51 protein-coding genes (1 of these 51 cut by a window edge) are annotated in these 56,548 nt (G+C 60.6%); 23 read left to right on the top strand and 28 right to left on the bottom strand.

Going from position 1 to position 56,548, the window contains the following annotated elements; translation table 11 throughout:
* Positions 1 to 455 carry the end of a FecR family protein gene (locus N8H71_RS15910; protein ID WP_262194722.1) on the top strand. The gene continues 535 nt to the left of window position 1, outside the view, so only the last 455 of its 990 coding nucleotides appear in the window; its start codon lies beyond the left edge, outside the window; its stop codon occupies positions 453 to 455.
* A gap of 200 nt (positions 456 to 655) precedes the next feature.
* Complete coding sequence (locus N8H71_RS15905; protein WP_262194720.1) at positions 656 to 3,085, top strand: TonB-dependent siderophore receptor; 2,430 nt, start codon at positions 656 to 658, stop codon at positions 3,083 to 3,085.
* Here the strand turns inward: N8H71_RS15905 and N8H71_RS15900 are convergent, their stop codons facing one another.
* On the bottom strand, positions 3,086 to 3,961 hold the full coding sequence (locus tag N8H71_RS15900) for an AraC family transcriptional regulator (protein WP_127796967.1): 876 nt from the start codon (positions 3,959 to 3,961) through the stop codon (positions 3,086 to 3,088). It lies immediately after the preceding gene.
* A 139-nt stretch (positions 3,962 to 4,100) separates the two neighbouring features.
* Between N8H71_RS15900 and N8H71_RS15895 the strand changes: the two genes are divergently transcribed.
* Positions 4,101 to 5,003 carry a DMT family transporter gene (locus N8H71_RS15895; protein ID WP_262194719.1) on the top strand — a complete coding sequence of 301 codons (903 nt, stop codon included), beginning with the start codon at positions 4,101 to 4,103 and terminating at the stop codon, positions 5,001 to 5,003.
* A gap of 52 nt (positions 5,004 to 5,055) precedes the next feature.
* Here N8H71_RS15895 and N8H71_RS15890 read toward each other — a convergent pair whose 3' ends face one another.
* From N8H71_RS15890 to N8H71_RS15880, 3 genes are all read right to left on the bottom strand, one after another.
* Positions 5,056 to 6,030 carry a 2-hydroxyacid dehydrogenase gene (locus N8H71_RS15890; RefSeq protein ID WP_262194718.1) on the bottom strand — a complete coding sequence of 325 codons (975 nt, stop codon included), beginning with the start codon at positions 6,028 to 6,030 and terminating at the stop codon, positions 5,056 to 5,058.
* A 155-nt stretch (positions 6,031 to 6,185) separates the two neighbouring features.
* Positions 6,186 to 6,635, bottom strand: coding sequence for a hypothetical protein (locus tag N8H71_RS15885; RefSeq protein ID WP_262194717.1), 450 nt, complete (start codon positions 6,633 to 6,635; stop codon positions 6,186 to 6,188).
* A 158-nt stretch (positions 6,636 to 6,793) separates the two neighbouring features.
* Entirely contained in the window at positions 6,794 to 7,762 is a 969-nt protein-coding gene (locus tag N8H71_RS15880; protein WP_085711718.1) for a LysR family transcriptional regulator, read from the bottom strand.
* 182 nt (positions 7,763 to 7,944) lie between these two features.
* On the opposite strand from N8H71_RS15880, the gene N8H71_RS15875 reads away from it, so the two are divergent.
* The 4 genes from N8H71_RS15875 (at position 7,945) to N8H71_RS15855 (ending at position 12,852) form a co-directional block, all read left to right on the top strand.
* The gene (locus tag N8H71_RS15875) at positions 7,945 to 9,444 is read left to right on the top strand and encodes an efflux transporter outer membrane subunit (RefSeq protein WP_262194716.1); all 1,500 of its coding nucleotides are present in this window, start codon (positions 7,945 to 7,947) and stop codon (positions 9,442 to 9,444) included.
* Positions 9,445 to 9,585: 141 nt separating this feature from the next.
* Complete coding sequence (locus N8H71_RS15865; protein WP_262194715.1) at positions 9,586 to 11,778, top strand: FUSC family protein; 2,193 nt, start codon at positions 9,586 to 9,588, stop codon at positions 11,776 to 11,778.
* Entirely contained in the window at positions 11,768 to 11,968 is a 201-nt protein-coding gene (locus N8H71_RS15860) for a DUF1656 domain-containing protein (RefSeq protein WP_003221811.1), read from the top strand. The genes N8H71_RS15865 and N8H71_RS15860 overlap by 11 nt, the downstream gene beginning before the upstream one ends.
* Before the next feature lie 17 nt (positions 11,969 to 11,985).
* On the top strand, positions 11,986 to 12,852 hold the full coding sequence (locus N8H71_RS15855) for an efflux RND transporter periplasmic adaptor subunit (RefSeq protein ID WP_085608130.1): 867 nt from the start codon (positions 11,986 to 11,988) through the stop codon (positions 12,850 to 12,852).
* 130 nt (positions 12,853 to 12,982) lie between these two features.
* On the opposite strand, the gene N8H71_RS15850 is transcribed toward N8H71_RS15855, so the two are convergent.
* Together N8H71_RS15850 and N8H71_RS15845 are read right to left on the bottom strand one after the other, a co-directional pair.
* On the bottom strand, positions 12,983 to 13,381 hold the full coding sequence (locus N8H71_RS15850; RefSeq protein ID WP_262194714.1) for a DUF4440 domain-containing protein: 399 nt from the start codon (positions 13,379 to 13,381) through the stop codon (positions 12,983 to 12,985).
* A complete protein-coding gene (locus tag N8H71_RS15845) occupies positions 13,378 to 14,748 on the bottom strand; it encodes an MFS transporter (RefSeq protein ID WP_262194713.1) in 1,371 nt (456 codons plus the stop codon). The genes N8H71_RS15850 and N8H71_RS15845 overlap by 4 nt, the downstream gene beginning before the upstream one ends.
* Positions 14,749 to 14,857: 109 nt before the next feature.
* Between N8H71_RS15845 and N8H71_RS15840 the strand changes: the two genes are divergently transcribed.
* Positions 14,858 to 15,739 carry a LysR family transcriptional regulator gene (locus N8H71_RS15840; RefSeq protein ID WP_262194712.1) on the top strand — a complete coding sequence of 294 codons (882 nt, stop codon included), beginning with the start codon at positions 14,858 to 14,860 and terminating at the stop codon, positions 15,737 to 15,739.
* A gap of 118 nt (positions 15,740 to 15,857) precedes the next feature.
* Here N8H71_RS15840 and N8H71_RS15835 read toward each other — a convergent pair whose 3' ends face one another.
* The 15 genes from N8H71_RS15835 to yaaA all read right to left on the bottom strand — a co-directional run bounded on the left by N8H71_RS15835 (position 15,858) and on the right by yaaA (position 35,436).
* A complete protein-coding gene (locus N8H71_RS15835) occupies positions 15,858 to 16,682 on the bottom strand; it encodes an SDR family oxidoreductase (protein WP_262194711.1) in 825 nt (274 codons plus the stop codon).
* 35 nt (positions 16,683 to 16,717) lie between these two features.
* Positions 16,718 to 17,182, bottom strand: coding sequence for a multidrug transporter (locus N8H71_RS15830; protein WP_085690590.1), 465 nt, complete (start codon positions 17,180 to 17,182; stop codon positions 16,718 to 16,720).
* 136 nt (positions 17,183 to 17,318) lie between these two features.
* Positions 17,319 to 18,770, bottom strand: a complete 1,452-nt coding sequence (locus tag N8H71_RS15825) for a mannose-1-phosphate guanylyltransferase/mannose-6-phosphate isomerase (RefSeq protein WP_007969551.1) — start codon at positions 18,768 to 18,770, stop codon at positions 17,319 to 17,321.
* A 156-nt stretch (positions 18,771 to 18,926) separates the two neighbouring features.
* Positions 18,927 to 19,583 (bottom strand): alginate O-acetyltransferase AlgF, encoded by a 657-nt coding sequence (locus N8H71_RS15820; RefSeq protein WP_127796978.1) that lies wholly within the window; start codon positions 19,581 to 19,583, stop codon positions 18,927 to 18,929.
* Between the two features lie 14 nt (positions 19,584 to 19,597).
* A complete protein-coding gene (locus N8H71_RS15815; protein ID WP_262194710.1) occupies positions 19,598 to 20,773 on the bottom strand; it encodes an alginate O-acetyltransferase in 1,176 nt (391 codons plus the stop codon).
* A gap of 10 nt (positions 20,774 to 20,783) precedes the next feature.
* Entirely contained in the window at positions 20,784 to 22,349 is a 1,566-nt protein-coding gene (locus tag N8H71_RS15810) for an MBOAT family O-acyltransferase (RefSeq protein ID WP_262194709.1), read from the bottom strand.
* Positions 22,350 to 22,561: 212 nt separating this feature from the next.
* The gene (locus N8H71_RS15805; protein WP_115076623.1) at positions 22,562 to 23,686 is read right to left on the bottom strand and encodes a mannuronate-specific alginate lyase; all 1,125 of its coding nucleotides are present in this window, start codon (positions 23,684 to 23,686) and stop codon (positions 22,562 to 22,564) included.
* 8 nt (positions 23,687 to 23,694) lie between these two features.
* Positions 23,695 to 25,146: an alginate O-acetyltransferase gene (locus tag N8H71_RS15800; RefSeq protein ID WP_262194708.1), complete on the bottom strand. Its 1,452-nt coding sequence runs from the start codon at positions 25,144 to 25,146 to the stop codon at positions 23,695 to 23,697.
* 10 nt (positions 25,147 to 25,156) lie between these two features.
* Positions 25,157 to 26,728 carry a mannuronan 5-epimerase AlgG gene (gene algG / locus N8H71_RS15795; protein WP_262194707.1) on the bottom strand — a complete coding sequence of 524 codons (1,572 nt, stop codon included), beginning with the start codon at positions 26,726 to 26,728 and terminating at the stop codon, positions 25,157 to 25,159.
* 26 nt (positions 26,729 to 26,754) lie between these two features.
* On the bottom strand, positions 26,755 to 28,242 hold the full coding sequence (locus N8H71_RS15790) for an alginate export family protein (RefSeq protein ID WP_085608137.1): 1,488 nt from the start codon (positions 28,240 to 28,242) through the stop codon (positions 26,755 to 26,757).
* Positions 28,239 to 29,750, bottom strand: a complete 1,512-nt coding sequence (gene algK / locus N8H71_RS15785) for an alginate biosynthesis TPR repeat lipoprotein AlgK (RefSeq protein ID WP_279309628.1) — start codon at positions 29,748 to 29,750, stop codon at positions 28,239 to 28,241. The genes N8H71_RS15790 and algK overlap by 4 nt, the downstream gene beginning before the upstream one ends.
* Positions 29,751 to 29,759: 9 nt before the next feature.
* Entirely contained in the window at positions 29,760 to 30,929 is a 1,170-nt protein-coding gene (locus N8H71_RS15780) for an alginate biosynthesis protein Alg44 (protein ID WP_262194705.1), read from the bottom strand.
* Positions 30,930 to 30,965: 36 nt separating this feature from the next.
* Positions 30,966 to 32,447, bottom strand: a complete 1,482-nt coding sequence (gene alg8, locus N8H71_RS15775) for a mannuronan synthase (RefSeq protein WP_262194704.1) — start codon at positions 32,445 to 32,447, stop codon at positions 30,966 to 30,968.
* A gap of 82 nt (positions 32,448 to 32,529) precedes the next feature.
* The gene (locus tag N8H71_RS15770) at positions 32,530 to 33,846 is read right to left on the bottom strand and encodes a nucleotide sugar dehydrogenase (RefSeq protein WP_115076628.1); all 1,317 of its coding nucleotides are present in this window, start codon (positions 33,844 to 33,846) and stop codon (positions 32,530 to 32,532) included.
* An 810-nt stretch (positions 33,847 to 34,656) separates the two neighbouring features.
* Entirely contained in the window at positions 34,657 to 35,436 is a 780-nt protein-coding gene (gene yaaA, locus N8H71_RS15765) for a peroxide stress protein YaaA (RefSeq protein WP_262194703.1), read from the bottom strand.
* Between the two features lie 263 nt (positions 35,437 to 35,699).
* Here yaaA and N8H71_RS15760 point away from each other — a divergent pair, with 263 nt between their 5' ends.
* From N8H71_RS15760 to N8H71_RS15735, 6 genes are all read left to right on the top strand, one after another.
* Positions 35,700 to 36,824 carry a polysaccharide deacetylase family protein gene (locus N8H71_RS15760; RefSeq protein ID WP_262194702.1) on the top strand — a complete coding sequence of 375 codons (1,125 nt, stop codon included), beginning with the start codon at positions 35,700 to 35,702 and terminating at the stop codon, positions 36,822 to 36,824.
* 349 nt (positions 36,825 to 37,173) lie between these two features.
* Positions 37,174 to 38,568, top strand: a complete 1,395-nt coding sequence (locus tag N8H71_RS15755) for a PhoH family protein (RefSeq protein ID WP_262194700.1) — start codon at positions 37,174 to 37,176, stop codon at positions 38,566 to 38,568.
* A 101-nt stretch (positions 38,569 to 38,669) separates the two neighbouring features.
* Positions 38,670 to 39,143, top strand: coding sequence for a cyclic pyranopterin monophosphate synthase MoaC (gene moaC, locus N8H71_RS15750; RefSeq protein WP_262194699.1), 474 nt, complete (start codon positions 38,670 to 38,672; stop codon positions 39,141 to 39,143).
* Entirely contained in the window at positions 39,140 to 39,382 is a 243-nt protein-coding gene (locus tag N8H71_RS15745) for a MoaD/ThiS family protein (protein ID WP_085690606.1), read from the top strand. The genes moaC and N8H71_RS15745 overlap by 4 nt, the downstream gene beginning before the upstream one ends.
* Before the next feature lie 3 nt (positions 39,383 to 39,385).
* Positions 39,386 to 39,838 (top strand): molybdopterin synthase catalytic subunit MoaE, encoded by a 453-nt coding sequence (gene moaE, locus N8H71_RS15740; RefSeq protein ID WP_262194697.1) that lies wholly within the window; start codon positions 39,386 to 39,388, stop codon positions 39,836 to 39,838.
* Between the two features lie 281 nt (positions 39,839 to 40,119).
* A complete protein-coding gene (locus N8H71_RS15735) occupies positions 40,120 to 40,896 on the top strand; it encodes an ABC transporter substrate-binding protein (protein WP_085690608.1) in 777 nt (258 codons plus the stop codon).
* A gap of 123 nt (positions 40,897 to 41,019) precedes the next feature.
* Here N8H71_RS15735 and N8H71_RS15730 read toward each other — a convergent pair whose 3' ends face one another.
* From N8H71_RS15730 to N8H71_RS15710, 5 genes are all read right to left on the bottom strand, one after another.
* Entirely contained in the window at positions 41,020 to 41,661 is a 642-nt protein-coding gene (locus tag N8H71_RS15730) for a helix-turn-helix transcriptional regulator (RefSeq protein WP_007957327.1), read from the bottom strand.
* A 93-nt stretch (positions 41,662 to 41,754) separates the two neighbouring features.
* Complete coding sequence (locus tag N8H71_RS15725) at positions 41,755 to 42,882, bottom strand: NAD(P)/FAD-dependent oxidoreductase (protein WP_262194696.1); 1,128 nt, start codon at positions 42,880 to 42,882, stop codon at positions 41,755 to 41,757.
* A gap of 14 nt (positions 42,883 to 42,896) precedes the next feature.
* Positions 42,897 to 43,841 carry an ornithine cyclodeaminase family protein gene (locus N8H71_RS15720; protein ID WP_262194695.1) on the bottom strand — a complete coding sequence of 315 codons (945 nt, stop codon included), beginning with the start codon at positions 43,839 to 43,841 and terminating at the stop codon, positions 42,897 to 42,899.
* A 124-nt stretch (positions 43,842 to 43,965) separates the two neighbouring features.
* Positions 43,966 to 45,444, bottom strand: coding sequence for an ATP-dependent RNA helicase RhlB (rhlB, locus tag N8H71_RS15715; RefSeq protein ID WP_262194694.1), 1,479 nt, complete (start codon positions 45,442 to 45,444; stop codon positions 43,966 to 43,968).
* Positions 45,445 to 45,540: 96 nt separating this feature from the next.
* Positions 45,541 to 46,197, bottom strand: coding sequence for an alpha/beta hydrolase (locus N8H71_RS15710; protein WP_085690612.1), 657 nt, complete (start codon positions 46,195 to 46,197; stop codon positions 45,541 to 45,543).
* 467 nt (positions 46,198 to 46,664) lie between these two features.
* On the opposite strand from N8H71_RS15710, the gene N8H71_RS15705 reads away from it, so the two are divergent.
* The 4 genes from N8H71_RS15705 to N8H71_RS15690 all read left to right on the top strand — a co-directional run bounded on the left by N8H71_RS15705 (position 46,665) and on the right by N8H71_RS15690 (position 50,827).
* On the top strand, positions 46,665 to 47,696 hold the full coding sequence (locus tag N8H71_RS15705; protein WP_007957332.1) for an amino acid ABC transporter substrate-binding protein: 1,032 nt from the start codon (positions 46,665 to 46,667) through the stop codon (positions 47,694 to 47,696).
* Between the two features lie 65 nt (positions 47,697 to 47,761).
* A complete protein-coding gene (locus tag N8H71_RS15700) occupies positions 47,762 to 48,943 on the top strand; it encodes an amino acid ABC transporter permease (protein ID WP_129973000.1) in 1,182 nt (393 codons plus the stop codon).
* A 10-nt stretch (positions 48,944 to 48,953) separates the two neighbouring features.
* Complete coding sequence (locus N8H71_RS15695; protein WP_192563614.1) at positions 48,954 to 50,051, top strand: amino acid ABC transporter permease; 1,098 nt, start codon at positions 48,954 to 48,956, stop codon at positions 50,049 to 50,051.
* A gap of 11 nt (positions 50,052 to 50,062) precedes the next feature.
* Positions 50,063 to 50,827: an amino acid ABC transporter ATP-binding protein gene (locus tag N8H71_RS15690; protein WP_007957337.1), complete on the top strand. Its 765-nt coding sequence runs from the start codon at positions 50,063 to 50,065 to the stop codon at positions 50,825 to 50,827.
* Between the two features lie 52 nt (positions 50,828 to 50,879).
* On the opposite strand, the gene N8H71_RS15685 is transcribed toward N8H71_RS15690, so the two are convergent.
* Both N8H71_RS15685 and N8H71_RS15680 read right to left on the bottom strand, forming a co-directional pair.
* Positions 50,880 to 51,368 (bottom strand): type II toxin-antitoxin system MqsA family antitoxin, encoded by a 489-nt coding sequence (locus tag N8H71_RS15685; RefSeq protein ID WP_085711682.1) that lies wholly within the window; start codon positions 51,366 to 51,368, stop codon positions 50,880 to 50,882.
* On the bottom strand, positions 51,365 to 51,673 hold the full coding sequence (locus tag N8H71_RS15680) for a type II toxin-antitoxin system MqsR family toxin (protein WP_085711681.1): 309 nt from the start codon (positions 51,671 to 51,673) through the stop codon (positions 51,365 to 51,367). The genes N8H71_RS15685 and N8H71_RS15680 overlap by 4 nt, the downstream gene beginning before the upstream one ends.
* A 166-nt stretch (positions 51,674 to 51,839) precedes the next feature.
* On the opposite strand from N8H71_RS15680, the gene N8H71_RS15675 reads away from it, so the two are divergent.
* The 5 genes from N8H71_RS15675 (at position 51,840) to N8H71_RS15655 (ending at position 56,368) form a co-directional block, all read left to right on the top strand.
* Positions 51,840 to 52,499, top strand: a complete 660-nt coding sequence (locus N8H71_RS15675) for a FadR/GntR family transcriptional regulator (protein WP_007957343.1) — start codon at positions 51,840 to 51,842, stop codon at positions 52,497 to 52,499.
* Complete coding sequence (locus N8H71_RS15670) at positions 52,489 to 53,793, top strand: CynX/NimT family MFS transporter (RefSeq protein ID WP_262194692.1); 1,305 nt, start codon at positions 52,489 to 52,491, stop codon at positions 53,791 to 53,793. Before N8H71_RS15675 ends, N8H71_RS15670 begins: the two co-directional genes overlap by 11 nt.
* Before the next feature lie 100 nt (positions 53,794 to 53,893).
* A complete protein-coding gene (locus N8H71_RS15665) occupies positions 53,894 to 54,367 on the top strand; it encodes a nuclear transport factor 2 family protein (protein WP_262194691.1) in 474 nt (157 codons plus the stop codon).
* A 39-nt stretch (positions 54,368 to 54,406) separates the two neighbouring features.
* Positions 54,407 to 54,709, top strand: a complete 303-nt coding sequence (locus N8H71_RS15660; protein ID WP_085698557.1) for a GIY-YIG nuclease family protein — start codon at positions 54,407 to 54,409, stop codon at positions 54,707 to 54,709.
* Positions 54,710 to 55,432: 723 nt separating this feature from the next.
* Entirely contained in the window at positions 55,433 to 56,368 is a 936-nt protein-coding gene (locus tag N8H71_RS15655) for a glutathione S-transferase family protein (protein WP_262194690.1), read from the top strand.
* The last annotated feature ends 180 nt before the right edge of the window (positions 56,369 to 56,548 follow it).

Genomic DNA, 56,548 nt, shown 5'->3' with positions numbered 1-56,548 from the left:
ATCCTTTTGTGGTCGAGGCCGAGAAAGGTCAGGCGCGAGTGTTGGGCACGCAGTTCGAAGTACGCCTGCAACCTCAGGGTGCGCAGGTGACGGTGTTGTCCGGACGCGTCGGCGTGACGGCAGCGCGGGATGCCGAGCAGCAGATTCTCACCGCCGGCCAGCAAGTGGCGTACGGCGCAGGCACCGCAGAAAAACTTCACGCCGTGGACAGCGAAGCACAACTGGCGTGGCGCCAGGGCTGGCTGACTTACTACAAGTCGACACTGGCCGATGTGGTGCAGGATCTTCGCCGCTATTACCCCGGACGGATCTTGCTGCTCAACGACGAACTGGGCGCGCGCAAGGTCAGCGGCAGCTTTCCGAGCAAGGATCCACAAGCCGTGTTGAATTCGCTGCAAGGGGTTCTCGGATTCGAGCAGCATCAAGTGCTGGGGCATCTGATCATTCTTCGCTGACTTTGCTGGCCCCTTCGCGAGCAAGCTCGCTCCCACAGGGAGTGCATTCCAAGGTCGGAGTGAGCTTGCTCGCAAAGGCGTCGGCAGCGACGACGAAAATATTTTCAACTTTGTAGTGAGGTAAACCCGGACGCCATCCGTGTAGTGACTGAAACTGCGAGTCATTCGCATCCGTTGCGGTTCTACACAGGTCATGAGCAATGAAGTCCAGGGCAAAATCGGGTTCGGTCAAACAGTGGTTAGGCGTTTCGGCCTTGAGTTTTTCGGCATTGGCGCTGTTGCCGATGAGCGTGGCGCTGGCCGCTGAATCCGTCAGCAGTCAGCCACAAAAGCAGTTCAGTTTTTCCCTGGCCGCCAAGCCCTTGCCTCAGGCCCTGAGCGATTTCAGCCGCGTCACCGGTCAGAGCGTGGTCTACACCGATGAAGCGCCTTACGGCCTGACCGCTCCAGCGATCAACGGCCAGATGAGTGCCGAACAGGCGCTGCAACGTCTGCTCACCGGCTCCGGCCTGACCTTCCGCCGCACCGACAGCCATACCCTGGCGCTCGAACCGCAACCGACCGCAGGCGCATTGAACCTCGGCGCGACTACCATCACCTCGATGGTTAACCAGCCAATGAGCTACCAGCCACCGGAAACCAGTTCGGTGATGCGCTCTTCCGCTTCGCTTCAGGAAATCCCCCAGACCGTCAACGTGATCCCGGCCCAGGTCATTCGCGACCAGGCACCGCGCAATCTTGATGATGCACTGGCCAACGTCAGCGGCATCACCCAGGGCAACACGCTGGGCAGCACTCAGGATTCGGTGATGACCCGCGGCTTCGGCGATAACCGCAACGGCTCGATCATGCGCGACGGCATGCCGGTGGTGCAGGGCCGTGGCATGAACGCGACCGTGGATCGCGTCGAAGTGCTCAAGGGGCCGGCGTCGCTGCTCTATGGGATTCAGGACCCGGGCGGCGTGGTCAACATGGTCAGCAAGAAGCCTGAGCTGACCCAGTACAACGCGCTGACCCTGCGCGGCTCGACCTACGGCGACGGCAAGAATGGCAGCGGTGGCTCGTTCGACAGCACCGGTGCGCTGGGGGATTCCGGCCTCGCCTATCGCATGGTGCTGGATCATGAAGACGAAGATTACTGGCGCAACTTCGGCACCCACCGCGAAACCCTGATCGCGCCGTCGCTGGCCTGGTACGGCGAGCGCACCAAGCTGTTGTTCGCCTACGAGCATCGTGAATTTCTGACGCCATTTGATCGCGGTACGCTGATCGATCCGCGTACCAACCATCCGCTGGATATCTCGCGCAACGAGCGCCTCGACGAGAAATTCAACGACATGGAAGGGCGCTCGGATCTCTATCACTTCGAGGCCGATCACGAACTCAACGACGACTGGAAAGCCCATTTCGGCTACAGCTGGAACCGCGAAACCTACGACGCCAGCCAGGTCCGCGTAACCGCGATCGACACCAAAAAAGGCACCCTGACCCGCAGTATGGACGGCACCCAGGGCGCGATCAGCACCGACCGTTTCACCACCGCCAGCCTCGAAGGCAAGGTCAACGTGCTGGGCATGCAGCATGACCTGGTGTTCGGCGTCGACGATGAGTACCGCAAGATCTACCGCGCCGACCTGATCCGCCAGAAAAGCCTGAGCACCTTCAGCTACGTCAACCCGGTCTACGGCCGCGAAGTCGAAGGCACCACGGTCAGCGCCGCCGATAGTGCGCAGACCGACGAACTGCGCAGCGATTCGGTGTTCCTGCAGGACTCGATCCACCTCAACGACCAGTGGATTCTGGTGGCTGGCGGGCGCTTTCAGGAGTACGACCAGTACGCCGGCAAAGGCGTGCCGTTCAAGGCCAACACCGACAGCAACGGCCAGAAGTGGGTGCCGCGCGCAGGTCTGGTGTATCGCTACACCGACGAACTGTCGTTCTACGGCAGCTACACCGAATCGTTCAAACCCAACTCGACCATCGCCCCGCTCAGCGGCAGCAGCACCGTGCTCGACGGCAGCATCGCGCCGGAAGAAGCCAAGTCGTGGGAACTGGGCGCACGTCTGGATATGCCGGGTCGTATCACCGGCAACATCGCTTTGTTCGACATCAAGAAACGCAACGTGCTGGTGGCCAACGCCGAAGGCCCGACCACGATCTACAGCGCCGCCGGTGAAGTACGCTCCCGTGGTCTGGAAGTCGATCTGACCGGCCAGCTCAGCGACCGCTGGAGCATGATCGGCAGCTACGCCTACACCGACGCCGAGGTCACGGAAGATCCGGACTACAAAGGCAACAAGCTGCAAAACGTGGCGAAGAATACCGGCTCGCTGTCGGCGGTCTACGACTTCGGCAGCGTGATCGGCGGCGATCAACTTCGGGTCGGCGCCGGCGCGCGGTATGTCGGTGAACGAGCGGGTAACGCGGTGAATGATTTCGACCTGCCGAGCTACACCGTGGCCGATGCGTTCGCCACTTACGACACCAAAGTCGAAGGGCAGAAGGTCAAGTTCCAGCTCAACGTGAAGAACCTGTTTGATCGCACCTACTACACGTCGGCGGCGAGCCGGTTCTTCGTATCGATGGGCGACTCGCGGCAGATTTCGTTGTCGAGCACGCTGGAGTTCTGATCAGCGCAAAAACGCCTGGCGATACTCGCCGGGCGTTCCACCCAGCACCTGGCGAAAGCGGTTGGTGAAGTGGCTGGCACTGGCAAATCCACATGCCAGGGCAATCTCCCCCAACGGCAACGCCGTGCCCCGCAACAACTCCCGCGCCCGGCTCAAGCGTCGCGCCAGCACATACTGATGCGGCGGCAAACCGAAGCTCACCCGAAACATCCGTGCAAAGTGGTATTCCGATAACGCACACAACCCCGCCAGTTGCCCGAGGCTGATCGGCTCGGCCAGTTGGCTGTCGATGAATTCCACCAGTTGCCGGCGCTGATGCGGCGCCAGTCCACCCTTGAGGCGCAAGCCCTGACGTACGCCGACCTGACTCAACAGGGTATGGCTGATCAATTCGTGGGCCAGGCTGCTGGTCAGCAGACGCTCGCCGGGCTCGTCCCAATTGAGGGTCAGTAACTGGCGAAACCGTCGGGCCTGTTGCGGATCTTCCAGAAAAGTCTGTTCGCGCAGCTGCATTTCCCGGGGCTCGCGATCCAGCAGCGTCACGCACCCCAAGGCAAATTGTTCGGCGCTGAAATACAAGTGAGCCAGGCGAATATCGCCGTTGATGACCCAACCCGATTCGTGGTCGGCCGGCAGGATGCACAACTTGTCCGGACCGCCCTTGTGGCCGGGTTCGCCACGGCGGAAGGTGCCGGTGCCGCCGGCGATGTAGCAGGAGAGGGTGTGATGGCTCGGCGCTTCGTATTCTTGGGCGTCGTGGTGATTGGTCCACAAGGCTGCAGACAGGCCGTCACCCAACTCGGCGCTGTGCACAAGGCGTGCATTGGGCGAATTGTTGAGGGCTTGAAAGACTTGCAGGGTATCGATGGCGGCCATGATCGGTTCTCTTCAACGCCTTGCATCCTACTCCGTAGATTTCGCGCTGCCAGCCTGCGCGCCGACAAAAGCGCAAGTTTATGCAAGCGAGGGTGGAGGGCGTGGGCGGACACTGAAACCCAATTGAGGAGTGTCTGCCATGAACCTGTCGTTGTATTTGTTGACCGTGCTGATCTGGGGCACCACCTGGATCGCCCTTAAATGGCAACTGGGCGTGGTGGCGATTCCGGTGTCGATCGTCTATCGCTTCGGTCTCGCCGCGCTGGTGTTGTTTGCGTTGTTGCTGCTCAGCCGTCGCCTGCAACCGATGAGCCGGCGCGGGCATCTGATCTGTGTCGCGCAGGGCTTGTGCCTGTTCTGTGTCAACTTCATGTGTTTCCTGACCGCCAGCCAGTGGATCCCCAGCGGTCTGGTGGCGGTGGTGTTTTCAACCGCAACGTTGTGGAACGCACTGAATGCGCGGGTTTTCTTCGGTCAACGGATCGCACGCAATGTGTTGATGGGCGGGGCGCTGGGGCTGGGCGGCCTGGGCCTGTTGTTCTGGCCGGAACTGGCGGGGCATCACGCCACTCCGCAAACCTTGCTCGGCCTGGGCCTGGCGCTCTGCGGCACCCTGTGTTTCTCGGCGGGCAACATGTTGTCGAGCCTGCAACAGAAGGCCGGCCTCAAGCCGCTGACCACCAATGCTTGGGGCATGGCCTACGGCGCGGCGATGTTGTCGGTGTGGTGTCTGGTCAAAGGCATTCCGTTCGAGATGGAATGGACGTCGCGTTACATCGGCGCGCTGCTGTATCTGGTGATTCCGGGGTCGGTGATCGGCTTCACCGCGTACCTGACGCTGGTCGGTCGCATGGGGCCGGAGCGCGCAGCTTATTGCACAGTGCTGTTCCCGGTGGTGGCGCTGAACGTTTCGGCCTTTGCCGAAGGTTATCAATGGACAGCGCCGGCGTTGGCGGGACTTGTGCTGGTGATGCTGGGCAATGTGCTGGTGTTCCGCAAACCCAAGGCGCCGGCATTGCCGAGTCACGGCAAACTGGCCTGAGTGTTCTGGCAGTAAAAGGGGCAGGCGTTTGGCGACGTCTGCCCCTTTTTTGTCAGCCCTTCCAGACCTGCGGATTGACCAGATCCTGCGGCCGCTCGCCGAGCAGGGCGCTGCGCAGGTTGGCCAGTGCGCGGTTGGCCATGGCTTCGCGGGTTTCATTTGTCGCCGAGCCGATATGCGGCAGGGTGACGGCGTTTTTCAGCTGGAACAGCGGCGATTCTGCCAGCGGTTCTTTCTCGTAGACGTCGAGGCCGGCGCCGCGAATGCGGTTGTTTTGCAGGGCTTCGATCAGTGCCGGTTCGTCGACGACCGGGCCACGGGAGATGTTCACCAGAATCGCGTCCGGCTTCATCAACGCCAGTTCGCGATGGCTGATCAGGTGGCGGGTCTTGTCGCTGAGTGGCACGACCAGACACACAAAATCCGCTTCGGCCAGCAACTGATCAAGGCTGCGGAATTGGGCACCGAGTTCTTGTTCCAGTGCGGTCTTGCGGCTGTTGCCGCTGTAGAGGATCGGCATGTTGAAACCCAGGCGCCCGCGACGGGCGACGGCGGCGCCGATGTTGCCCATGCCGACGATGCCCAGGGTCTTGCCATGTACGTCGCAACCGAATAGCGGTGCGCCGACGCTTGCCTGCCATTGGCCGGCCTTGGTCCAGGCGTCCAGTTCGGCGACGCGGCGGGCGCTGCTCATGATCAGGGCGAAGGCCAGGTCTGCGGTGCTTTCGGTGAGGACGTCCGGGGTGTTGGTGAGCATGATCCCGCGTTCGTTGAAGTAGGCGAGGTCGTAGTTGTCGTAGCCGACGGAGACGCTGGAGACCACTTCGAGTTTCGCGGCGTTTTCCAGTTGGGCCTTGCCGAGTTTGCGACCGACGCCGATCAGGCCGTGGGTGTGGGGCAGGGCTTCGTTGAACTGGGCGTTGATGTCGCCGTTTTTCGGGTTGGGGACGATGACGTCGAAGTCCTGTTGCAGGCGTTCGATCATGGGGGGGGTGATGCGGCTGAAGGCCAGGACTGTTTTTTTCATCGCTATGGGCTCGGCTTCGGGGCTTTATTGCCAAGCAAGCTAACATTCTTTGGCCGCGTTTTGCGAGAGTGCATTTACGTAAAATCTCGCCAGTCATTCGGACAGATTTGAATACTTCTTCTGAACGGCTGGCGAGTTTGTCGGCAATTATGTAATTACGGAACTGTCCAGCCCTGCACGTCAATTTTGCCAACGGCTTGATAGGTTTCGCCCGTAAATTGTGACTGGATCGTGAAGTTGATGTCTGCGACTAAAACGCCGGTGGCAATGTCGACTTTTTTAACGTCAATATAACCTGCGTTATTTTTTGCGGGATATTTCTCCCTTACAATAACTTCGCCATTTTCGTCCTCGTATTTTTCGAAAAAGTCGGGTAGGGTTTTTATGAATGTGTTGCCGGGATGGATTTCGTGCCTGCCCACGGGAATGGCTTTTGAGAGCGTGAGTCCGATGGAGTTTGATTCGGTCTGATTAAGGTCCTCCTCGCTCAGTAGAACCATGTTGGGGTCCGTGTCAAAGAAAAAAAATACTTTTCCGTTATAGGTTGGATATTTAAAGTTTTTGTGGAACTTTAAGTTGAATGTCCCGCTTGCGTTTCTTTTCATGTCATTTCCTTAACAGTGGATTTATGTTTCGAGGAGACAGTTTTCACGTTCTGTCTTGGAATGACCACTGTCAGTTTTGACAGTATTTTAGATCCTGAAGCTATAAAAGCTTGCATCATCAAAGCTTTTTGATCCGAAGTACGCCTCAATACAATTTGTTAATTCGCCACCCGCACCCCCGCCAGACTCCCACTCATTTCATAAGCCGCCAATTCCGCTTGATGCCCCGCCAGAATCTCCGGCAACGACCCACGCAGATACTCGACCCAGGTCTTGATCTTCGCATCCAGATACTGCCGCGACGGGTAGATCGCATACAGGTTCAGTTCCTGCGAGCGGTAGTTGGGCATCACACGCACCAGCGAGCCATTGCGCAAGCCTTCGATCGCGGCATACACAGGCAATACACCGACACCCATCCCACTGGTGATCGCGGTTTTCATCGCGTCGGCGGAGTTCACCAGGAACGGTGAGCTGTTGATGGTGACCATTTCCTGGCCTTCCGGGCCGTCGAAGGCCCATTTTTCCAGGGGGATCACCGGGCTCACCAGGCGCAGGCAGGCGTGGTTCAGCAGGTCGCTGGGTTTCTGTGCGCAGCCGTTGGCTTTCACGTAGGCCGGGGAGGCGCAGACGATGCTGTAGGTGATGCCCAGGCGTTGCGAGACGAAGCCCGAGTCCGGCAGTTCGCGAGCGAGGACGATGGACACGTCGTAGCCTTCATCGAGCAGGTCCGGTACGCGGTTGGCCATGGTCAGGTCGAAGGTCACGTCCGGGTGGGTCTTGCGGTAGCGGGCGATGGCGTCGATCACGAAGTGCTGGCCGATCCCGGTCATGGTGTGCACTTTCAATTGTCCGGCCGGGCGGGCGTGGGCTTCGCTGGCTTCGGCTTCGGCCTCTTCGACGTAGGCGAGGATCTGCTCGCAGCGCAACAGGTAGCGCTTGCCGGCTTCGGTGAGCGCGATGCGGCGGGTCGTGCGGTTGAGCAGGCGGGTTTGCAGGTGGGCCTCAAGGTTGGAGACCGCGCGCGAGACGTTGGCGGTGGTGGTGTCGAGTTGCACGGCGGCGGCGGTGAAGCTGCCCGCTTCGGCAACACAACTGAAGGCGCGCATGTTTTGCAAAGTGTCCATGGGGTGCTCTCAAGGGAGATGGCAAATTGTGACACGAAGTTTCAGGGGCTGAGACCCCCGACCAAGGGATTATCTCGTTAACCGTAACAAAGATTCGCAGAAAACCCAGCTTATCGCCGTTCAGGGCGCCCCCTAGAATTGCGCCCACCTCGAAACATCTCCCACCTCAGGAATTCGCAGCAGTGCCGCGTCGCATCAACAGAGCGCTTTTGCCGCTCAGTGTTCTGGCTCTTTCGTTAGGTCTCGGCGGCTGCATCGGAACCGGAGGGATTGCCCCGCAGGGCAAGGCTCTGGAGGCCAATGAACTGGCCACCGACGAGGCCATCGCCCACGCCGCCCGTGACGCAAACTGGCCCACCGCCCAATGGTGGCAAGCCTATGGCGACCCGCAACTCAATCATTGGATCGACCTTGCCGTGCAAGGCAGCCCGACCATAGCGATGGCCGCCGCGCGAGTGCGTCAGGCCCGGTCCATGGCCGGTGTCGCCGAAGCCGCCGAGTCGTTGCAGATCAATGGCGAGTCGACCCTCAAGCGCCACAACTGGCCGACCGATCAGTTCTACGGTCCCGGTGAGCTGGCCAACAGCACCACCTGGGACAACAACGCCGCGCTGGGTTTCAGTTATGCCCTCGACCTCTGGGGTCGTGAAAGCAACAGCACCGAGCGGGCCGTCGATCTGGCGCACATGAGCGCTGCCGAGGCGCGTCAGGCGCAGCTCGAATTGCAGAACAACATCGTGCGCGCCTACATCGAGCTCTCGCTGCATTACGCCCAGCGCGACATCGTCGCGGCGACACTCAAGCAGCAACAGCAGATTCTCGAGCTGGCGCAGAAACGCCTGGACGGCGGGATCGGCACGCACTTTGAAGTCAGCCAGGCCGAAACACCCCTGCCGGAAACCCATCGGCAACTGGATGCGCTGGACGAAGAAATCGCCCTGAGCCGCAACCAGATTGCGGCACTGGCCGGCAAAGGGCCGGGCGCCGGTGCGCAATTGCAGCGTCCGACCCTGTCGCTGGGCGCGGCGCTGAAACTGCCGTCGGCACTGCCCGCCGAACTGCTCGGCCAGCGTCCCGACGTGGTCGCCAGTCGCTGGCAAGTGGCGGCGCAGGCGCGCGGGATCGATGTCGCGCATGCCGGGTTCTACCCCAACGTCGATCTGGTCGGCAGCCTCGGCTATATGGCTACCGGCGGCGGAGCGCTGGAGTTCCTGACCGGCAAGAAGCTCAACTACAACGTCGGGCCGGCGATCTCGCTGCCGATCTTCGACGGTGGGCGACTGCGTGCCGAACTCGGTGAGGCCTCGGCGGGTTATGACATCGCCGTCGCGCATTACAACCAGACCCTGGTCAATGCGCTGAAGAACATCTCGGATCAGTTGATCCGCCGCGAGTCGATGGACAAGCAGCAGACGTTCGCTGCCGAGTCCGTGGCCACCGCGCAGAAGACTTACGACATCGCGATGATCGCTTATCAGCGCGGCCTCACCGATTACCTCAACGTGCTCAACGCCCAGACCTTGCTGTTCAAACAGCAGCAGGTTCAGCAGCAGGTGCAGGCGGCGCGCTTGAGTGCCCACGCGGAACTGGTGACGGCATTGGGCGGCGGTCTTGGCGCGGGTAAAGACGTGCCAACGGCACAACAAACCCAGGCACCAAAAACGCCGGTTCTCCTTCGTTGAACACACAATCCCTGTGGGAGCGAGCTTGCTCGCGAAGCGGGAGTGTCAGCCAGCACACATGTCGGCTGATACACCGCATTCGCGAGCAAGCTCGCTCCCACAGGGGCCGGGTCCGACCTGAAATTCATTGAGCACATTTGAATGACTCCCTTGCCCGCACCTTTGCGCTGGCTCTACTCCCTGGAATGGCGCCGGGGTTTCTTTGACTGGGCGCGCAGCGACGGCGTGACCTGGGTCTACATCTTCAAGGTGTTGATTGCTGCATTCCTGACCCTGTGGCTGGCGATGCGTCTGGAACTGCCGCAACCGCGCACGGCGATGATCACCGTGTTCATCGTCATGCAGCCGCAGAGCGGCCAGGTGTTCGCCAAGAGTTTCTATCGTTTCCTCGGCACCCTGGCCGGGTCGGCGATGATGGTCACGCTGATTTCCCTGTTCGCCCAGAACACCGAACTGTTCCTCGGCTCGCTGGCGATCTGGGTCGGTATCTGCTCGGCCGGCGCCGCCCGCTGCCGCAACTTCCGCGCCTACGGTTTTGTGCTGGCCGGGTACACGGCGGCGATGGTCGGCTTGCCGGCGCTCGCCCATCCTGACGGCGCGTTCATGGCAGCGGTGTGGCGGGTGCTGGAGATCTCGCTGGGGATTCTTTGCTCGACCCTGGTCAGCGCCGCGATCCTGCCGCAAACCGCCAGCGCGGCGATGCGCAACGCCTTGTATCAGCGCTTCGGTGTGTTCGCCCTGTTCGTCACCGATGGCTTGCGCGGGCGCAGCAAACCGGAGTCGTTCGAGGCCAGCAACGTGCGCTTCATTGCCGAAGCGGTGGGGTTGGAGGGGCTGCGCAGTGTGACCGTGTTCGAAGACCCGCACATGCGTCGGCGCAACGGTCGGCTCAGTCGCCTGAACAGCGAATTCATGGGTATCACCACCCGATTCAACGCCTTGCACCAGTTGCTCGAACGCCTGCGTCGCAACGGCGCCGACCATGTGGAAGCAGCGATCAAACCGGGCCTGCAGGATCTGGCCGAAGTGCTCGACGGCTTCAGCGGCCGCGCCCTGACCAGCCCGGATGCGGCGCGTCTGGTGCTCGCGCTCGCGGCGTACAAGGAAGGCTTGCCGGCGCGGGTGCGCAGCTTGCGGGCGATCTTCCAGGAGAGCGAGCCGAGCGACGCCGAGCAGCTGGATTTCCATACCGCGTATGAGCTGCTGTATCGCTTCGTCGATGACTTGCACAGTTATGCACAGACCCACGCCTCGCTGGCCGATCACAGTCACGAACGCGAGCGTTGGGACGAACCGTTCACCCCGCAGACCAGCTGGTGGGCGGCGGCCGCTTCGGGGATTCGTGCCGCGTTCATTCTGGTCGTGCTCGGCAGTTACTGGGTCGCCACCGCGTGGCCGAGCGGCGCGACCATGACCCTGATCGCCGCCGCCACCGTGGGCCTGTCGGCGGCGACACCGAACCCGAAACGCATGGCGTTCCAGATGGCCTGCGGCACGTTCCTCGGGGCGTTGATCGGCTTCGTCGAGATGTTTTTCATCTTCCCGTGGATCGACGGTTTTCCTCTGCTGTGTGTGATGCTCGCGCCGGTGATCGTGCTCGGATCGTTCCTCACTTCGCGACCGCAATATGCCGGCGTCGGCCTCGGGTTGCTGATCTTCTTCAGCACAGGTTCCGTGCCGGACAACCTGACGATCTACAACCCCTACACCTTCATCAACGACTACATCGCGATGGTCATGGGCATGCTGGTCTGCGCGGCGGCGGGGGCAATCATCCTGCCACCGAACAGCCGCTGGTTGTGGCAGCGCCTGGAGCAAGACCTGCGCGGGCAAGTGGTGTATGCGATCAGCGGCAAACTCAAAGGCCTGGCGTCGAGTTTCGAAAGTCGCACCCGCGACCTGATGCATCAGGCTTACGGTCTGGCGGCCGGTCAGCCGCTGGTGCAGAAAAACCTGCTGCGCTGGATGTTCGTGGTGCTGGAAGTCGGCCACGCGATCATCGAGTTGCGCAAGGAGCAGGCGATCCTGCCGGTGCATCCGGCGTATGCCGAATCCCAGCCATGGCGTCAGGCGATCCGGGTCATGGGGCGCTCGCTGGTGCGGCTGTTCCTGCAACCGAATTCGAGCAATCTGGAACGCGCACTGGTCGCGGTCGATCACGCGATCAGCCGGGTCGCCGCCACTGACGAGCCGTTCGCACCGCACTTCGATACCTCGGCCCTGCGTCGGGTGAAGAGCTACCTGCACTTCATCCGCACCTCGCTGCTCGACCCGCAATCGCCACTCGCTGCCTATGCCATCGCCAAGCCCGAAGGACTTGCCCATGCCTCGTGAAATCGCCTTCCACGGCGTGTACATGCCGACCATGACCCTGATGTTTTTTGTCGCTGCGGCGCTGGCCTGGGCGCTGGACCGGTTTCTGTCGGGGTTCGATCTGTACCGTTTCTTCTGGCACCCGGCGCTGCTGCGCCTGAGCCTGTTTACCTGTCTGTTCGGCGCGATGGCGCTGACTGTCTACCGTTGAGTCTGAGAATTGTCCCGATGAAAAAGTTTTTCAGCCTGCTCGCAACCCTGCTGGTGCTGGCCCTGGCATTGTGGATCGGCCGCACGTTGTGGGAGCACTACATGAACACGCCGTGGACCCGCGACGGCCGGGTGCGCGCCGACATCATCAACGTCGCGGCCGATGTCACCGGTGAAGTTGTCGACGTGCCGGTGCGCGACAACCAGTTGGTAAAAAAAGGTGATCTGCTGATGCAGATCGACCCCGAGCACTACCGCCTCGCGGTGAAACAAGCGCAGTCGCTGGTGGCTTCGCGCAAGGCCACCTGGGAGATGCGCAGGGTCAACGCCCATCGCCGCGCCGATATGGACGCCTTGGTGATCTCCAAGGAAAACCGCGACGACGCCAGCAACATCGCCGACTCGGCACTGGCCGATTACCAACAGGCTCAGGCGCAACTGGAGGCGGCCGAACTCAACCTCAAACGCACCGAAGTGCGGGCGGCGGTGGACGGCTACGTGACCAACCTCAACGTCCATCGCGGCGATTACGCCCGCATCGGCGAGGCGAAAATGGCCGTGGTCGACATGAACTCGTTCTGGGTCTACGGCTTCTTCGAAGAAACCAAACTGCCTCACGTGCGTGTCGGCGATAAAGCCGACATGCAACTGATGAGCGGCGAAGTCCTCAAGGGCCACGTGGAGAGCATTTCCCGCGGCATCTACGACCGTGACAACCCGGAAAGCCGCGAGCTGATCGCCGATGTGAACCCGACCTTCAACTGGGTGCGTCTGGCGCAACGGGTGCCGGTGCGGATTCACATCGATGAGGTACCGGAGGGTGTGCTGCTGGCGGCGGGGATTACCTGCACCGTTGTTGTGAAGCAGGACGCTGTGGATAACTGACAGACCGCGTTGTAGCCATTCGCGAGCAAGCTCGCTCCCACACTGGATCTGTGCCGCACGGAAGATCCCTTGTGGGAGCGAGCTTGCTCGCGAAGAGGGCAACGCGGTCTGTTTGGAAGATGCCCGATAGCTACTCGCTGCAAAACGTCTCGTGCAGATGCCGCCAGATCACCCGCCCGGATTCGGTTTTTTCAAACACCACGGTTGAGCGCCGATCCGTGTGCGATCCACTGGCATCGGTCTGCTGTTCGCGGTAACTCACCGTCGCACCACCTTCATGCAAGGCAATCCCCGTAAGCTCGCCGAGCTCGATCCGGAACCCGCTCTTCTTGCCGCCCGCCATTTGAAACAACGCACGCAAGGCCTCGAAATCCAGCACGCGCCCCAGCGGCGTCACCATGGAAAAACGGGGCGAAAAACGTGTCAGCAATCGCTCCAGTGCAGCCTCGTTTTCCTCCACGGAAAACCATCGTTCGATGGCCTCATGGGCCTGGATCACTTCGTCAAAATAGTCGGCATAGTCAGTCATGTGGATTTTTCCTGAAGGTGAGGTGAGCGCAGAAGGTTGAACACTTTTGTCGAGTCGAATCGCAGCACGGCGGCCATCGGCAACAGCGTCAGCAACGCGGCGGCGAGAAAGCAGTATTTGAAACCGTTGGCGCCCAATGCGCCCAGCAATGAACTGAGCAGCGCCGCGCCGAGGCAGAAACCGAGTTGGCGATTGATATTCCACAAGGCGCTGGAGTGGCCCATTTTTTCCGGTGTGATGCCGACAAATGCAAGGGTCTGCGCGGTGACGCTGCACAGACTGCCACCCAATCCCATCAGGGCATAGGCGAGGATCAACAGGGCGCTGACGGGTTGCTCGATCTGCATCAGCACGACGATGCCAACGCATTGCAACAGCATGCCGGCGATCAGCAATGGCTTGGGGCCGATCCGGTTGAAGCTGCGTTTGCCCAGCATGATCGCCACACCCGAGGCGGCCGCCCAGGACAGCATCAGCGCCCCGGTTTGTGCTGCACCGAAACCGAGGTCGTGCAGGTACAACACGGCAATCATGTTGGTGCCGGTGAAGATGCCGGGCACGAATAGATAGATCAGCATCGCCAGGCGCAACGAAGGGTTCTTGATCAGTTGCAGATCAAGGACTGCACCCGGTTTGCTCCAGCCATCACGCAGGTAGATGCACAAGGTGATGACGCTGAGCAGCAGGACAGCGCCCGCGAGATGTCGGGTTGCGGGCTCGCTCGCCAGACTGACGGCCATCAGCAACAGACTCAGCGCTGCCACCGCCAGCAGCAAGCCGCGGGAGTCCAGTGTCGGGCGTGCGTTTGCTGGCTGATCCACTTTCAACCAGAGCAGGCCCAGACCGAAAGCGAAAAGCGCCACCGGCATGTTCAGGTAGAAAATCCAGCGCCACGACAATGCCTCAACGATCAAACCACCCGCCGCTGGCGACAGGGCCGGCACCATCAGCGCCACCAACAAAACCACGCCAGTGAAGTGTGCACGTTGTGTCGCCGGAAACTCCCGATAGGCCAAGGCCTGACCCACCGGCAGCAGCAACCCGCCACCGAGCCCTTGCAGCAGTCGCCAGCCGATCAGGCTTTCAATCGAACTCGCCTGAGCGATGAGCCCGGAGGCAATCCCGAACACCAGCAGCGAACCGAGGATCAGCCGCCGCTCGCCCACCCGCGCAGCCAGCCACACGCTCATCGGAATGATCAACGTGAGCCCGAGCATGTAGGCGTTGGTGATCCACGCCAGTTGCGTCACCGAGGCGTGCAACTGCGCGGCAATGTCCGGGTAGGCAATGCTCGCGGCGAACATGTTCAGCAGGTCGAGGGCGAACCCCAACAGATACACCAGCGCGACTTTCGAGCGATAGGCCATGGCAGCTTCCCTGTGATGAGGCGTGCAGGGTAGGGCGCTTGTGGCGATAGAAATACGCTGGTTTGGCTGCTAGTTTGTCAAAATTATTTTGACGACGAGCGCTGCGAATATGGTCAGCCTGGATCGATTCGATACCTTCAAAGCCGTGGTCGAGGCCGGCTCTCTGACCGCGGCCGCTGACATCCTGGGGCAGACGCGCGCGGTGGTGAGCTTCAACCTCAAGCGGCTGGAAGAAGAGTTGGGCGTCACCTTGCTCACCCGCAACACCCGGCAACTGGCCCTGACCGATGCCGGCGAACGTTTTTATCGACGCTGTTTGCGCACGCTGGACGAAGCACGGCTGGCCATCGAGGAGGCACGCTCGGAGCACTCGCAACTCAAGGGCACCCTGCGCATCACCACGACCGTGGAGTTCGCGCTGGCTCAGGTGGTGCCGGCGCTGGAGGTGTTTCGACAACAGCAGCCGCAACTGAACATTCACTTGTCCACCTCTTCGACCCATGCCGATCTGATCTCCGAACGCTTTGACATGGCAATTCGTCTGGGCCGTATGCACGACTCCAATCTGCGGGCGGTGCAGTTGTCGACGTTCGAAGTGTTTGCCGTGGCGGCGCCGGGGCTGGTTGAGCGATTTGTGCCGGTCGATACGCTGGTGGTGCTGGAGTCGATGCCGACGCTGGGGCATGGGCGAGTGCCGGAAATGACGGTTACCGATTCCGCCGGCACCGAGCATATCTATCAGGCGAAACCGGGGACCACCGCCATTGTTGCCGACAACTCCGCGACCCTGCGTGCCTTTGCACTGACCGGGCAAGGCGTGGCGATTCTGCCGCAATGGCTGATTCAGGAAGACTTGGACGCCGGGCGGTTACAGCGCTTGTTGCCGGACTTTCGCTTCGCCCGGCAAGGCGTGTACGCGCTGTACCCGGACACCCGGCACCTGCCGTTGAAGGTGCGGGCGTTCATTGATTTCATGAAAGGTTGGGGCTGAGATTCTGTATTGGCTGTTCTGGCCCCATCGCCAGCAGGCTGGCTCCCACACATTTTCTGCGCCCTGCCGAAATCCCTTGTGGGAGCCAGCCTGCTGGCGATGGGGTCGACTCGATCTCTTAGAGTTGCCCGCGCAAGCCGAAACGCTTCATCAACGTCGATTCCAGCAACCCCTTCGGCAACAACGTCGCCAGCAGCGGCAACGCCCGGCTGCCATTGCCGATGCGGATCAGCCGTGGCGGTTTGCTCTGCTGCACAGCCTTGAGCAACTCGGCGGCAAAGTCGCTGGCCGGCGTCGGTTTGTCCTGCGAAGCCTTGGCCCGCGCCCGAATGCCTTCGCGCAGGGGAAACCACGGCGATTGTTCGTTGATCAGTTGTTCGGCCTCATGCCCGGCATTTTTGGCGAAGCTCGATTGAATCGCCCCCGGCTGCACTTCCATCACGCGAATTCCGAACGGCGCCAGCTCCATGCGCAATGCATCGCTCAACGCATGCACCGCCGCTTTCGATGCGCAATACGCGCCGGCAAATGGCGTGACCAGCACCCCGGAAACACTGCCGACATTCACCACCAATCCCTTCGCCCGGCGCAGCACCGGGAACAGCGCACGGGTCACGCCGACAATTGAAAACACGTTGGTCTCGAACTGGCGCTGCATGGCCGGAACACCGCCGTCGAGCAGCGGCCCCATGGCGCCGTAACCGGCATTGTTGATGAGCACGTCGAGGCCGCCGTGTTGCTGGTTGATTCGCTCGGCGAGTTGTTCCAGCGCGACGTTGTCATTGACGTCGAGCTGCACCGCCGTGAACCCGGCAGCTGCGAGTGCCGCGACATCTTCAGCCTTGCGTGCACTGGCCCAGACCTCGTAGCCGGTGCTTTTGAAGGCATCGGCGAGGGCGCGGCCGATGCCGCTGGAACAACCGGTAATCAACGCAACGGGCATGGCGCATTCCTTGTGCAAAAGAGTGGGAGAGGGGATCAGTCGGAGAAACTACCCTGCAATCGCTCGGCGCGAAACTCCAGGGTTTGCGGGCGATAACCGGGACGCAGCGGCGGCATCGGCAAACAGTCTTCCCAATTGCCGCCAGCCTGCAATTCGCCGGGGCCGCGATAGCGTGGGGCGGCGTATTGATTGTCGGCCAGGTTCACGGTGTCGCCCGGCGCGTACGCCGCGATACGCCAGCGCAGTTCGGTCAGCGGCACGTCGTTGCCGTTGTTCATCTTGAGCAGCAGCGGGCGGTCGGCGGGGCAATGCTCTGGGGCATAGACGATGCGCAGTTCAAGCCGCGCCAGTTGCTTGACCTCGCGGTTGTCCAGCCACACCACCCACATCGCCACAAGCCCCAGGCCCACAGCGGCGGCCATCGACACCGGCAAGGCCTTGGCCGGGTAGCGCAACAGCAGGATCAGCCAGGTGATGACCAGCAAGACGCCGATGAACATGTCGCGAAACCTCGTGGGCAGGGAAGGTTCATCCTACCTAAGCCTGGAGGCGGTTGGCGAACAAAAAAGCCCCCGCCCAACCCGCTGCGGATAGGGGACGCAGCGGGCTGGACGGGGGCTTCTTATTGCGGAGCGCTTACTGCGCGATGGTTTTCACCGACACGCCGCGTTCGATCGGGGTGGAGCGACCGTAGATGTCTTCGAAGCGCTCGATATCGTCTTCGCCCAGGTACGAGCCTGACTGCACTTCGATGATTTCCAGCGGGATCTTGCCCGGGTTGCGCAGGCGATGGACCGAGGCGATCGGGATGTAGGTCGACTGGTTCTCGCAGAGCAGGAACACGTTTTCATCGCAGGTCACTTCGGCAGTGCCGCTGACCACGATCCAGTGTTCGGCGCGGTGGTGGTGCATCTGCAGCGACAGGCACGCGCCCGGTTTGACCGAGATGTGCTTGACCTGGAAACGCCCGCCCATGTCCACCGAGTCGTAGGAGCCCCACGGACGGTAGACCTCGCAATGGTTCTGGGTTTCGCTGCGACCCTGCTCGTTGAGGGTGTTGACCATCTGCTTGACGCCTTGGACCTTGTCCTTGTGGGCGATCATCATGGCGTCCTTGGTTTCGACCACCACGATGTTTTCCAGACCGATCACCGACACCAGTTTGCCGTTGCCGTGGATCATGCAGTTCTTGCTGTCCTGGATCACCACGTCGCCCTTGCTGACGTTGCCGTTGGCGTCCTTCTCGTTGACCTCCCACAGCGACGACCAGCAGCCGACATCGCTCCAGCCGGCGGTCAGCGGCACCACGCAGGCGCGCTGGGTTTTTTCCATCACGGAATAGTCGATGGAGTTGTCAGGGCAGCAGGCGAAGGTGGCTTCGTCGAAGGTGATGGTGTCGGCGTCTTGCTGGCTGCGTTCGAGGGTCAGCAGGCAGGTGTCGTAGATGTCCGGATCGTGCTTTTTCAGCTCTTCGAGGAAGCGGCTGGCGCGGAACAGGAACATGCCGCTGTTCCAGTAGTAACCGCCGGACTCGACGTACTCGGTGGCGCGTTTGACGTCGGGTTTTTCCACGAAGTGCGAGACACGGCTCACGCCTTCCGGCAGCAGCGAATCGCCGGTGGACTTGATGTAGCCGTAACCGGTTTCCGGTTTGGTGGCCGGTACGCCGAACAGTACCATTTCGCCGTTTTCTGCAGCGACGGTGGCCAGGGCCAGCGCACGTTGCAGGGCTTTCTGGTCTTCCAGAACGTGGTCGGCCGGCAGCACCAGCATCAGTTCGTCGCGACCTTCATTGACCAGCATCATCGCGGTCAGCGCCACGGCCGGTGCGGTGTTGCGACCGAACGGTTCCATCAGGATGCGTTGGCATTCCAGATTGCGGTTGGCCAACTGCTCGTTGACGATGAAGCGGTGATCCTTGTTGCAGACCACGATCGGGGTGTCCATGCCTTCGAACACCAGACGCTCGAGGGTCTGCTGGAACAGCGTGTGTTCGCCGGTCAGGGCGAGGAACTGCTTAGGGAATTGCTTGCGCGAAAGCGGCCAAAGACGTGAACCGCTACCACCTGACAAGATCACCGGAATCATATTGTTTACTCCATAAAATCGATTGGGTCAGAGCCCCTGTGGGAGCGAGCTTGCTCGCGAAGGCGGCGTATCAGTCGACACATGTTGTGAATGCCGGACCGCTATCGCGAGCAAGCTCGCTCCCACAAAGGAAAATTGCGTCAGTTCAAAAGTGGGTTAGCGGGTCGACACCGGGCGTTTCACCCAGACTGGCGACAGGTTGCTGCCGTTACCGGTGACGTACAGCACTGCTGCTTCACCACGCTCCAGGGCGACCGGTTTCACGTCGCCGACTTTCTTGTCGCCTTCGTACAGCGCCAGGCTGACTTTCACGGGATTGATTTCACGCTCGCCACGGCCCTTGGCGGCCACGTTCGGCACCACGTCGGTCTTGCCGTCGGCGGTCTTCAGGGTCAGCGGCTTGTCGCTGAGGTTCTGCACGCGCACCAGGGATTTCTGCTTGTTCTTGAACGGAGGTTCTTCGATCAGTTGCGGCGCGCCGGAAGCGTTGTTCACCAGGGTGTAGTAATGGTCACCGGCGAGTTTCACCGGCAGGGTCTGGCTGCCGACCTTGGCGCTGTAGTCACCGCCCGGCATGAAGCTGAAATCGCTGCTGGCCAGCGGCGCGACGTCGGCGAGGTTGGTGCTGCCGACGGTTGCGCTGACTTCAGCGTTGCTGGCGTTGTAGACGCGCACAAAGGTCGAGCCTTTCGGTGCAGTCGGGCCGTACAGCGCAGCGTCGCCACCGGCGAAGGCCTGGACCGACAGCACGCTCAGACCGGCGACCAGAGCAATGCGTTTTGCGAGACGACGAGGAGTTGTAGTGAAAGTCATGGTGTACCTCTCTTTCAGTTTTGCGCCCGATCGGGCGTCTCGGATTTAGTGTTGATTGCTACGTTTTGTTGGCGCGCGCCGGCTTGTTTAAGCTCTGCGACCCACTGCGGGTCGGCGTCGCCGATTTCGTTGTTCACAGGCAGATATCGTTCAGGAAACTCCCAGATCAGCACCTGTGGCGGGCTGTTCTTGAAGTCATCGCTTTTCAGGTAGCTGAGCATCGGCAGGATCGGGCCGTGGCCGTCTTCTGCGTAGTTGACGACGTCGCTGTGCAGCGCTTGTTTCAGCGCACCGACAAAGTTCCAGTTGGGGTTGGCGCTGTAGCTGGTGCCGATCAGTGCAACTGGCACTTCGCTGTTGGCGAACAGCGCGTCGTCACCGGCAGGCTGCTCGGCGGCAGCCACGGTGTTGCGCTTTTGCAGCGGCTCTTGCGCCGGCATCAGGTTTTCGAACAGCGGATCCAGCGGCAGGAACAGACGCAGGTCGCCCTTGTGCGTGACCTTCTCGGCAGGCGTGGTGACGAAGCGCTGCGGCTCGCCGCTGAGCGGGAACTTGTCAGCGATGGTCTTGGCCAGGGTGTTGGCGGCGATTTCCGCGCCTTCCGGGGTCCAGTGGGTGTCGGTGCGCAGGAACACTTGCTGACCGTTCTGCTTGGCGGTTTGCAGCGGGCCGAGCAGGTCGGGGGCGAGGATCTTGTCCGCTGCGACCCGGGCGTGGAAATCCTCGTACAGGTTGGCGTGGATGCTTGCCGGTTTCACTTCACCCAGGTGTTCCGGGTACAGGCGAACCTTGGCCGGTACGATCGCCATCACCAGTTTCACGCCTTTCTCTTTCAGGGTCTGGCGCACGCCTTCGACCAGCGCATAGTTGCCTTGCAGGTTCAGCTCTTCGTTGACGATCGGGTTGAATTCCTCATCGCTGTACAACCACTGATCGCGACCGAGCACCACGCCCGGACGACCTTCATTGAACAGTTTGAAATCCAGCGCGGCCCAGAGGTTGGTGCCCAGGCGCTTGATCGGGAATTCATCGTCGTAGTGGGTTTCCACGGCTTTGGTCCAGCGGCCGTTGAGCACCGTCGCGTCGGCGTTGGTGCTGAAGCCGAAGAAGCTGCGCACCGACCACAGACCGAGCACCAGCAGGGTCACCAGAAACAGCGCGATGTAGAAGATGCGTAATGAGCGGGTCATGTCAGATCCCTCAGAACTGGAAGTAAAGGAACGGCGAGAAGCTTTGCGCCGAGAGTTTGAGAATCGAGGCGATGAACAGCAGCAGGATCAGCCCGCGCATCACGTAGCGCGACCAGTCCGCCGTCCAGTACGCCGGTTGTACCTGGGCGTCGACGCCGACGGTGTAGCCTGGCTCGTGGATGCTCGCCGGGTTTTCGCCAGGCGCGGCCTTGATCAGGCCCGGTTGCGCACCGGCAGGGCCGTCGCTCTCGACGTTGACCACAGGTTTGGTCTTCACCGGAGGTTGGTTGGTGTAAAGATCACGCAGGCCGAAAAACGCCAGGGTCACGTAAGCCACAACGAGGGTCGCGACTTGCAGGCCGGTGAGGCTCGCTTGATTGAGTTCCGACAGCGACCAGTCGCCGAAGCTGAACATCGCGCCGTACATGCGGCCCGCAACGTGCAGGTTCTCGGCGCGGAAGATCACCCAGCCCATGACCACCAGCAGGAAGGTCAGCGCCCAGCGGATCGGGTTGAGGCTGCGCGGCGAAGTGTTCAGGCCCAGCGCTTTTTCAATCGCCAGCCACATGCCGTGCCACGCACCCCAGACGATGTAGGTGATGTTCGCGCCGTGCCACAGACCACCGAGCAGCATGGTCAGGAACAGGTTGCGATAGGTCATCAGCGTGCCTTTGCGGTTACCGCCGAGGGTGATGTAGAGGTAGTCACGCAGCCAGGTCGACAGGCTGATGTGCCAGCGGCGCCAGAACTCGGTGATCGACTGGCTGATGTACGGCTGCTTGAAGTTTTCCATGAAGCGGAAACCCATCATCAGGCCCAGGCCGATGGCCATGTCGCTGTAACCGGAGAAGTCGAAATACAGCTGTGCGGTGTAGGCCAGCGCGCCAAGCCAGGCATCGCCCGTGGTCGGGTTTTGCAGGGCGAAGCAATGGTCGGCCACCACGGCGAGGGTGTCGGCGATGAAGACCTTCTTGATGAAACCCTGCATGAACCGCGTGCAGCCCTCGGAGAACTTGTCGAGGGTGTGGGTGCGGTTGTTGAACTGGTCGGCCAAATCACGGAAACGCAGTACCGGGCCGGCAATCAGGTGCGGGAAGATCGCCACGAACGCTGCGAAGTCGATCAGGTTGCGGGTGGCCGGGGTGTCGCCGCGGTAGACGTCGATGATGTAGCTGATCGACTCGAAGATGTAGAACGAGATACCGATCGGCAACAGCACGTGGGTCAGAATGAATGGTTCCAGGCCGACCGACGTCATCATCGCGTTGATGCTGTCAACGCCGAAGTTGGCGTATTTGAAGTAGCCGAGGATGCACAGGTCCACCGCCACGCCGAGCAGCAGCCAGCGCTGGGCCGGTTTGGTGCGCACGCCGGCGGCGCCGACTTTCAGGCCGATCCAGTAGTTCCACAGGGTCACAGCGGCGAACAGCGCCAGGAAGTCCACCCGCCACCAGGCGTAGAACACGTAGCTGGCGATCAGCAGCAGCAGGTTGCGATAGCGTTGCCCGCTCAGGTAGTACAAGCCGAGAAAGATCGGCAAGAACAGAAACAGGAACACGTTGGATGAAAATACCATCCCGATCTCTCCATGTTTGAACCAACAGTCAAGGGCCAAAGCCCCCCCAAACCCCCCGCTGAAAACTGGAGAGCTAACTCACACATCTCAAACCTGACACTTAACCTGTGGGAGCGAGCTTGCTCGCGAAAGCGGTGTGCCAGACGACATCATTTTTGAATGTCAGATCCTCTTCGCGAGCAAGCTCGCTCCCACAGGGTTTATCCGTGCCTTCAAGAACCTTTGTTGCCCTTTTCGTGGGACGGGTCGTAGACCTTGGTCAGGTCGCCACCGAGGCGAAACGTCTTGAACGGTTGCATCCCGTGCTTCTTCTCGATCACATCCGGCGAACAGGTGTAGAGCGTGCAGAACGGTTCAAGCCAGGCGAATTTCATGTCCTCTTTCAAATCGGTCATGTCCTGTTCCTTGCCGTTCTTTTTCTCGAAGTCCTCAGGGTCTTTCACCCCGGCCAGCACCCGGTCACCCAGACGTTTCAGCGCGCCGTTATTTTCCTGACGCAGATCCACACCGTTGACCTGGGCAAAACTGGCGATCATCGCCAGTGGCGGCAGGGCGTAGTTGTGGTAGGCGAGGGCGCGTTGCTGGCGCTTGAGTTCGTTCGGCAGATAACCGTCGGCATCGACCTGATTGACCCCGACCTTGTATTCCTTGACCGCCCAATCGAACAGGTCACGGCGGTTGGTCGCGACCGATGTCGCCATCACCGACCAGGCTGCCCAGTACGAGTGGTTGTTGGTTTTTTCCAGTGGGAGGTTGTCCCAGTCGCTGACCACCTGATCGGCCATCTTGCTGAACCAGGCTTCGATCAACTGCGCTTCCTGCTGGTGCTGGGCCAGCGGATGGGAGTCGGAGAACTTCAGGCGGATGTACGAAGAGGCCATGCTGCCCAGCGCCCATTTGCGCATCGACTTGCCGGTGTGGTTGAAGTCCTTCGACATCAACGCATCGGCCTTGGCCCAGGCGGTCAACCAGTTCAGCGTGCAATCGAGCTGTTCCGGACGACCGTCCCGCATGAACTGCATCACCCGTTTGGCGGTGCCGCGCTCCAGAGTGGTGATGTCTTTGGTGGTGTCGCGAAAGGCTTTTTCCGACTGCACGTTCAGCGTCGCGCGGGCCTTGTCCGAGCCTTCGTATTTGCTGCGAAATTGCAGCGGTCCGGTGTAGGGCGCCGGCATCGCGTCGCAGCCTTCGCTCTTGTCACCGGTCTTGAATTTATCCACAGGCGCAAAGTAGCCCTGAGGAGGACGCAGTGGCGCGGCGGCCTGCGCGGTGCCGGCGAAGATCGCCAGCCCGAGCAGCGTCGGCGCCAAGAGAGTTTTCAGTTTCGGATTTCGCATAGCAGACCTCATTGCCCGACCTGAGCGGTTTGTGGCCCAGCGCCCGGGAATACGTTGCGTTTGCAGATTTTCGCTTCGACTTTCTGTGGCGCGGTGCCCGCTTCCGGGCCCTGGACTTCGACGGCCAGCAGGTTTTGCGAGGCCCAGTCTTCGTCCGTGCGCAGCTCAAAGGCGAAACGACCGTCGGTGTCGGAGGTTTCCGGTTTCTCGATCTTGATGTCCTCGTGGCGACCGTTCATGTACCAGAGGGTGGCTTGCAGGGTTTTCACCGAGGTATCGGCGAAGCGGATGTCGACCTGATGGCTGCTGTTCTGCAGATTCAGGTTCTTGCTGTTGACCAGCAGTTCTTGTTTGCTGCCCGGCTTGAGCGTGGTGCTCGCGGACATCTGTGCGTCTTTGCCTTCGCAGCCGTTGTCGAGCAGGGACATCATCTGGCGATAGATGGTTTCCTGGTCGAGGCGGTACAGCGGCGAGAATTCCCAGATGAGAATTTTCGGCGGAGTCTTCTGGAATTCGTCGCTGCCCAGGTACTGCAACATCGAACCTTCCAGACCGCCGCCGGGGAACGCGACGTTGAGAATGTCGGCGCCGATGGCTTCTTCAAGGAACCCGGCGAAGTTGTAGTTCTTGCCGCTGTGCGAAGTACCCACGAGGGTGATCTGCGGGTTGCCGGAATCGCCGAACAGATCGCCGTCACCGGCTTCACCTTTCGGCTCGGTGGTGAACTGATCCATGTACTGGATCGCGTAACTGGTGCCGCACAGTTGCCCGGCCATGTTGTGCAGGGTGCCGGTCTTGCCCATGCGTCCGGAGCGTTTGGTTTCGAACTCACGCTTGGGAATGTCGGCGAAGGCCGGGATCTGCTTGACCTGCTCGGCGACGATTTTCGCCGTGCGCTGGGCGCCGTATGGCGTCCAGTGCTGGTCGCCGCGGAAGTAGAAATCGTGGGCGGGCAGGGTGTCCGGCAGCGATTCGTTGGTCAGCGGCGACAGGTCCGGCACCACGTAACCCATCTTCGCGAAACGGCCGAGCATGGTCTTGTAGTTGCCCAGCGCTTTCTCGTAATCGAACGCGGCTTTTTCTGCCGGGTTGAGCTTGTTGCGGTTCACCAGGCCACGGGTCGGCTGGTAGACGATCACCAGTTCGACGCCTTTGGCCTTGAACGCATCGTGCAGCTGTTGCAGGCGTTTGTAGCCGGCCGGGGTGGTGTTGAACTCGGTGCGCAAATCTTCCTGGGTCCGGAACAGCCAATCGCCCTGGGCCTGCACCAGCGTGGTGAAGTTCTGCTGATAACGCGTGGTGTAGTTCTTCGCGTCATGGGCGGCCGGGCACAGGCTGCAGCAAGGTTCGGCCGTGAATTTCGGCGGCTGGACTTCATCTGCGTGGGCACCATTGCTGGCCGCCAGAATGCCCACGGTCAGGGCCGACAGGCTGAGTAATTTGATCAGGTGTGGGTGCATAAAATTGTCCTCAGTCCCGCAGTTCGGTCTGGCGTTCGACAGGGTCGATCAGCACGGCTTTCTGCTGGCGCACCAGCAGGTCGAGAATTTCATCCTGGCGCTCGCCGAGGATGCCGTTGAAGCTGATGCCACTGGATTTGGTCGGCGCCAGCATCGACACGCGATACAGCTCGACACTCAGGGGCGAATCGATCGACAGCGGGCCGCTGCCGTTGGCCGCCAGTTCACCGCCGACCACGATCAGCGAGACCTGGGCGTCGAACGGGTCGAGCTTGATGTCACGGTCGGTGTCGGTCAGGTCCTTGATGTGCCCGTAGACGCCGGTCAGGCCGTTGGCCATGGCGACGTTTTCGTAGAGGCGGATGTTCACGCTGTTACGAATGCGGATGCCGTGGCGCTTGTTGCTGATGACCTTGTTGCCCCACAGCAGGTTGTCGGCGGACTCGTAGAGGGTGATGCCGTCGGTGTGGTTCTTGTAGATCTCGTTGTAGGCAATGATGTTGTTGACGCTGTTACGGTCGATCACCAGCCCCGAGAGGTGGTTGTCGTAGCTTTTGTTGTTGAAGATGAAGCTGTCGTTGACCTCACGGGAAATGATGATCCCGTGCTTCTTCTTCGTGCCGTACACCGTGTTCTCGGCAATGATCAGACCGTGGGAACGGTCGTGCGGGTCGATGCCGTAGACGATGTTGTCCTTGTAGGTGTTGCCCTTGACCACGAAGTCGCGGGTCTCGTAGCAGTAGAAGCCGTACCACATGTCCGAGAACTCGGAGCCGACGATCCAGCCGGTCGGCTCGGGACGCTTGAGCACCTTGGCCATGTTCGGCGTGTACTGGGAAATACTCACGCCGTAGGACTTACTGTTGGCGTAGCCGAAGCTGGCCATCTTGCTGTTGACGATGTAAGTCTCGGTGCCACCCCAGGCCAGCAGGAACGGACGGAATTCTTTCGGCGAACGGAAGGTTGCCGGGCCGTTTTCCTTCTCGCGCCAGCCGGTGACCTTGGTGTCACGCACGAACAGCTGGCCGTCGTTGACCAGGAACGAACCGGCCTCCTGGGACAGGCGCAACTCCTGGGTCTGGCCGTCGATTTCGAGGATGCCTTTACGGCCGACCACGATCGGCAATTTGGCCAGATAGACGCCCGGCGAGGTTTCGCTGAAGTACTGTTTTGGCAGTTTCTGCGCCAGTTCTTTCAGGTTCATGTAGCCGTCGTCGACGAAGATCGCCTGCGGGATGCCGTGCTGACGCACCACCCATTCGGCCATCTTGTTGTCGCCGCCGATGAAGTCCTTCAGTGCGTCTTCCTGCATCATCCGGCGCACGCTGATCTTGCCCGGTTTGCTGCGCACGATTTTCGCGGCGGCGGCTTCGGCGGTGTAGCCGGAGAGGTCGGGCAATTTCGGCTTGGCCAGTTCCAGCGCTTCGGTCGGCGCGCTGCTGACGGTGTAGGTCTTGGCCTGTTGCAGCTCCTTCGCGGTGGTCACAGGCTTCGCTGGTTCCACGTTCGCGAAGGCGCCAGCCGAGGCCAGCAGCATCGCGCCGGCCAGCAGGCTGAGTGAGCCTTTGCGGGCACTGTTCATGTCGGGCACTCCCTTGGCGGTCAGCATCAGAAGCGCCAGATCACGTCGATGAACGCGCGGTGCATGTACGAATCGACCTGGCTGCCATAGGCATCACCCGGCTTGAACACGCCGCCCCGGAAGCGCACCAGCGCCGAAGGCTCGTCGATCGACTGGCTCAGCGCCGCCGGCAGCAAGCCTTGCTTGAAGTACTTGGTGACCACCAGATCCATTTCCTGACCCAGATCCTTGTTGCCGTCCTGCAGTGGCAGCGAGGTGCTGGAGAGGATCGCGCCGGTGACGTCGTCGGTGTTGTTTTCCACGGCGTTGATGCCGTTGCTGCCCACCGGCTTGTTGCCGTCCACGCGCCAGAACTTGTGGTAGATCAGGCTGGCGTCGTACTGGTCGTTGAGCATCCAGGAACCGAACAGGGTGGCGGTCTGCATGTTGTTCATTTCGCCACGGAAGGCCTCGCCGAAACGGTGAACGCGGGAGCGAGTACCGGTGTAGTTCGAGCGGTTGCTTTCCAGGCCGTTCTGTTCGTAATCGGCGCTGGCACGGGCATACGCCGCACCGACCTGCCACTGCGGATCGAGGCGCAGACGCACACCGATGTCGGTGGCCCAGCCGTCGACGTTGTCGCTGCGCTTGGCTTGCGCCGGGCGAGTGCCATCGGCGTTGAGGGCGTTGACCGTGTCGCGGTCGCCGCTCATACCGGTGATGCTGCCCCAGTAGTTGACGGTGTTGGTGTTGCGCCAGTTGTAGGCGTCGCTGTCGGCGGTCAGGCCGAGCCAACTGATGTCGCCGTTCTCTTTCTTGTCCAGCGAATCGCCGGCCACGCCCGGCTCCGGATAGTCGAGCTTGCCGTCGTCATGGGTGTGGTGGCCGCGAATCCCGACCCAGTTGCCCGGCGTCCACTGGTAAGCGGCATCGGCGTAGGCGTGCAGGCGATCCTTGTCTTTCGGCGCCAGCTCCTTGAGGTCGGTGCGGTATTCGCTGAAGCGTTCGGCGACACCGGCGTTGGCGCGCAACAGGGTGGTGTCGAAGGTCCAGTTCAGAGCTTCGATGTTGGTGTCGCGCCACTGGCCGTCGTCGTTGCGCAGGCGCTGGCGACCGAACTTGAGGATCTCGCCGGGGTAGGGCGTCAGGCCGCTGTAGCCGACCCAGAATTCGCGCATCGCCAGGTAGTTTTTCTTGGTCTTGCGGTCGCCGTTGTCGGTGGTCTGGGTGCCTTCGCTGTCAGACTGCTGCAGGGTGTCGGTCTCGATGATGTCGGTCGAGGTCACGGCCTGGCCCATGGCGTAGGCGCTCCACGCGCCGCTCTCGCCGTAGACCCACGGACGCAGGTCGAGGCCGACGCCGTTGACGTCGCCGCCGCTGGCGGTGCCGAGGTCGCGGTCGTCTTCGGACTGGCCGGTGATTTTCACTTCGAGGCCGAAGTTCTTCGATTCAGTCATCGCGGCCAGGGTCGGGCAAGACCAGATCAGCGCGAACGTGAGGCCAATGCCGGCCTTCACAAAGGGATTCAATTTCATAATTTTTCCTCGCCGTCTTCTTCTTGCAGGGCGTGCAGTTGCAGCGTGTTCTGGCTCAGGGCGCCACGGGTCGCCTGTTCCTGTTGCAGCAGGCGCTGGGCTTCGGCCAGGCGCTCGGGCGGCAGTTGCGCGGCGAGGGTGGTCGCCAGCTCATCGGCTTGCGGAGTGTTTTGCGCCTTGGCCAACTGACTGAACACGTAGGCGTTGAGCGGGTCGGGCTTGGTGCCCTTGCCTTGGGAGAACAGCTGGGCGATGGCGTAGTCGGCGCTGTTCTGGCCGTTGCGCGCAGCGGTGAGCAGATGGTCGAGGGCCTTCTGCGGATAGACCTTGCCCAGGTAGCCACGGCGGTAAATCTGGCCGAGGTAGTAATCGGCGGCGACTTCGCGGCCGACGGCTTTCTGGAAATGTTCCTCGGCGACTTTCGCGTCGGCCGGGACCAGTTTGCCTTCGTAGTAGAGCTTGCCCAGCAACAGTTCGGCGCGCGGCTGGTCGGCGGCGCGACCGTTGTCCAGGTACTTCATCATCTGGTCGGTGTCGCCCAGTTCCGGGAAGTCATACAGCAGCTGCGCGAGGGTGACCCACGACGCCGGGTAGCCCGGCGCGATCGGCTCGAGCAGCGACTGCGCGGTTTTTTCGTCGGTTTTGCCCAGGGTCGAATCGGCCAGCACACGAGCCACCGAATCCACGCGTTGAGCGCTGACGGTGCCGCGGCTGTAACCGGCCTGCAGTTGCTTGATCAGTTCGGCCTGTTGCTCCGGCGCGCCACGTTTCTGATAGACCGTGGCCAGCTCGACGTAGCAGATGTCGGTGGTGTTGAGCGCGGCTTTGCAGATTTTTTCCACGTCATCCAGGTGCTGGTCGTAAGTGCCCTGGGTGCGATACAGCAGCACCTGCGCCAGACCGGCTTCCGGGTAACCGGATTTGCGCCATTGGTCGATCTGCTGTTGAGCGTTGATGTTCGGGAAGCTGTGCGGGTATTGCAGATAAAGCATCGCGAGCGGGATCAGCGTGTTGCCTTCGCCACTGGCGGCCGCTTTCTTCAGCAGGCTTTCGGCTTCCTGATGCTCGGCTTCGGTGGAGCCGGGCTTGGCCACCAGCAAACGGCCGAGTCGGGCTTGGGCACGCGGCGAAACACTGGCGGCGGCGCGGTAGGTGGCTTCGGCCTGTTTCATTTGTTCCGGGTCGCGGCTGTCGACCTGGATGTCGGCGAGGCCCACCTGGGCTTCGCTGTAACCCAGATCGGCCAGCGCACGGTAGTTCTGCGCGGCGGTCGCTGTGTCACCGCGCTTGAGCGCTTCGTTGGCCAGACGCTGGTCGGGCAGGCCGGCGCAACCGGCCAGACTGACTGCCAATGCCAATGCGCACACTGAACCCATGTGGGAGCGAGCTTGCTCGCGAAAGCGGTGTGTCAGTCGGCACTGAGGCTGAATGTCAGAATGCATTCGCGAGCAAGCTCGCTCCCACAGGGTTTGTGGTGTGCTCGAGATGGGTGGAGTAGTCACGGGCATGTCCTCGACTTAAAGACCGGCAGCCATGGCTTTGTCGATCAGCCAGTTCAGGTTCGGACCACGGTCGCTGTTCACTTCCACCGGGCGGCCGGCGAAGCTGCTGTCCAGCGGCTCGTCAGGCTGGATCTGCACGCGGATGTCGGAGGACAGGTCGGCGCTTTTCAAGCTCGTGCTGCTGACGATCTTGCCGGTGCGGGTCTTGTCTTCGCCGGCGATCTGGAAGCTCACCGGGGTGCCCGGACGCACGTCGCCGAACTGGCGATAGGAGAAGCGCGCGTCGACGGTGGCCTGGGTGTTGCGCGGTACCAGCGAGAAGATCACGTCGCCCTTGCTCGCGTATTGACCGTCGGCCACCAGTTGCTGGGCCACGGTGCAATCGCACGGCGAGGTCAGGGTGCCGGTCATTTGCTTGCCGAACAGTTCTTCAACCTTGGCCGGTTGCAGTTGATCTTCGTCCAGATGGCCCTTGAGCACATCGAGCATGCTGGTGCTGAAGGTCGCCAGAGGTGCGCCTTTGGCGGCAACACCGTCGGATTTCACCAGGCTCTGCACGGTGCCGTCGCGCGGCATGGTGATGTTCATGCCCGGCACGCTGACCAGACCGGCCTGGGCATGGCTGACGAAGTACATGCTGTACACCGATTTGAAAATGAATCCCGCCGCCACGAGGCCGACCGCGAAGACGCCGGCGCTGAAGGTCACGGCTTTCAGGCGACCGAACGGGGTCATTCCATGGCCGCCATCCTTTACCTTGCGCGCCTTGGTGAAGTTGTCGCGCTGCAGGGTCGCCAGCACTTCACCGATGCTGACGATGTCGCCGGCCAGGTGCGAAGTGATCAGGTGGCGCAGGGTCGAAATGTCCTGCGGTTCGAGGTTCTGGAACTGGCAACCGGCGCGGCCGGTCTGGCGGTCGAAGGAGCGCACCTGCAGCTCCACGTCCATGGCCAGGCCGAGGTTGTCGATGACGAATTGCAGACGTGCCTTGTACACCTCGCCGACGGTCAGCGGCAGTTGGCCGGCATTGAACGCCAGGCCGCCGGCAGACAGGTCGATGACCCGCGCATCGACCGGTGTCCGGTCAGGGCCGAAGAACCGCAGCTTGGCCGGGATTTTGACCCGGGCGTGCTGGCGCTGGGCTTCGGATTCATGCACTACGTTGACGTTGACGGCGGTATTCATAGGGGCGATTTCCTTGTTAATTCAAGAGGGGGCGGGTCAGACCATCATCAGCAGCACGGCGACGAAAATGCTGCCGGCGGAGAAGGTCATGGTCCGAGACGACCAGGTGTTGAACCAACGTTGAAAGCTGGCGAGATCACGGGTCAGGGCAGTGGGTTGTCGGGTCCAGGATTGTTGGTCGAGGCGGAAGAACACGTAGATCTTCACCAGCGCGCCGACGATCTGGTTGTAATAGAGAATCGCCGGGTAGGCCGGACCGATCCGGTGGCCCGAGCACGACAGCAACAGCGTCAGAATCAGCCGGGTGATGCCGATCCACAGCAGGTAAACCAGGATGAATGCGGTGCCGTACTTGAAGCTGGCGATGATTGCCACGGTCAGGCCGAGCAAGGATGTCCACATCGAAACGCGCTGGTCGAACAGCACCACCGAGGTGAAGGCGCCGAGGCGTTTCACGCCAAGGCCCAGAGCCCGGGAGTTCTGCCGCAGATTGTTGCCGTACCAGCGGAACATCAGTTTGCGGCTGGCTTTGATAAAGCTCTTTTCCGGCGGGTGTTCAACGGTGTTGATCGCCGCGTCCGGCACGTAGAAGGTGTCGTAGCCCAGGCGCATCAGACTGAACCAGCTCGACTTGTCGTCGCCGGTCAGGAACTTGAAACGGCCCAGACGCCAGTGTTGCAGCGAGTCGCTTTCGACGTCGGCGATGAATTCCGGGTTGGTGACCACGGTGGCGCGGAACACCGACATGCGCCCGGTCATGGTCAGCACGCGCTTGGACAGGGCCATCGAGCACATGTTGATGTGGCGCTGGGCGAAACGCAGCTTGTGCCACTCGCTCATGATGTAGCCGCCGCGCACTTCGCAGAATTCGTTGGTAGTCAGGCCGCCGACGTTGCCGAACAGCTGGAACCACGGCACGGTCTTGCGCACGGTGCCTTCGCCGAGCACGGTATCGCCGTCGATCACGGCCACCACGGCGCGGTCGTCCGGCAGGTGACGGGAGATCGCGCGGAAACCGAATGCCAGGCCATCGCGCTTGCCGGTGCCGGGGATGCGCACGAAGTCGAGCTTCACACGTTCTGGCGGATTCATACGCGCCCACAGCGCCTTGACCAGCAGCTCATCGGACATTTCGACGATGGAGCAGACCACGGTGGTCGGCAGTTCGCAGTCGATGGCTTCGCGGATCACCGAGCTGTAGACCTGCGCGGTGGTCAACGCGTCGATGCGAAAACTGGTGACCATCAGAAACACATGCGACGGGTCCGCCGCTTTACCCAGCTTGCGAACCTTGCGGCGCAGGTGCGGGTAGACGATGTAGAGAAAGATCATGCCGCGCACAAAGTGCGTGGCACCCATCGAGTAGCGCCAGATACCCACGGCGCCAATCAGGAAAATGAAGTCCTTCGACTCGGAGTCGAACGTGGACACGGGCAGCATCAGGGCCAGGCCCATCAGCAGGCTCAGAAACAAAAGCCAGCCGGCGGATTGCAGAAAAAAATGTTTGAGCTTGGACATGACCGTCATCCGAAGGTGATGGGGGCTTCAAGCCGCCGCCGATTCACGGCGTGCGGCTTGAAACTCGGGGCTTGCCGCTGCGTTACCAGCAGATGCCTTCGGTGCGGGTGCCGGCATCGGTGGCCTTGGCCATGAAGCCGACCAGGTCGATGACCTGCTTGCCGTGTGGTGCCTGCTGGGCCAGCGCGCGGAACTTCTCGTCGCGGTTGCCGAGGATGATCACGTCGGAGTTGTCGATCACCGAATCGAAGTCCGCGTTGAGCAGGGACGACACGTGCGGGATCTTCGACTCGATGTAGTCCTTGTTCGCGCCGTGGACACGGGCGTACTGGACGTTGCTGTCGTAGATGCTCAGGTCGTAACCCTTGCCGATCAGCATCTCGGCCAGTTCCACCAGCGGACTTTCGCGCAGGTCGTCGGTGCCGGCCTTGAAGCTCAGGCCGAGCAGGGCGACTTTGCGTTTGTCGTGGCTTTCAACGATGTCGAAGGCGTTCTGCACTTGCGATTCGTTGCTGCGCATCAGCGAGTTGAGCAGCGGCGCTTCGACGTCCAGGGAACCGGCGCGGTAGGTCAGGGCGCGCACGTCTTTGGGCAGGCACGAACCGCCGAAGGCGAAGCCCGGGCGCATGTAGTACTGGGACAGGTTGAGGGTCTTGTCCTGGCAGACGACCTCCATCACTTCGCGGCCATCGACACCCACCGCTTTGGCGATGTTGCCGATCTCGTTGGCGAAGGTCACTTTGGTCGCGTGCCAGACGTTGCAGGTGTACTTGATCATCTCGGCGACGGCGATGTCCTTGCGGATGATCGGTGCGTCGAGTTCTTCGTACAGCGATTGCAGAACGTCACCCGAAGCCTTGTCGAATTCGCCGATCACGGTCATCGGTGGCAGGTCGTAGTCGGCGATTGCGGTGGATTCACGCAGGAACTCAGGGTTCACGGCCACACCGAAATCAACGCCGGCTTTCTTGCCGGAGCAGTCTTCGAGGATCGGGATGACAACGTTTGCCACGGTGCCCGGCAGTACGGTGCTGCGCACGACGATGGTGTGACGGGTGGTCTTTTCACGCAGGACAAAACCGATCTCGCGGCACACCGCTTCGATGTAGTTCAGTTCCAGATCACCGTTCTTTTTGCTCGGCGTACCGACGCAAATCATCGACAGGTCGGTGTCGCGAATCGCCTCGGCGAAGTTGGTCGTACCGCGCAGACGACCGGTCTGGATCCCTTGTGCCAGCAACTCGCCCAGGCCTGGTTCGACAATGGGAGATTTGCCAGCATTGATCATGTCGATCTTGTCCTTGGCAACATCGACGCCAACCACGTCATGGCCCCGTGCAGACAGGCAACCGGCACATACCGCGCCAACGTAACCCAAACCAAATATGCTGATGCGCATCGCAATTACCTCTGTATATATCAGGCCGTTAGAGGGCCGGAGTTAATGGTGTTCAGCGGTCAAAGTGCACTCGAAAGTACGGCGCGCAGGCGTCGCAATGCCGTGTGCAGGCATACTAAGTTTCGAGTGTCTAAATAAGTGCACTCAAGTTGTGCGCAACCAGGGCTTAATCTTGTTATTTGCCCTGTCATGCAGCCGATCCTCTATCTTGAGGATGTTCGTGCATTCTTCATGCGCGCTTGATGTCGGGCGAAAAGCCCGTGGATCAAGCGGTTCGGTGCTCAGGCGAGCACGTCAAAAGAGTTTGGCCTTCAGGCCGTACAGGTGATCGTCATGGTGCGTATCGCCTGCCCCTTGTTAGTTGTTCAGAGGAGTTATTCCATTTGCGCAAGTTGCTGTGACAACTTGGTTACATGGGTTTAACTCTGCGTAAGTTATCTCGTACAAACTCGGCGAGAATCGTTACCGGTGGTATGAGCTATGCATTTGGACATAGTTCCTGTCCGCTCATCGCGAAATCTGAAATTTTTTGAAATATTGAGAAAGATGGCACTGCTCTCATATTGATAGCACTTTCGATTTCGCCCTTTATTAATAGGGAGAAAAGCGCGTTAGATGTTTTTGTGCCACTACCGTTTGAAAATTTAGGTGCCACTACTGAAAAAAATGACAACTGTCGAGTGAAACTAAAGATAGGAAGGAGGGTGCTGATTTTATGGCGCCAATAAAACGGCGTAAAAGGGCGAGGATTTTTTGACGTCGTGCGAGCTGCACGACTCTCTCTATGTAGAGTCGTGCATCCGGCATGCTTTATTCGGGGGCGTGATCGCGCAGGAACACCAGATTGTCCGGTTTCGATTGCTCGGCGCTGTAGCGATAACCCTGTACGTCGAACTGCTTGAGGGCCGCCGGGTCGTTGATGCGTTCCTGGATCACGAAGCGGCTCATCAGGCCCCGGGCTTTCTTGGCATAGAAGCTGATGATCTTGTACTGGCCGTTCTTCAGGTCCTTGAACTCGGTATTGATGATGCGCGCGTTCAGGGCCGTGCGTTTGACCGCCGAGAAGTATTCGTTGGACGCCAGGTTCAGCAGCACGTCGTCGCTCTGATCGGCCAGCGCTTCGTTCAGCCATTCGCTGATGCGCGTGCCCCAGAAGGCGTACAAATCTTTACCTCGGGCGTTGGCCAGTCTGGTGCCCATTTCCAGGCGATACGGCTGCATCAGGTCGAGCGGGCGCAGGAGGCCGTAGAGGCCGGAAAGCATGCGCAGGTGCTGTTGCGCGTAATCGAAATCGGCTTCGCTGAAGCTCTGGGCGTCGAGTCCGGTGTAGACGTCGCCCTTGAAGGCCAGCAGTGCCTGTTTGGCATTCTCGGGAGTAAACGCTGGCGTCCAGCTGCCGAAGCGTGCGGCGTTGAGTCCGCCGATCTTGTCGGACACGTGCATCAGTTCGCTGATCTGCGCCGGGCTCAGTTCGCGCAGTTGCTGGATCAGTTCCTGGGAGTGGTCGAGGTATTGCGGCTGGGTGAAGCGCTGGGTCGCCGGCGGTGTTTCGTAATCGAGGGTCTTGGCGGGGGAAATCACCATCAGCATGAAGTCGTCTCCTTTAATCGTGGGGGCGATTCTAGGGGGTTGTCGGTGTTGACTCCAGCTATCAAGTCCATAGGTGATCGACGGCTGTACACAAATCCTGTGGGAGCGAGCTTGCTCGCGAAGAGGGCGTTCCAGTCGACTGATGTGCTGGATGACACACCGCATTCGCGAGCAAGCTCGCTCCCACAAGGGATAGGTGTTGCTGCGGGGAATGGGGCAGGATCGGCTATAGTGCGGCGCGGGTTTTGTTATGGAGACACCCTTTGCGCATTGTTCTTTTTTTCACCGCGTGGCTGTTGAGCGTCAGTGCCGTTGCGGCGCCGGGCGATATCGCGACGCTGGATCGCAGCACCTGGCCGGAAAAACTCGACAATCCGACCCTGTTCGATGTCGCCTCGCGGGCGGAAATCCTGATGTTTGCTCGCGGCCTGCTCGGCACCGAAGCGCTGGACGAAGCGGCGCTGGCCCAGCGCCTGGGACTGCGCACGGTCAATCTGGATGCGATCAACAGCCTGCGCGAGCGCCTGTGGCAGCGTCTGCTCGCCAATTACAACTTCGCCCAGCAAAGCTGTGATCAGGACGCCTCTTTCTGCTTCCTTGTCGAAGACCTGCCGACGCTGCGTGAGCAGGCCGCCAAATTCGTGGTCAGCGACGAAAGCTATTACACCAGGTGGGCCGAACCGAGCCGGATCTTCCACCTGCAATACCTCGATGAGCTGATGCGCAAGGCTGCGTTGTCGCCGCAGACCACCAGCGAACTCGATCATTTCGGTGACTACGAGCGCAACGGCGACGACATGCACGACCGCTTGTTTCTGCTGAGTTTCGACAGCGCCGCCAACCTGCAACCGGACAACACCGACTGGCTCGCGGAGTACCTGCGCAAGTCGAACCTGAGCGGCACGTTCTTCATGTTGGGCAAGGATGTTCAGGCGCGGCTGGCCGACCGATCCGTCAGCAACCTGCAAGCGGCGTTTTCGCAGCAGTGCGTCGGCGTGCAGGGCTGGGAGTTCCGCTCTCACAGCCACTGGCAGGACTGGCAGGATTCGGTGCGGCGCAGTGCCGATCTGGTTCGCAACAAGCTGCCGGAAAACTACGTGCCGCTGTTTCGTCCACCGGAAGGCCAACGTCGCAGCGATGCCCGGGGTTTCTTCAACAGTCAGGGCCTGCAAGTGGCGCTGTGGGACATCGATGCCCAGGACGGCGCCGGCAAACTCAAGGGCAATCCGAGCGCGCAGCGGGTGCTGACCCTGATGCTCCTGTGGCGGCACGGGGTGATCAATTTCAACATGAAACAGGATGCGGTTAAGACCGCGTTGCCGTGGCTGATCACACAAACCGCGCAAAGCGGCATCGGCTGGGAAGACTGTCAGGACGCGTTTCGCTGAAAAACGGCAAGAGCCCGTAAACATTGGGCTTGGGGTGAATTTTTTGCAGAATTCGATGCAGGCGGACTTCCGACTCTAACGGGGGCAGGGCGGTCCGCCAAGGGCTTTTCGTCACTTTGCAAAATAAACTTCAAAAAAGCGTCAAAGTGCTTTTTTCTGTCACGGGTTTTGGAGTATTACGAAGACAGACCGCCGAAACCTGCAACACAGGTGGCGTCTTCCAAGACCCATTTTGTGTGCGGTTCACCTGCTATCCCGACAAAAGCTGTGCAGGTGGATTCGGCAGTCACTTCGAGGCGCAGCACCGCCGAGGTATTGCGTCGAATGGCTCCCACAAAGGTGACCGAGTATGGATGATCACGGACGTAGCCCTTCCTCCAACCAGCCAATCCTTTATGTACTCGATACCAACGTACTGATTCACGATCCGAATGCCCTGCTGAATTTCGAAGAACACCACGTCGCGATCCCGATGACCGTGCTTGAGGAGCTGGACAAGCTCAAAAGCGGGCATCACAGCGTGGCCGCCGAATGCCGTCAGGCGATCCGGCTGATCGACAAGACCCTGGGCGACGCGTCCCCGGAAGATGTTGAACTGGGGGTGCCGATCCAGCGGGGCAAGGGCGGACCGAAGGGCTTGCTGTCGATTCTGATGAGCAAGCAGGCCGAATCGAACCTGATTCTGCCCGAGCACCTGAACGACAACAAAATCATCAACCAGTTGATCGATCTGCACACCCGCGACCCGAAAAAACCGGTGGTGCTGGTCACCAAAGACATCAACATGCGTCTGAAGGCGCGTGCCTGCGGGATCGCCGCCGAGGACTACAGCACCGACCAACTGGTCGACGACGTGTCCCTGCTGCCCAACGGCTACCACAACATGACCGGCTCCTTCTGGGACCGCGTGAGCAAGGTCGAAACCCGTCAGGACCACGGCCGCACCTGGCATCAGGTACAGCTGATCGACAATCTGCCTGCGGTGCACATCAACGAATTCATCATCGATGAGCAAGGCTTCGTCGGCTGGATCAAGGAGATTGAAGAGGACCGCTTGCTGATTCTGGATCTGCACCAGGAGCCGCTGCTGCACCAGGAAGCCTGGGGCCTCAAGCCACGGGACATTTATCAGAGCCTGGCGCTGTATGCGCTGCTGGATCCGGACATTCACCTGGTCAACCTGTCAGGTGCCGCAGGTTCCGGTAAAACCATTCTGGCTCTGGCCGCGGCGATCGAGCAGACCATGGTCAGCAAGCGCTATCGCCGCATCATCGCCACCCGCAGCGTGCAGGGTCTGGATCAGGAAATCGGCTTCCTGCCCGGCACCGAAGCGGAAAAAATGGAGCCTTGGCTCGGCGCCATCACCGACAACCTCGAAGCCTTGCACATGGATGACGAAAACACCCATGGCAGCGTCGACTACATCCTCAGCAAAGTGCCGTTGCAGTTCAAATCGCTCAACTACATTCGCGGTCGCAGCTTCCAGCAGAGCCTGATCCTGATCGACGAATGCCAGAACCTCACGCCGCACCAGATGAAAACCATCATCACCCGGGCCGGCGCCGGTTCCAAAGTGGTGTGCCTGGGCAACCTGGCACAGATCGACACTCCTTACCTGTCCGCGACCAGCTCCGGGCTGACCTACCTGACTGAACGCTTCAAGGATTTCCCCAACGGCGTACACATCACGCTGCAAGGGGTGCCTCGCTCGATCCTGGCCGAATACGCCGAATCCCACCTGTAACCGTCAAATCGAACCGGGCGACTGCAAAGTCGCCCGGTTTTTTATGTGCGCAAATTTGACCCTCGGGTTTACAATCGGGCCTCCTGATCAGGAGTAATCCCGTGCTGACTCATCTCGATTCCCAAGGTCGCGCCAACATGGTCGACGTCACCGAAAAAGCCGTGACGTTCCGTGAAGCGACGGCCCAAGCGCTGGTGCGCATGCTGCCCGAAACCCTGCAGATGATTGTCAGCGGTGGCCATCCCAAGGGCGACGTGTTTGCTGTGGCGCGCATTGCCGGCATTCAGGCGGCGAAGAAAACCAGTGATCTGATTCCCCTGTGCCATCCGTTGATGCTGACTGGCGTCAAGGTCGAGCTCAGTGCTGAAGGCGATGACTGCGTGCGTATTGTTGCCCGGTGCAAATTGTCCGGGCAGACCGGCGTCGAGATGGAAGCGCTGACCGCCGCCAGCGTCGCCGCCCTGACCATCTACGATATGTGCAAGGCCGTGGATCGTGGCATGACCATCGAAAGCGTGCGTCTGCTGGAAAAGGTCGGTGGCAAGAGCGGGCATTTCCAGGCGGAGCAGTCATGAACCTGACAGTGAAGTTTTTTGCCCGTTACCGCGAGGCGTTGGGCGTGGATTCGGTGAAGGTCGAAGGTGACTTCGCCACCGTCGATGATGTTCGTGCGTTGCTGGCTCAGCGTGAAGGCGCCGAGGTGCTGAACGAGCAGAACCTGATGTGCGCGCGTAACGAAGACCTCTGCCAGCTCGACGAGCCGGTGGTCGATGGCGACGAAGTGGCGTTTTTCCCCACTGTGACCGGGGGCTGAGCCATGCGCATTCGGGTGCAATCCGAACCGTTCGATCCGGGCGCTGAAGTCAATGCGATGCACGCGGCCAATGTCGGTGTCGGCGCGGTGGTGAGTTTTGTCGGCTACGTGCGCGATTTCAATGATGGCCTCGATGTCGCCGGAATGTTCCTCGAACACTATCCGGGCATGACCGAAAAGGCCCTCGGCAAGATCGCCATCGAGGCCGAACAGCGCTGGCCGCTGTTGAAGCTGGAAGTGCTGCACCGCATCGGCGCGCTGGAACCGGGCGAACCGATCGTGTTTGTTGCCGCTGCCAGTGCCCACCGCCAGGCAGCGTTCGACGCCTGCGCCTTTGTCATGGATTACCTGAAAACCCGCGCGCCGTTCTGGAAGAAAGAGAACACCAGCGACGGCCCGCGCTGGGTCGAAGGTCGTGACAGCGATCATGCGGCGGCGGATCGCTGGAAGCAGTAATTCCTCTGCCGACTTAGAGTCAGTCTTCGCGAGCAAGCTCGCTCCCACAGGTTTTCGATGATCCTTGTGGGAGCGAGCTTGCTCGCGAAGAGGCCATCCGAATCACCAATTCCCTCAAGTTCACCTCCCCGACCATCGGCCAGAAATGATCGGTCTCGCCCAATTGACGGTTTGTACGTAAAAGTCCAGTATGGATTTACAAGTACAATAAAAGGTCTTTGCTCCGTTTCAGCTTTTTCTTCTGTCTTGCCAAACCAACAACAACCCGCGAGAGAACGAACATGAAGAAATTCCCCCTCATCACCGGTCTGGCACTGAGCCTGTTGGCGTGCAGCAGCGTGTTCGCCGCCGAGAAAACCCTGCGCATCGGTATCGAAGCGGCGTATCCGCCCTTCGCCTCGAAAACCGACAAGGGTGAAATCGTCGGCTTCGACTACGACATCGGCAATGCCCTGTGCGCGCAGATGCAGGTCAAGTGCGTGTGGGTCGAGGGCGAGTTCGACGGTCTGATTCCTTCCCTGAAAGTGAAGAAAATCGACATGGCGCTGTCGTCCATGACCATCAACGAAGACCGCAAGAAGTCGGTGGACTTCACCCACAAGTACTATTTCACCTCGTCGCGGCTGGTCATGAAGGAAGGCGCCACCGTTGACGATCAGTACGCCAGCCTCAAGGGCAAGACCGTCGGCGTGCAGCGTGCAACCACCACCGACCGTTACGCCACCGAGGTGTTCGAGCCCAAGGGCATCAACGTCAAGCGCTACGGCAACAACGAAGAAATCTACATGGACCTGGCAGCCGGGCGTCTAGACGCGATTTTTGCCGACACCATCCCGCTGACCGACTTCCTGTCGATGCCGCGCGGCAAGGGCTACGCGTTTGTCGGGCCTGAGTTGAAGGATCCGAAGTACGTGGGCGAGGGCGCCGGGATCGCGGTGCGCAAGGGCAACACTGAACTGGTCAGCCAGTTGAACACGGCCATCGACGGCATTCGCGCCAGTGGCGAATACCAGAAGATTTCCGAGAAGTACTTCAAGTCCGATATCTACGGCGACTGATCTACCGCTTTCGCGAGCAAGCTCGCTCCCACAGGGATGTGTGAACGCCACAGATCCATTGTGGGAGCGAGCTTGGTCCGGGCGGCGATCCGACGATGAGGCCGGAACAGTCAATGTAGATTTTCAGCCCTTCAATTCCTTCAAATGCTTGTACACCGTAGCTCGCCCCATGTTCAGCACATTGGCCACATAGTTCGAGGCGCTCTTGCCCTTGAACGCTCCTTCGGCGTGCAGCGCCAACACCAGTTCGCGTTTGTGATCGCGGGTCAGCAGGTTCAGGCTCAGTTGCCGCTCCCGTAGCCAGGCGTGCAGGAAAGTGTTGATGCGCTCCTGCCAGTCATCGCGAAACAGCGAGTCCGGTTGCGGGATCAGTTTGCTCGGCGAGAGGAACAGGTCCAGCGCAGCCTTGGCGTTCTCGAACAGCGAAATATTCAGGTTGATGCACAGCACCGCCAGCGGGTGCCCTTCGCTGTCGCGCAGCACGGTGCTCAGGCTGCGAATTTTCTGGCCGTCCCAGTTGAGCTTTTCGTACGGGCCGATGTTCCGTTCGCTGACGTCGTCGCTGAGCATGTCTTCCAGCGACGATTCATCGCCGATCACCCGTTTCGACAGGTTGTTGGCGATGTAGTCGACCTTCTGCGTGCGCAGGTCATGCAGCACCACTTCGGCATGGGGAAAGAATAGCGTGGCGATGGCGTCGGCGATGGCGTGGTAGTTGTCCAGCGCGGCGTCATGCAGCTCGGGCGTGTGTTCGGGGGCGGTCATAACTGTGGAGCTCCAGGCAACGTCAACGCCCCCGTGATCCGGGGGCGTTGCGAGTGTGCCGCAATCCGTCGGGCGCGTCATCCGGGCGGACGGTCAGGCCAGGCGGGCAGGGGCGAGCATGGCGGCGGTCAGGCCGAATTGCTTCAGATGTTCGGGCAGCGATTCACCGCGCACCAGCGCTGCGCTGGCCTGGCCCATCGCAGGTGAGGTCTGGATACCGTAACCACCCTGGGCCGCGACCCAGAACAGCCCCGGCACCTGCGGATCGAACCCGGACAGCAAATCACCGTCGGCAACAAAACTGCGCAGACCGGCCCAGGTGCGGGTCGGGCGGCGGATGGTCAGGGTCGTCGCTTCCTCGATCTGGTAAATGCCCATGGCGATGTCCAGTTCTTCCGGCTGCACGTCGTGCGGTTCGACCGGGTCGGCGTTGGCCGGGGAGCCAAGGAACATCCCGGCGTCGGGCTTCATGTAGAACGACTCGTCGAGACTGACCAGCATCGGCCAGTGGTGGATGTCCACGCCTTCGGGGCCGGCGAAGATGAACGCCGCGCGGCGTTTTGGTTGCAGGCCCAGCGGCTTGGCGCCGGCCAGTGCACCGATTTTGTCGGCCCAGGCGCCTGCGGCGTTGATCACGATGGGCGCGCTGAAGGTCTGGCCATTGGTTTGCACCTGCCAGATGCCGTCAGCGTCGCGAGTCAGTCCGAGCACTTCGCAATCGGTCTGCACCTGGCCGTGGTTGCGACGGATACCGCGCAGATAGCCCTGATGCAGGGCGTCGGTGTCGATGTCACTGGCAGTCGGGTCGTAGATCGCGCCATGGACTTTCTCCCGGCGCAGGATCGGCAGCCGCGCGCAGGCTTCATCCGCGCTGAGCAACTGCATCTCCGGCACCGTGGCCTTGGCGCTGAGGTATTGATTGTTCAGCTCGGCGGCGTCGCCGGTGAAGTCGACGGTCATTTCCCCGCGCGGGGTCAGCAGCGGATGCTCGCAGAAACCGCTGGGCGGATGGTCGAAGAATTCGCGGCTGGCCTGGGTCAGCGCCCGAACCTGCGCAGTGCCATAAGCAGCGGTGAACAGCGCAGCCGAGCGCCCGGTCGAGTGATAGGCCGGGTGCGACTCGCGCTCCAGCACCACGACCTTGCCGTGCTGCGACAGCCAGAAACCGGTGGACGCGCCGGCAATCCCGCCGCCGATGATGATGAAATCTGCATGACTCATGAAAATCTCCGGTGTCAGCGCTGCAATTGATAGACGGCGTTGGCCAGGGCGATGTCTTCCAGGCCCAGACCGATGGAGCGGAAAAACACGTGACGGTTGTAATCGGGGCGCTGCACCTTTTCGCTGAGCAGATCCGCCAGGTCACCGATGATCGCGCTGGTGTCCCAGCCATGTTGTTCGCTGGCGATCAGCATCTCGCCGGCCGAACCCGGGGTGGTCAGACGATAGTCGCAGAACACCTGCATGTCGTTGAGGCGTTGCGGCGGCACTTCGTGGGCGCGCGGTGCGTTGGTGCTGATCGAGGTGATCAGCGCCGGTTTGCTCAAGGTTGCCGGGTCGATCACGGGGCCTGCGGAGGAGGTGCAGAGCATGATTACGTCGGCCTCGGCGATGGCGGTTTCGCGGCTGTCGGCGATGTTCACCCGTGGGTCGAGGGCTTGCAGTTGGCGGGCGGTTGCCGGGTCTTCGCTCAAGGTAGGCGAGTACACGCTGATGCTCTGCCAGTCGCGCAATGTTTTGACGTAATGCAGATGCGCCTGTGCGACCTTGCCGCTGCCGATGATTGCCAGACGCGCGGCCTTCAACGGGGCGAGGGCATCGACCGCCACGGCGGTGGTCGCAGCGGTGCGGGCGGTGGTCAGTTCACCGGCATCGCAGAGCAGCAACGGCTGGCCGGTCTGCATCGACATCAGCAATGTCCACGCCGTCACCAGCGGGCCTTGTTCGCGAACGATGTACGGCGAAGTCTTGACCCCGTACACGCCGTCTTCCGCCAGCACGCCAAGATAGTTGATGAAGTCCCCGGCACCCTGAGGGAATTCCACCAGTTGCTGCGCCGGTTGCACCGCATGCCCGGCCGCCAGATCGCGGAACAGCTTGCGCAGGATCTGCGGCACATCGATCCGGGCCAGCAGCTCGCGGGCCTGGGTTTGGTCGATCACGTAAGGCGTACTGGACATGTCGGACTCCGGAGGTTGTTTCTAAACTAATTTGTCTATTATGGACTTTTAGTTTTGTTGGACAATATCCGGGCGAAAAAAAAGCGCAGTCCGTTGCCGGCTGCGCTTCTCTTTATGGCGTCGCTTACTGTGGACGCTTGCGCTCAACCGCCCGCAACAGATGGGTCGGTGGCGTTTCACAGCTGATCTTGCGACCGAGTTTTTCTTCGATGGACGGCAACTGATAGGAGTCGTCTTCACCGGCGAAGCTGATCGACACGCCGTCGGCGCCAGCGCGACCGGTACGACCGATACGGTGCACGTAGTCGTCCGGTACTTCCGGCAGGGTGAAGTTGATCACGTGGCTGATGCCGTCGATGTGGATACCGCGACCGGCCACGTCGGTGGCGACCAGCACCCGGATCTTGCCTTCGCGGAAGCCTTCCAGCGTCTTGATCCGCTTGTGCTGCGGCACGTCGCCGGACAGCTGCGCGGCGTTGATGCCGTCGCGCACCAGGCGTTCCTCGATGCGGCGCACTTCGTCCTTGCGGTTGGCGAACACGATGACCCGCTCCCAGCCGTTGTCGTTGACCAGGTTGAAGAGCAACTTGTATTTGTCGGCACCGGCCACCGCGTAGATGTGCTGTTCGACGTTTTCGTTGGCCACGTTGGTGACTTCGATTTCGACGATCGCAGGATCGGTGGTCCATTGCTTGGCGAGGTTCATCACGTCATCGGTGAAGGTCGCGGAGAACAGCAGGGTCTGGCGTTCGCTTTTCGGCGGGGTCTGGCGAATGATCTGCCGAACCTGCGGGATGAAGCCCATGTCGAGCATGCGGTCGGCTTCGTCCAGCACCATGACTTCGACCATGTCCAGGTGCACGTCACCGCGCTGGTTGAAGTCGAGCAGGCGGCCCGGAGTCGCGACGAGGATGTCGCAATGGCGCGCTTCGAGGTGCTTGAGCTGCTTGTCGAAGTCCATGCCGCCGACGAACGTCATGACGTTGAGGCCGGTGTACTTGGTCAGGTCGGCGGCGTCCTTGGCGATCTGCACCACCAGCTCGCGGGTCGGCGCGATGATCAGCGCCCGTGGCTCGCCCATGTAGCGTTCTTTCGGCGGCGGGGTCTGCAACAGCTGGGTGATGATCGAGATCAGGAACGCGGCGGTCTTGCCGGTGCCGGTCTGGGCGCGGCCGATGGCGTCTTTGCCGGCGAGGGTGAAACCCAGCACCTGGGCCTGGATCGGCGTGCAATACGGGAAACCCAGGTCGTGGATGGCATGCATCAGTTCCGGGGCAAGTTTGAAATCGTGGAAGCGGGTCTTGCCTTCCTGTGGCTCGACGACGAAGTCTTCGAGCTTCCAGGGAATCACCGGCGCCTTGGGCTTGGGTTCGCGACGTGGTCTGGCCGGTTTCGGTGTTTCGCTGCGGGCCGGCTCGGTGGCGGGCGCGGCAGCTGGAACGGGTTTCGGTTCACGCTTTGGCGTCGTGGCGGGCGTCTGGCGGTCGGCCTGGCTGGCATCGCTGCGATGACCGGGGGCGTGCGACGGCGCAGTGGGAACTGGCGCGAGCTGCTCAGCCTCGCTTTTACCGAACATTTTCTTGAGTGCTTTGAGCACGGTCATCTCATCAATTGGTTAAGGAATGTACGCCGGCCAGTGTAATGCAAGAAACGGGCGCGGCGTAGTGGGATGATCAAAGGGCGAGCCTTGGCGGAATTGTCAGCGCAGGCGTTCGCTCAACCACGTGCCGATGTCGCGAATTTCTTCGGGTAACACTTCGTGCTCCATTGGGTATTCCTGCCATGTCACGGTGACACCATGGGCCTTGAGATACTCATAAGCCGTGCGTCCCATCGAGTTCTGCACCACGTTGTCGAACTGGCCGTGCAGCGACAGCACCGGAATCCGTTGCTGGCTTGCGGACAGCTCCAGTTCATCGCTGAACGTCGGCGCGTATGTCGATAATGCCAGCACCCCGCCCAACGGCCCCTGCCATTTCAGAAATGCGGTGTGATAGACCACGGCGCCGCCCTGCGAGAATCCCGCGAGGAAAATTCGCGATGCGTCTATTCCGCTGCTTCGCTGTTCTTCGATCAATTCGATGATGCGGTCGGCGGACGCTTCCAATTCATCACGGTCGATCGCCCGGGCCGGGCTCATGGCTTTGATGTCGTACCAGCTCGGCATGGCATATCCGCCATTTATCGTCACCGGACGGGTCGGCGCCTGGGGCAGGACGAAACGCGTGCTCAGCAGGCTTTCCTGAAGCGCTTCGGCCACCGGCAGAAAGTCGTAGCGGTCGGCGCCGAGGCCGTGCAGCCAGATCACGCAGGCGTCTGCGGGCTTAACAGGCTGAAGAATCAAGGGCTCGGTCATGGCTGCTCCAATTGTGTGCGGGCGCTCTCATTGAGTGCGTGATTTGCGTGCGCGCCCGGTTGATCCGTTAAGAAGATGTCGCAAGGGTGCAAGTTTTGCTATTGACCTGTCACTCAATCGCTTCAGCTGCCGGTGTGGTACGGGCTTTGCTATGAGGTAGTCGTGCAATCGATCTCGCGCCTGGCGGTAACACTATCAGTGAACGACTGGCGACGGGATAGCAAAGAATCCGGTGATGGATGTTCGCCAATGGCCGCAACGGGCTCAGCGAACGTGAAAGGGCTACCGCCCGTTCGGCCGACTGGTGAGAAGTGAGTTGTCCATTATGTGGATTTTCTCCTACTAGACTCATAGCGAAGGTCCTGCGTCGGTTGATCCCAAAAAAAGCCAACACGGGTCAACAACGCCTCAAAAGGGTGCGACTGGACTCAAGCTCCGACACAACAAGAGCAAAACTGGAGGTTTGAATGAAGATGTTGAAATCCACTCTGGCGATCGTGACTGCTGCTGCAGTACTGGGTGTCAGCGGGTTCGCTCAGGCGGGTGCAACCCTGGATGCAGTGAAGAAGAAAGGATTCGTGCAGTGCGGCGTCAGCGATGGCTTGCCAGGCTTCTCGGTTCCGGATTCCACCGGCAAGATCGTGGGTATCGATGCTGACGTCTGCCGCGCCGTGGCCGCTGCCGTGTTCGGCGATGCGACCAAGGTCAAGTTCAGTCAGTTGAACGCCAAGGAGCGTTTCACCGCTCTGCAGTCGGGCGAGATCGACATCCTGTCGCGCAACACCACCATGACCAGCTCCCGTGACGCGGGCATGGGCCTGAAATTCCCGGGCTTCATTACCTACTACGACGGCATCGGCTTCCTGGTAAACAACAAGCTGGGCGTGAAGAGTGCCAAAGAGCTGGACGGTGCAACCATCTGCATCCAGGCCGGTACCACCACCGAGCTGAACGTTTCCGACTACTTCCGTGGCAATGGTCTGAAATACACCCCGATCACTTTCGACACCTCCGATGAAAGCGCCAAGTCGCTGGAATCCGGTCGTTGCGACGTGCTGACCTCCGACAAGTCCCAGCTGTTCGCCCAGCGCAGCAAGCTGGCTTCGCCGAAGGACTACGTGGTTCTGCCGGAAACCATTTCCAAGGAACCTCTGGGCCCGGTCGTGCGTAACGGCGACGACGAGTGGCTGGCCATCGTGCGTTGGGTTGGCTACGCGCTGCTGAACACTGAAGAAGCGGGCATCTCTTCGAAGAACGTCGAAGCTGAAGCCAAAGCGACCAAGAACCCGGATGTCGCTCGTATGCTCGGCGCAGACGGCGAATACGGCAAAGACCTGAAACTGCCGAAGGACTGGGTCGTACAGATCGTCAAGCAAGTCGGCAACTACGGCGAAATCTTCGAGAAAAACCTCGGCAAGAGCACTCCGCTGGAAATCGACCGCGGCCTGAACGCGCTGTGGAACAACGGCGGCATTCAATACGCACCACCAGTGCGCTGATGGTTCTGTCACCCGGCAGGCCAACTGCCGGGTGACGTTCTGTTCCATTATTTCCGGGGCACTTCATGCAAAATTCAATCGGCGCACCAAAGCAGAGGCTCAGCCTCAGCGATCCACGAGTGCGTGCGTGGGTATTTCAGATCATCACCATCGTGGCGGTGGTCTCCCTGGGCTGGTATCTGTTCGATAACACCCAGACCAACCTGCAACACCGGGGTATCACTTCGGGGTTCGACTTTCTTGAGCGCAGTGCCGGGTTCGGCATCGCTCAACACTTGATCTCCTACACCGAAGCGGACAGTTATGCCCGGGTGTTTGTCATCGGCCTGCTCAACACGCTGCTGGTGACTTTCATCGGCGTGATTCTGGCCACGATCCTCGGCTTCATCGTCGGCGTGGCGCGCCTGTCGAAGAACTGGATCATTTCCAAACTGGCAACCGTGTACGTGGAGGTTTTCCGTAACATCCCGCCACTGCTGCAGATCCTGTTCTGGTACTTCGCGGTGTTCCTGACCATGCCGGGGCCGCGCAACAGCCACAACTTCGGCGATACCTTCTTCGTCAGCAGCCGTGGCCTGAACATGCCGGCCGCGCAAATGGCCGACGGCTTCTGGGCGTTCGTGGTCAGCATCGTGGTGGCCATCGTCGCGATCGTGTTGATGAGCCGCTGGGCCAACAAGCGCTTTGAAGCAACCGGCGAGCCGTTCCACAAATTCTGGGCCGGTCTGGCGCTGTTCCTGGTGATCCCGGCGGTGTGCGCACTGATCTTCGGTGCGCCCGTGCACTGGGAAATGCCGAAGCTGCAAGGCTTCAACTTCGTCGGTGGCTGGGTGCTGATTCCGGAACTGCTGGCCTTGACCCTGGCGTTGACGGTGTACACCGCGGCGTTCATCGCCGAGATCGTGCGTTCGGGCATCAAGTCGGTCAGTCATGGCCAGACCGAGGCGGCGCATTCGCTCGGCCTGCGCAACGGCCCGACCCTGCGCAAGGTGATCATTCCGCAAGCGCTGCGGGTCATCATCCCGCCGCTGACCAGCCAATACCTGAACCTGGCGAAGAACTCCTCGCTGGCGGCCGGTATCGGTTATCCGGAGATGGTTTCGCTGTTTGCCGGCACCGTGCTGAACCAGACCGGTCAGGCGATCGAAGTCATTGCCATCACCATGAGCGTGTACCTGGCGATCAGTATCAGCATTTCCCTGCTGATGAACTGGTACAACAAGCGCATCGCGCTGATCGAGCGGTAAGGAATAGCGCATGAGTACTCATACTTTCAAACCCGACATGCCACCGCCGGCCAAGGTTTTCGGCCCGATGGCGTGGATCCGCGCGAACATGTTCTCCAGCTGGCTCAACACCCTGCTGACCCTGTTTGCTTTCTACCTGATCTACCTGGTGGTACCGCCGATCCTCAGCTGGGCGATCATCGATGCCAACTGGGTCGGCACCACCCGCGCCGACTGCACCAAGGATGGCGCCTGCTGGGTCTTCATCCAGCAGCGTTTCGGCCAGTTCATGTACGGCTACTACCCGCCGGAACTGCGCTGGCGCGTGGACCTGACCGTGTGGCTGGCGGTCATCGGCGTGGCGCCACTGTTCATCAAGCGCGTGGCGCACAAGGCGGTGTACGGCCTGAGTTTCCTGGTGGTCTACCCGATCGTTGCCTGGTGCCTGCTGCATGGCGGCGTCTTCGGCCTCGACACCGTGGCGACCAGCCAGTGGGGCGGTCTGATGCTGACCCTGGTGATCGCGACTGTCGGCATCGCCGGTGCGTTGCCGCTGGGGATTGTCCTGGCGCTGGGCCGACGCTCGAACATGCCGGCGATCCGTGTGGTCTGCGTGACCTTCATCGAGTTCTGGCGCGGCGTGCCGTTGATCACGGTGCTGTTCATGTCTTCGGTGATGCTGCCGCTGTTTCTGCCCGAAGGCATGAACTTCGACAAGCTGCTGCGGGCGCTGATCGGCGTGATCCTGTTCCAGTCGGCGTACGTCGCCGAAGTGGTGCGCGGCGGTCTGCAAGCGATCCCCAAAGGCCAGTACGAAGCCGCGGCCGCGATGGGCCTCGGTTACTGGCGCGCCATGGGCCTGGTGATTCTGCCGCAAGCCCTGAAGCTGGTGATTCCCGGCATCGTCAACACCTTCATCGCGCTGTTCAAGGACACCAGCCTGGTGATCATCATCGGCCTCTTTGACCTGCTCAACAGCGTCAAACAAGCCGCTGCCGATCCGAAATGGCTGGGCATGGCCACCGAAGGCTACGTGTTCGCCGCCCTGGTGTTCTGGATTTTCTGTTTTGGTATGTCGCGCTATTCCATGCACCTGGAACGCAAGCTCGACACTGGCCACAAGCGTTAGGAGTTTTTTCGATGAGCGAAGCAATCAAAAAGCCAGTGGGCCCTGAAGGCATCATTCAGATGCAGGGCGTGAACAAGTGGTACGGCCAGTTCCACGTGCTGAAAGACATCAACCTCAACGTGCGTCAGGGCGAGCGTATCGTGCTGTGCGGCCCGTCGGGTTCCGGCAAGTCCACCACCATCCGCTGCCTCAACCGTCTGGAAGAGCACCAGCAGGGCCGCATCGTGGTCGATGGCGTGGAGCTGACCAACGACCTCAAGCAGATCGAAGCGATCCGCCGTGAAGTCGGCATGGTGTTCCAGCACTTCAACCTGTTCCCGCACCTGACCATTTTGCAGAACTGCACCCTGGCGCCGATGTGGGTACGCAAGATGCCCAAGCGCAAGGCCGAGGAAATCGCCATGCATTACCTGGAACGCGTACGCATTCCGGAGCAGGCGCACAAGTACCCGGGGCAACTGTCCGGCGGTCAGCAGCAGCGTGTGGCGATCGCCCGTGCGCTGTGCATGAAACCGAAAATCATGCTGTTCGACGAACCGACCTCGGCACTCGACCCGGAGATGGTGAAAGAGGTACTCGACACCATGATCGGCCTGGCTGAAGACGGCATGACCATGCTCTGCGTAACCCACGAAATGGGCTTCGCCCGCACCGTGGCCAACCGCGTGATCTTCATGGACAAGGGCGAAATCGTTGAACAGGCGGCACCGAACGACTTCTTCGACAATCCACAAAATGATCGGACGAAGCTGTTCCTGAGTCAGATCCTGCATTGAGATCTGATGAATAAAATAAACCCGGCCTAGTGCCGGGTTTGTTTTTTGGGGATCAGGACACCGTGAGGGTTTCGTGTTCTTTGTGGACGGTGTGCGTGAAGCCTCTCAAGTCTGCCCCTTCACCGAGAGACTTTGCATCGGTCAGCAAGTACGGGTAACGATCCAATAGTCGCATCAGCAGTATCAGTGCTTTGGGCGGCAATATTTCGCCGCGCTCGTAGCGAGAGAAAGCGTTATGTCCACCACCCGACAATAATTGCACCGTCTCTTTTTGCGTAAGGTGCAATTTTCGACGGATACGCCTCATCTCGTCACCGATCATTTGCCTGGCAGCGAATACCAGTTCATCCCCTGCTTCCCCAAAACGTTCTGCGCTGTCAGTGTCGAAGTCCCACTCGACCTCACCGCACTTCTGGCACTCCCAGCCAGAAAGATTATCTACACGGCGCTCCATGCCTTTGACACTCAAGGTTTCGGCGCGACCCTCGAAATGCCTCATTCCCTCACGTGCACCGCAGCTGACACATTGCTGGGTTTTCATGGGTTTTTCTCCTTGAAGGAAATTACCGGTGGGCCGCCTGGGCGGTAGGTCACCTTGATGTAAATCTCCTGATCTTGTGAAGTGATGTGATACACGTCCTGCCAGACTCGATGATCGTCATAAGTGGTCATGGATTTGTACAACATCCTGTTCTGTAACTCGAAAACGATCTCTTGCATCTCTCTGAAGCTAAAGCCGAGCTTCTCACCGGATTTTGCCGAAGACCTGGTGAAGGCTTTTTTGCCAAGTCGCCTGACCTCAGCCTTGATCACCACCAAGTCGTAATGGGGTGTGTTCTTTTCCATAAGAAACCAAAACCCTGTCCTTGAAATTACCCTTAAAGGGTAATTTTGACTAATCGAAAATCCCGTTCCATTTGCCTCTCTCTGACCCTAGGTGGTTGCCGTCCTACACGGAGCTGACTAACATGTCAGAAAATTCATCCCATGATTGGATGAAAGGGCGAATCCTATGTCAGACATTTCTCCACTCATTAAGCGATCCCTGGTCGATCAGGCCCTGGATCAATTGCGCCAGCGCATCACCGACGGCACGTGGCAGGTCGGGCAGCGTTTGCCGACCGAGCCCGAGTTGTGTGCCGAGCTCGGCATCAGCCGCAACACCGTGCGCGAGGCGATGCGGGTGCTGGCGTTTTCCGGGTTGATCGAAATCCGTCAGGGTGACGGAAGTTACCTGCGGGCGGTGGTCGATCCGATGGACACGCTCAAGGCGCTGTCCAAATGCTCGCTGGATCAGGCCCGGGAAACCCGGCACATCCTTGAAGTCGAGGCCATCGGCCTGGCGGCCTTGCGCCGGACCGATGAAGACCTCGTCGCGTTGCGCGAGGCGCTGGGTGTCGCCGGCAGCCACTATCACGGCGACCTCGACAGTTACATCCGCTGCGATCTGGTGTTTCACCGCCGCCTGGTGGACGCCGCGCACAACCCGACCCTCAGCGAGCTGTATCGCTATTTTTCCAGCATCGTCGGCGCGCAATTGCGCCAGACCCTGAACATCGTCCCCCGTCGACAGGAAGTCTTCGATTTGCACGTCGCCTTGCTTGAGGCCGTCGAGCAACGCGATCCGGAGCGGGCCAAAGCCCTGTCGAGGCAGTTGATCAATGAACCTTGAAACCGAGAAAACCATGTCCCGCCCAGAAGTTTCCCAGGCCTCCGTTCGCAAGGCTGACCTCGAAGAGTTGTTGATCGACGCAGAGGCCGATGACGAGCAGGTGCAGCAAAGCCATCCACTGGTGCGCCGCCCGTGGCTGTTGCTGCTGGGGCTGATTTTGGTGGCGCTGAACTTGCGACCGGCGCTGTCGAGCATGGCGCCGCTGCTCAGTGAAGTGTCCAAAAGCCTGGGTTTGTCAGCCGCTCAGGCGGGACTGCTGACGACGTTGCCGGTGCTTTGCCTCGGTCTGTTCGCTCCGCTGGCGCCGGTGCTGGCGCGGCGTTTTGGTGCCGAGCGGGTGGTGCTGGGGATTCTTCTGACACTGGCCGGCGGCATTATCCTGCGCAGCAATTTCGGTGAAATCGGTCTGTTCGCCGGCAGTGTGCTGGGCGGTGCGAGCATCGGCATCATCGGTGTGTTGCTGCCGGGCATCGTCAAGCGCGACTTCGCCAAACATGCCGGCACCATGACCGGTGTCTACACCATGGCCCTGTGTCTGGGCGCGGCGATGGCGGCGGGCTCCAGCGTGCCGTTGAGTGAACACTTCGATCACAGCTGGGCCATGGGCCTGGGTTTCTGGGTGATTCCGGCGCTGGTGGCGGCAGTGTTCTGGTTGCCGCAAATCGGCCAGAAGCACGGTGCGCACAATGTCGCGTATCGAGTGCGTGGTCTGCTGCGTGATCCGCTGGCCTGGCAGGTCACCTTGTACATGGGCCTGCAGTCGTCGCTGGCCTACATCGTGTTCGGCTGGTTGCCGTCGATCCTTATCGGTCGCGGGCTGACGCCGACCCAGGCCGGCCTGGTACTGTCCGGATCGGTGATCATCCAGCTCGCCAGCTCCCTGGCAGCACCGTGGCTGGCCACGCGCGGAAAGGATCAGCGGCTGGCAATCGTGGTGGTGATGGCGCTGACCCTCGGCGGCCTGTTCGGTTGCCTGTATGCGCCGATCGAAGGCCTGTGGGGCTGGGCGATCCTGCTGGGCCTGGGGCAGGGCGGTACGTTCAGCCTGGCGCTGACCCTGATCGTGCTGCGCTCGCGGGATTCCCACGTGGCGGCGAACCTGTCGAGCATGTCCCAGGGCTTCGGCTACACCCTCGCGTCCATGGGGCCGTTCGCGGTCGGCGTGGTGCATGACTGGACCGGTGGCTGGAATGCCGTGGGCTGGATCTTCGGTATCATCGGTGCCGGTGCGATCCTTGCCGGCCTAGGTGCCGGGCGCGCATTGTATGTGCAGGTGGTAAGCGAAAAGGTCTGACACGCACACACTGTCGGTATTCGGAATGCGAATGCCGATAGTGTTTCGGGCGTTTGCGGATTATCGTGCTGGCAATCTGTACCTTTCCCGGAGATTGCCCATGAGTGAAGAAGCCCACAGCGCCCTTATCACCCGTTTCTACCAGGCTTTCCAGCGCCTCGACGCCGAGGCCATGGCCGCCTGCTACACCGATGACGTGGTTTTCAGCGATCCGGCCTTCGGCGAGCTGCACGGGCGCGATGCCGGCGACATGTGGCGCATGCTCACCACCCGCGCCAAGGACTTCTCCCTGACCTTCGACAACGTCCGCGCCGACGAGCGCAGCGGCGGCGCCCACTGGGTGGCGACCTACCTGTTCAGCCAGACCGGCAACATCGTGATCAACGACATCCAGGCACGCTTCGTCTTCCGCGACGGCAAGATCTGCGAACATCACGATCACTTCGACCTGTGGCGCTGGTCCCGCCAGGCACTGGGCTTCAAGGGCCTGCTGCTGGGCTGGACGCCGCTGGTGCGCAACGCCGTCCGCGCCCAGGCGCTGAAAGGGCTGAAGGCATTTCAGGCGAGTCGCTGATAAGATCGCGGCCTGTTTTCCTTACGCCTGAATTGTCCCGTGACCAGCCTCAGCGAAAATCCTCTCGATGCCGACGTTCCAGTGAGCAAGTCCTGGTTCGTCTACCTCGTACGCGCCGCCAACGGTTCGCTGTACTGCGGGATCAGCGATGATCCCGTGCGCCGCTTCGCCAAGCACCAGAGCGGCAAGGGCGCACGCTTCTTTCTCTCAAGCCCGGCGATGGCGCTGGTCTATACCGAGCTGTGCCGCGACAAGAGTGATGCGTTGCGTCAGGAGCGGTTGATCAAGAAGCTGAGGAAGAGTGCGAAGGAGTGTCTGGTGGCGTCTTATCGGCCTGATTGATCGGGAGCAGACGGTAGAAGTCTCCACGTCGACGCGGCGGCCTCAGGCAAACGTCAGGCGAAAAAAAACCGCCTTTGCGGGGCGGTTTTTTCTGTAAACGCCGGTTTGCGGCCGGGTTTACTGCATCTCAATGGACACACTAGCGTGGACGAAGATTATTCGGCTTTATGCCATCGAGCAAGCCTAAAAACATTCATTCAGAAAAAAGCGATTTTTGATTCATTTGTTTAAACGTCGGGTCAGAAACCCGATTACGATCTGTCCGCTCGCATGACAGTGCAACTATTGAGGTCTGGCCGATTGGCTTAAAGGTTTCATGCCCTCTGACACGGGGTTGCTCCCGTGCCGGAATGATATTTCAGAGGGTGTCACAACCGGCCGCCTCAATGGACACACTAGCGTGTATTCCGAAGGCGTACGTGGTCCGGTAAGCACGCTGGAGGTTTGGCCCCCAACCGGAGGCCAAAATGTATGAAGCTTTTGCTGCGTAGTCTGAGCCTCGTATGGAGGTCGTTCAAAGCGTTTCGCTTTTACGAGTTCCTGCGAGATCACTTCGATGACCTGATGTAGGGTCATTGATGTGGGAAGCCGTCTCAGCCTTGGCTGAGGCGGCTTTTAGTGCCTTATCAACCTGACTGATCAGTTCCCATCAGCCGGATCCGTAGGCTGCGAACGAATTGCGCGCTAAGCTGCGGGCTCACTTTCTGTGCGGCGGAGCCGAGCATGTCCGAGTTGATTCTGCATCATTACCCGACCTCTCCATTCGCCGAAAAGGCTCGACTACTGTTGGGTTTCAAGGGCTTGTCCTGGCGCTCGGTGCACATTTCACCTGTGATGCCGAAACCGGATCTGACCGCCCTGACCGGTGGCTACCGCAAGACTCCGGTGCTGCAGATCGGCGCCGACATCTACTGCGACACCGCGCTCATCGCCCGCCGCCTCGAGCAAGAAAAGGCCCAGCCTTCGTTCTTCCCGGACGGTCAGGAAATGATCGCCGCGAGCTTCGCCGCCTGGGCCGATTCGGTGGTGTTCCAGCATGCGGTGAGCCTGGTGTTCCAACCGGAATCGGTGGCGGTGCGTTTCGGCAAGTTGCCGCCGGAAGCGATCAAGGCCTTCCTTGCCGATCGGGCCGGACTGTTCAGTGGTGGCAGCGCGACCAAGCTGTCAGCGGAGCAGGCCAAGCACAATTGGCCGACCCTCATGGCGCGTCTGGAGCAGCAGTTGCAGCGTGAAGACGGTGACTTCCTGTTCGGTGAGCCATCGATTGCCGACTTCGCCATGGCCCATCCGCTGTGGTTCCTCAAGGCCACGCACGTGACGGCACCGTTGGTGGATGCTTATCCGGCGGTATCGGCGTGGCTGGGGCGTGTGCTCGGTTTTGGCCATGGCGCTGCCAGCGAGATGAGCTCGGAGGAGGCATTGGAGATCGCGCGCAGTTCGACGCCGGCGGCGTTGCCGGACGAAGAGTTCACTGATCCAAACGGGTTCGTGGCAGGTCAGCAGGTGCTGATCGCCGCGACAGACTACGGCGTTGATCCGGTGGCCGGTGAGCTGGTGTTTGCCGGTCGCGAGGAGCTGATCCTGCGCCGTGAAGACGAACGTGGCGGGTTGGTGCATGTGCACTTCCCGCGTTTCGGTTTCCGAATCGAAGCTCGCTGATTTCTCAAGCCCGTCAAAAACCTGTGGGAGCGAGCCTGCTCGCGAATGCGATCCATCATTCAACATCGTTGTTGGCTGATGCTCCGCTTTCGCGAGCAGGCTCGCTTGTATGCTGGTACTTGAAGGGAGGAGGAGGGACTAGGCTGGTTTCTGACTGTTGACGCAGTACAGATCCGTGGG

The organism is Pseudomonas koreensis, assembly GCF_025447595.1.
GTDB classification, from domain to species: Bacteria; Pseudomonadota; Gammaproteobacteria; order Pseudomonadales; family Pseudomonadaceae; genus Aquipseudomonas; species Aquipseudomonas koreensis_H.
The sequence above is the reverse complement of the archived record's forward strand: the minus strand, read 5'-3'. Positions and strand labels throughout refer to the sequence as shown.

Coding starts and splice junctions, on each gene's coding strand:
- N8H71_RS15730 (WP_007957327.1), bottom strand. CDS start 41,661: ATGACCGCCCCCGAACACACGCCCGAGCTGCATGACGCCGCGCTGGAC.
- N8H71_RS15680 (WP_085711681.1), bottom strand. CDS start 51,673: ATGGAAAAGAACACACCCCATTACGACTTGGTGGTGATCAAGGCTGAG.
- N8H71_RS15820 (WP_127796978.1), bottom strand. CDS start 19,583: ATGACTTTCACTACAACTCCTCGTCGTCTCGCAAAACGCATTGCTCTG.
- N8H71_RS15810 (WP_262194709.1), bottom strand. CDS start 22,349: ATGGTATTTTCATCCAACGTGTTCCTGTTTCTGTTCTTGCCGATCTTT.
- N8H71_RS15665 (WP_262194691.1), top strand. CDS start 53,894: ATGAGTGAAGAAGCCCACAGCGCCCTTATCACCCGTTTCTACCAGGCT.
- N8H71_RS15670 (WP_262194692.1), top strand. CDS start 52,489: ATGAACCTTGAAACCGAGAAAACCATGTCCCGCCCAGAAGTTTCCCAG.
- N8H71_RS15690 (WP_007957337.1), top strand. CDS start 50,063: ATGAGCGAAGCAATCAAAAAGCCAGTGGGCCCTGAAGGCATCATTCAG.
- N8H71_RS15885 (WP_262194717.1), bottom strand. CDS start 6,635: ATGAAAAGAAACGCAAGCGGGACATTCAACTTAAAGTTCCACAAAAAC.
- N8H71_RS15890 (WP_262194718.1), bottom strand. CDS start 6,030: ATGAAAAAAACAGTCCTGGCCTTCAGCCGCATCACCCCCCCCATGATC.
- N8H71_RS15845 (WP_262194713.1), bottom strand. CDS start 14,748: ATGGCCTATCGCTCGAAAGTCGCGCTGGTGTATCTGTTGGGGTTCGCC.
- N8H71_RS15685 (WP_085711682.1), bottom strand. CDS start 51,368: ATGAAAACCCAGCAATGTGTCAGCTGCGGTGCACGTGAGGGAATGAGG.
- N8H71_RS15805 (WP_115076623.1), bottom strand. CDS start 23,686: ATGCGAAATCCGAAACTGAAAACTCTCTTGGCGCCGACGCTGCTCGGG.
- N8H71_RS15855 (WP_085608130.1), top strand. CDS start 11,986: ATGAAAAAGTTTTTCAGCCTGCTCGCAACCCTGCTGGTGCTGGCCCTG.
- N8H71_RS15780 (WP_262194705.1), bottom strand. CDS start 30,929: ATGAATACCGCCGTCAACGTCAACGTAGTGCATGAATCCGAAGCCCAG.
- N8H71_RS15745 (WP_085690606.1), top strand. CDS start 39,140: ATGAACCTGACAGTGAAGTTTTTTGCCCGTTACCGCGAGGCGTTGGGC.
- N8H71_RS15675 (WP_007957343.1), top strand. CDS start 51,840: ATGTCAGACATTTCTCCACTCATTAAGCGATCCCTGGTCGATCAGGCC.
- N8H71_RS15850 (WP_262194714.1), bottom strand. CDS start 13,381: ATGACTGACTATGCCGACTATTTTGACGAAGTGATCCAGGCCCATGAG.
- N8H71_RS15705 (WP_007957332.1), top strand. CDS start 46,665: ATGAAGATGTTGAAATCCACTCTGGCGATCGTGACTGCTGCTGCAGTA.
- N8H71_RS15880 (WP_085711718.1), bottom strand. CDS start 7,762: ATGGACACTTTGCAAAACATGCGCGCCTTCAGTTGTGTTGCCGAAGCG.
- N8H71_RS15900 (WP_127796967.1), bottom strand. CDS start 3,961: ATGGCCGCCATCGATACCCTGCAAGTCTTTCAAGCCCTCAACAATTCG.
- N8H71_RS15720 (WP_262194695.1), bottom strand. CDS start 43,841: ATGTCCAGTACGCCTTACGTGATCGACCAAACCCAGGCCCGCGAGCTG.
- N8H71_RS15865 (WP_262194715.1), top strand. CDS start 9,586: ATGACTCCCTTGCCCGCACCTTTGCGCTGGCTCTACTCCCTGGAATGG.
- N8H71_RS15860 (WP_003221811.1), top strand. CDS start 11,768: ATGCCTCGTGAAATCGCCTTCCACGGCGTGTACATGCCGACCATGACC.
- N8H71_RS15895 (WP_262194719.1), top strand. CDS start 4,101: ATGAACCTGTCGTTGTATTTGTTGACCGTGCTGATCTGGGGCACCACC.
- N8H71_RS15905 (WP_262194720.1), top strand. CDS start 656: ATGAAGTCCAGGGCAAAATCGGGTTCGGTCAAACAGTGGTTAGGCGTT.
- N8H71_RS15825 (WP_007969551.1), bottom strand. CDS start 18,770: ATGATTCCGGTGATCTTGTCAGGTGGTAGCGGTTCACGTCTTTGGCCG.
- N8H71_RS15790 (WP_085608137.1), bottom strand. CDS start 28,242: ATGAAATTGAATCCCTTTGTGAAGGCCGGCATTGGCCTCACGTTCGCG.
- N8H71_RS15770 (WP_115076628.1), bottom strand. CDS start 33,846: ATGCGCATCAGCATATTTGGTTTGGGTTACGTTGGCGCGGTATGTGCC.
- N8H71_RS15840 (WP_262194712.1), top strand. CDS start 14,858: ATGGTCAGCCTGGATCGATTCGATACCTTCAAAGCCGTGGTCGAGGCC.
- yaaA (WP_262194703.1), bottom strand. CDS start 35,436: ATGCTGATGGTGATTTCCCCCGCCAAGACCCTCGATTACGAAACACCG.
- N8H71_RS15835 (WP_262194711.1), bottom strand. CDS start 16,682: ATGCCCGTTGCGTTGATTACCGGTTGTTCCAGCGGCATCGGCCGCGCC.
- N8H71_RS15830 (WP_085690590.1), bottom strand. CDS start 17,182: ATGTTCATCGGCGTCTTGCTGGTCATCACCTGGCTGATCCTGCTGTTG.
- N8H71_RS15655 (WP_262194690.1), top strand. CDS start 55,433: ATGTCCGAGTTGATTCTGCATCATTACCCGACCTCTCCATTCGCCGAA.
- rhlB (WP_262194694.1), bottom strand. CDS start 45,444: ATGACCGTGCTCAAAGCACTCAAGAAAATGTTCGGTAAAAGCGAGGCT.
- N8H71_RS15710 (WP_085690612.1), bottom strand. CDS start 46,197: ATGACCGAGCCCTTGATTCTTCAGCCTGTTAAGCCCGCAGACGCCTGC.
- N8H71_RS15815 (WP_262194710.1), bottom strand. CDS start 20,773: ATGACCCGCTCATTACGCATCTTCTACATCGCGCTGTTTCTGGTGACC.
- N8H71_RS15800 (WP_262194708.1), bottom strand. CDS start 25,146: ATGCACCCACACCTGATCAAATTACTCAGCCTGTCGGCCCTGACCGTG.
- N8H71_RS15755 (WP_262194700.1), top strand. CDS start 37,174: ATGGATGATCACGGACGTAGCCCTTCCTCCAACCAGCCAATCCTTTAT.
- N8H71_RS15695 (WP_192563614.1), top strand. CDS start 48,954: ATGAGTACTCATACTTTCAAACCCGACATGCCACCGCCGGCCAAGGTT.
- algG (WP_262194707.1), bottom strand. CDS start 26,728: ATGAACAGTGCCCGCAAAGGCTCACTCAGCCTGCTGGCCGGCGCGATG.
- moaE (WP_262194697.1), top strand. CDS start 39,386: ATGCGCATTCGGGTGCAATCCGAACCGTTCGATCCGGGCGCTGAAGTC.
- N8H71_RS15725 (WP_262194696.1), bottom strand. CDS start 42,882: ATGAGTCATGCAGATTTCATCATCATCGGCGGCGGGATTGCCGGCGCG.
- algK (WP_279309628.1), bottom strand. CDS start 29,750: ATGCCCGTGACTACTCCACCCATCTCGAGCACACCACAAACCCTGTGG.
- N8H71_RS15735 (WP_085690608.1), top strand. CDS start 40,120: ATGAAGAAATTCCCCCTCATCACCGGTCTGGCACTGAGCCTGTTGGCG.
- alg8 (WP_262194704.1), bottom strand. CDS start 32,447: ATGTCCAAGCTCAAACATTTTTTTCTGCAATCCGCCGGCTGGCTTTTG.
- N8H71_RS15700 (WP_129973000.1), top strand. CDS start 47,762: ATGCAAAATTCAATCGGCGCACCAAAGCAGAGGCTCAGCCTCAGCGAT.